The 57,671-nt window shown below is 45.2% G+C and carries 54 protein-coding genes (1 of these 54 running past the window's edge); 29 read left to right on the top strand and 25 right to left on the bottom strand.

Translation table 11 applies throughout. The features are described from left to right. From J3998_RS05735 to J3998_RS05710, 6 genes are all read left to right on the top strand, one after another. Positions 1-596 carry the 3' portion of a TIGR01777 family oxidoreductase gene (locus tag J3998_RS05735; RefSeq protein ID WP_208148522.1) on the top strand. The gene continues 271 nt to the left of window position 1, outside the view, so 596 of the gene's 867 nt are visible here — the last part of the coding sequence; its start codon lies off the left edge, out of view; its stop codon occupies positions 594-596. Positions 597-932: 336 nt separating this feature from the next. Further along, the gene (locus J3998_RS05730) at positions 933-2,282 is read left to right on the top strand and encodes an FAD-dependent oxidoreductase (protein ID WP_208148521.1); all 1,350 of its coding nucleotides are present in this window, start codon (positions 933-935) and stop codon (positions 2,280-2,282) included. A 6-nt stretch (positions 2,283-2,288) separates the two neighbouring features. Then, positions 2,289-3,317, top strand: coding sequence for a CobW family GTP-binding protein (locus tag J3998_RS05725; protein ID WP_208148520.1), 1,029 nt, complete (start codon positions 2,289-2,291; stop codon positions 3,315-3,317). Between the two features lie 135 nt (positions 3,318-3,452). Then, positions 3,453-4,406, top strand: coding sequence for a GTP cyclohydrolase FolE2 (folE2, locus tag J3998_RS05720; protein ID WP_208148519.1), 954 nt, complete (start codon positions 3,453-3,455; stop codon positions 4,404-4,406). Between the two features lie 339 nt (positions 4,407-4,745). Then, positions 4,746-5,432, top strand: coding sequence for a hexitol phosphatase HxpB (hxpB, locus tag J3998_RS05715; RefSeq protein ID WP_208148518.1), 687 nt, complete (start codon positions 4,746-4,748; stop codon positions 5,430-5,432). 54 nt (positions 5,433-5,486) lie between these two features. Then, positions 5,487-6,404, top strand: coding sequence for a hypothetical protein (locus tag J3998_RS05710; protein ID WP_208148517.1), 918 nt, complete (start codon positions 5,487-5,489; stop codon positions 6,402-6,404). 81 nt (positions 6,405-6,485) lie between these two features. Here J3998_RS05710 and J3998_RS05705 read toward each other — a convergent pair whose 3' ends face one another. From J3998_RS05705 to J3998_RS05695, 3 genes are all read right to left on the bottom strand, one after another. Next, positions 6,486-7,232: a DUF4395 domain-containing protein gene (locus J3998_RS05705; RefSeq protein WP_208148516.1), complete on the bottom strand. Its 747-nt coding sequence runs from the start codon at positions 7,230-7,232 to the stop codon at positions 6,486-6,488. 185 nt (positions 7,233-7,417) lie between these two features. Then, entirely contained in the window at positions 7,418-8,461 is a 1,044-nt protein-coding gene (locus tag J3998_RS05700; RefSeq protein ID WP_208148515.1) for an NADP(H)-dependent aldo-keto reductase, read from the bottom strand. Between the two features lie 139 nt (positions 8,462-8,600). Beyond that, positions 8,601-9,704, bottom strand: a complete 1,104-nt coding sequence (locus tag J3998_RS05695) for an AI-2E family transporter (RefSeq protein WP_208148514.1) — start codon at positions 9,702-9,704, stop codon at positions 8,601-8,603. A gap of 219 nt (positions 9,705-9,923) precedes the next feature. Between J3998_RS05695 and ppnN the strand changes: the two genes are divergently transcribed. Together ppnN and J3998_RS05685 are read left to right on the top strand one after the other, a co-directional pair. Then, the gene (gene ppnN, locus J3998_RS05690) at positions 9,924-11,309 is read left to right on the top strand and encodes a nucleotide 5'-monophosphate nucleosidase PpnN (RefSeq protein WP_243750612.1); all 1,386 of its coding nucleotides are present in this window, start codon (positions 9,924-9,926) and stop codon (positions 11,307-11,309) included. Between the two features lie 38 nt (positions 11,310-11,347). Beyond that, positions 11,348-12,562 carry a DEAD/DEAH box helicase gene (locus tag J3998_RS05685; protein WP_208148513.1) on the top strand — a complete coding sequence of 405 codons (1,215 nt, stop codon included), beginning with the start codon at positions 11,348-11,350 and terminating at the stop codon, positions 12,560-12,562. Positions 12,563-12,772: 210 nt separating this feature from the next. Here the strand turns inward: J3998_RS05685 and J3998_RS05680 are convergent, their stop codons facing one another. Continuing rightward, on the bottom strand, positions 12,773-13,741 hold the full coding sequence (locus tag J3998_RS05680; protein ID WP_208148512.1) for a zinc transporter ZntB: 969 nt from the start codon (positions 13,739-13,741) through the stop codon (positions 12,773-12,775). Positions 13,742-13,852: 111 nt separating this feature from the next. Next, the gene (locus tag J3998_RS05675) at positions 13,853-14,368 is read right to left on the bottom strand and encodes a pyridoxamine 5'-phosphate oxidase family protein (protein ID WP_208148511.1); all 516 of its coding nucleotides are present in this window, start codon (positions 14,366-14,368) and stop codon (positions 13,853-13,855) included. A gap of 77 nt (positions 14,369-14,445) precedes the next feature. Between J3998_RS05675 and J3998_RS05670 the strand changes: the two genes are divergently transcribed. From J3998_RS05670 to J3998_RS05605, 14 genes are all read left to right on the top strand, one after another. Continuing rightward, entirely contained in the window at positions 14,446-16,458 is a 2,013-nt protein-coding gene (locus J3998_RS05670) for a TonB-dependent receptor plug domain-containing protein (protein WP_208148510.1), read from the top strand. 35 nt (positions 16,459-16,493) lie between these two features. Further along, positions 16,494-17,621, top strand: a complete 1,128-nt coding sequence (locus J3998_RS05665) for an HmuY family protein (protein WP_208148509.1) — start codon at positions 16,494-16,496, stop codon at positions 17,619-17,621. Beyond that, positions 17,621-18,658, top strand: a complete 1,038-nt coding sequence (locus J3998_RS05660; protein ID WP_208148508.1) for a ChuX/HutX family heme-like substrate-binding protein — start codon at positions 17,621-17,623, stop codon at positions 18,656-18,658. The genes J3998_RS05665 and J3998_RS05660 overlap by 1 nt, the downstream gene beginning before the upstream one ends. A 24-nt stretch (positions 18,659-18,682) precedes the next feature. Continuing rightward, complete coding sequence (locus tag J3998_RS05655; protein ID WP_208148507.1) at positions 18,683-19,600, top strand: heme/hemin ABC transporter substrate-binding protein; 918 nt, start codon at positions 18,683-18,685, stop codon at positions 19,598-19,600. Further along, positions 19,597-20,634: a FecCD family ABC transporter permease gene (locus tag J3998_RS05650; protein WP_243750611.1), complete on the top strand. Its 1,038-nt coding sequence runs from the start codon at positions 19,597-19,599 to the stop codon at positions 20,632-20,634. Before J3998_RS05655 ends, J3998_RS05650 begins: the two co-directional genes overlap by 4 nt. A gap of 1 nt (position 20,635) precedes the next feature. Next, a complete protein-coding gene (locus tag J3998_RS05645; protein ID WP_208148506.1) occupies positions 20,636-21,409 on the top strand; it encodes a heme ABC transporter ATP-binding protein in 774 nt (257 codons plus the stop codon). Positions 21,410-21,716: 307 nt separating this feature from the next. Then, positions 21,717-22,883, top strand: coding sequence for a cytochrome-c peroxidase (locus J3998_RS05640; protein ID WP_208148505.1), 1,167 nt, complete (start codon positions 21,717-21,719; stop codon positions 22,881-22,883). Between the two features lie 24 nt (positions 22,884-22,907). Next, entirely contained in the window at positions 22,908-26,087 is a 3,180-nt protein-coding gene (locus J3998_RS05635; RefSeq protein WP_208148504.1) for a hypothetical protein, read from the top strand. 68 nt (positions 26,088-26,155) lie between these two features. Next, complete coding sequence (locus J3998_RS05630; protein ID WP_208148503.1) at positions 26,156-28,633, top strand: TonB-dependent receptor; 2,478 nt, start codon at positions 26,156-26,158, stop codon at positions 28,631-28,633. Between the two features lie 34 nt (positions 28,634-28,667). Beyond that, on the top strand, positions 28,668-30,068 hold the full coding sequence (locus J3998_RS05625; RefSeq protein ID WP_208148502.1) for a S1C family serine protease: 1,401 nt from the start codon (positions 28,668-28,670) through the stop codon (positions 30,066-30,068). Between the two features lie 369 nt (positions 30,069-30,437). Next, positions 30,438-32,591 (top strand): TonB-dependent receptor plug domain-containing protein, encoded by a 2,154-nt coding sequence (locus J3998_RS05620; protein ID WP_208148501.1) that lies wholly within the window; start codon positions 30,438-30,440, stop codon positions 32,589-32,591. A gap of 17 nt (positions 32,592-32,608) precedes the next feature. Then, positions 32,609-33,061: a Spy/CpxP family protein refolding chaperone gene (locus tag J3998_RS05615; RefSeq protein WP_208148500.1), complete on the top strand. Its 453-nt coding sequence runs from the start codon at positions 32,609-32,611 to the stop codon at positions 33,059-33,061. Positions 33,062-33,153: 92 nt separating this feature from the next. Beyond that, on the top strand, positions 33,154-33,504 hold the full coding sequence (locus J3998_RS05610; RefSeq protein WP_208148499.1) for a toxin-antitoxin system TumE family protein: 351 nt from the start codon (positions 33,154-33,156) through the stop codon (positions 33,502-33,504). Position 33,505: 1 nt separating this feature from the next. Beyond that, the gene (locus tag J3998_RS05605) at positions 33,506-33,889 is read left to right on the top strand and encodes an HVO_A0114 family putative DNA-binding protein (RefSeq protein WP_208148498.1); all 384 of its coding nucleotides are present in this window, start codon (positions 33,506-33,508) and stop codon (positions 33,887-33,889) included. Positions 33,890-33,971: 82 nt separating this feature from the next. On the opposite strand, the gene J3998_RS05600 is transcribed toward J3998_RS05605, so the two are convergent. The 4 genes from J3998_RS05600 to speD form a co-directional block, all read right to left on the bottom strand. After that, on the bottom strand, positions 33,972-34,391 hold the full coding sequence (locus J3998_RS05600; RefSeq protein ID WP_208148497.1) for an OsmC family protein: 420 nt from the start codon (positions 34,389-34,391) through the stop codon (positions 33,972-33,974). 9 nt (positions 34,392-34,400) lie between these two features. Further along, positions 34,401-35,600, bottom strand: a complete 1,200-nt coding sequence (locus tag J3998_RS05595) for a type III PLP-dependent enzyme (protein ID WP_208148496.1) — start codon at positions 35,598-35,600, stop codon at positions 34,401-34,403. Positions 35,601-35,663: 63 nt separating this feature from the next. Beyond that, positions 35,664-36,518 (bottom strand): polyamine aminopropyltransferase, encoded by an 855-nt coding sequence (speE, locus tag J3998_RS05590; RefSeq protein ID WP_208148495.1) that lies wholly within the window; start codon positions 36,516-36,518, stop codon positions 35,664-35,666. Beyond that, entirely contained in the window at positions 36,518-37,015 is a 498-nt protein-coding gene (speD, locus tag J3998_RS05585; RefSeq protein WP_208148494.1) for an adenosylmethionine decarboxylase, read from the bottom strand. The genes speE and speD overlap by 1 nt, the downstream gene beginning before the upstream one ends. Positions 37,016-37,848: 833 nt before the next feature. Between speD and J3998_RS05580 the strand changes: the two genes are divergently transcribed. The 3 genes from J3998_RS05580 (at position 37,849) to J3998_RS05570 (ending at position 40,562) form a co-directional block, all read left to right on the top strand. Then, entirely contained in the window at positions 37,849-38,487 is a 639-nt protein-coding gene (locus J3998_RS05580; RefSeq protein ID WP_208148493.1) for a 2OG-Fe(II) oxygenase, read from the top strand. Between the two features lie 95 nt (positions 38,488-38,582). Continuing rightward, positions 38,583-39,494 carry a 30S ribosomal protein S6--L-glutamate ligase gene (rimK, locus tag J3998_RS05575; protein WP_208148492.1) on the top strand — a complete coding sequence of 304 codons (912 nt, stop codon included), beginning with the start codon at positions 38,583-38,585 and terminating at the stop codon, positions 39,492-39,494. A 3-nt stretch (positions 39,495-39,497) separates the two neighbouring features. Continuing rightward, positions 39,498-40,562, top strand: coding sequence for a succinylglutamate desuccinylase/aspartoacylase family protein (locus J3998_RS05570; protein WP_208148491.1), 1,065 nt, complete (start codon positions 39,498-39,500; stop codon positions 40,560-40,562). Positions 40,563-40,612: 50 nt separating this feature from the next. On the opposite strand, the gene J3998_RS05565 is transcribed toward J3998_RS05570, so the two are convergent. The 9 genes from J3998_RS05565 to rpe all read right to left on the bottom strand — a co-directional run bounded on the left by J3998_RS05565 (position 40,613) and on the right by rpe (position 49,793). Continuing rightward, entirely contained in the window at positions 40,613-41,479 is an 867-nt protein-coding gene (locus tag J3998_RS05565) for an HDOD domain-containing protein (RefSeq protein WP_208148490.1), read from the bottom strand. A gap of 263 nt (positions 41,480-41,742) precedes the next feature. Beyond that, positions 41,743-42,546, bottom strand: a complete 804-nt coding sequence (gene trpC, locus J3998_RS05560; RefSeq protein ID WP_208148489.1) for an indole-3-glycerol phosphate synthase TrpC — start codon at positions 42,544-42,546, stop codon at positions 41,743-41,745. Between the two features lie 169 nt (positions 42,547-42,715). Further along, positions 42,716-43,966 carry a HipA domain-containing protein gene (locus J3998_RS13485; RefSeq protein WP_208148488.1) on the bottom strand — a complete coding sequence of 417 codons (1,251 nt, stop codon included), beginning with the start codon at positions 43,964-43,966 and terminating at the stop codon, positions 42,716-42,718. 140 nt (positions 43,967-44,106) lie between these two features. Then, positions 44,107-44,454 carry a YbaN family protein gene (locus J3998_RS05550; RefSeq protein WP_208148487.1) on the bottom strand — a complete coding sequence of 116 codons (348 nt, stop codon included), beginning with the start codon at positions 44,452-44,454 and terminating at the stop codon, positions 44,107-44,109. 356 nt (positions 44,455-44,810) lie between these two features. Next, the gene (gene trpD, locus J3998_RS05545; protein WP_208148486.1) at positions 44,811-45,830 is read right to left on the bottom strand and encodes an anthranilate phosphoribosyltransferase; all 1,020 of its coding nucleotides are present in this window, start codon (positions 45,828-45,830) and stop codon (positions 44,811-44,813) included. Positions 45,831-46,005: 175 nt separating this feature from the next. Next, positions 46,006-46,593: an anthranilate synthase component II gene (locus J3998_RS05540; protein WP_208148485.1), complete on the bottom strand. Its 588-nt coding sequence runs from the start codon at positions 46,591-46,593 to the stop codon at positions 46,006-46,008. A 24-nt stretch (positions 46,594-46,617) separates the two neighbouring features. Then, positions 46,618-48,108 carry an anthranilate synthase component I gene (gene trpE, locus J3998_RS05535; protein WP_208148484.1) on the bottom strand — a complete coding sequence of 497 codons (1,491 nt, stop codon included), beginning with the start codon at positions 48,106-48,108 and terminating at the stop codon, positions 46,618-46,620. A 177-nt stretch (positions 48,109-48,285) separates the two neighbouring features. After that, positions 48,286-48,966, bottom strand: coding sequence for a phosphoglycolate phosphatase (locus J3998_RS05530; protein ID WP_208148483.1), 681 nt, complete (start codon positions 48,964-48,966; stop codon positions 48,286-48,288). Between the two features lie 119 nt (positions 48,967-49,085). Beyond that, positions 49,086-49,793 carry a ribulose-phosphate 3-epimerase gene (gene rpe / locus J3998_RS05525; RefSeq protein WP_208148482.1) on the bottom strand — a complete coding sequence of 236 codons (708 nt, stop codon included), beginning with the start codon at positions 49,791-49,793 and terminating at the stop codon, positions 49,086-49,088. Between the two features lie 217 nt (positions 49,794-50,010). On the opposite strand from rpe, the gene J3998_RS05520 reads away from it, so the two are divergent. The 3 genes from J3998_RS05520 to bioD all read left to right on the top strand — a co-directional run bounded on the left by J3998_RS05520 (position 50,011) and on the right by bioD (position 52,074). Continuing rightward, complete coding sequence (locus tag J3998_RS05520; RefSeq protein WP_208148481.1) at positions 50,011-50,433, top strand: phosphate-starvation-inducible protein PsiE; 423 nt, start codon at positions 50,011-50,013, stop codon at positions 50,431-50,433. Positions 50,434-50,500: 67 nt separating this feature from the next. Continuing rightward, a complete protein-coding gene (locus J3998_RS05515) occupies positions 50,501-51,391 on the top strand; it encodes a phosphoribosylaminoimidazolesuccinocarboxamide synthase (protein WP_208148480.1) in 891 nt (296 codons plus the stop codon). A 2-nt stretch (positions 51,392-51,393) separates the two neighbouring features. Beyond that, positions 51,394-52,074, top strand: a complete 681-nt coding sequence (gene bioD, locus J3998_RS05510; protein WP_208148479.1) for a dethiobiotin synthase — start codon at positions 51,394-51,396, stop codon at positions 52,072-52,074. Here bioD and J3998_RS05505 read toward each other — a convergent pair. After that, positions 52,071-52,934: a UDP-2,3-diacylglucosamine diphosphatase gene (locus tag J3998_RS05505; RefSeq protein ID WP_208148478.1), complete on the bottom strand. Its 864-nt coding sequence runs from the start codon at positions 52,932-52,934 to the stop codon at positions 52,071-52,073. The genes bioD and J3998_RS05505 overlap by 4 nt on opposite strands. A 168-nt stretch (positions 52,935-53,102) precedes the next feature. Here J3998_RS05505 and J3998_RS05500 point away from each other — a divergent pair, with 168 nt between their 5' ends. Further along, positions 53,103-54,146, top strand: a complete 1,044-nt coding sequence (locus tag J3998_RS05500; RefSeq protein WP_208148477.1) for a glycosyltransferase family 4 protein — start codon at positions 53,103-53,105, stop codon at positions 54,144-54,146. A 293-nt stretch (positions 54,147-54,439) separates the two neighbouring features. Here the strand turns inward: J3998_RS05500 and J3998_RS05495 are convergent, their stop codons facing one another. From J3998_RS05495 to J3998_RS05470, 6 genes are all read right to left on the bottom strand, one after another. Then, positions 54,440-54,661, bottom strand: coding sequence for a hypothetical protein (locus J3998_RS05495; protein WP_208148476.1), 222 nt, complete (start codon positions 54,659-54,661; stop codon positions 54,440-54,442). A 79-nt stretch (positions 54,662-54,740) separates the two neighbouring features. After that, a complete protein-coding gene (locus J3998_RS05490) occupies positions 54,741-55,295 on the bottom strand; it encodes an SgcJ/EcaC family oxidoreductase (RefSeq protein WP_208148475.1) in 555 nt (184 codons plus the stop codon). A gap of 24 nt (positions 55,296-55,319) precedes the next feature. Beyond that, the gene (locus J3998_RS05485; RefSeq protein ID WP_208148474.1) at positions 55,320-56,276 is read right to left on the bottom strand and encodes a LysR family transcriptional regulator; all 957 of its coding nucleotides are present in this window, start codon (positions 56,274-56,276) and stop codon (positions 55,320-55,322) included. Positions 56,277-56,375: 99 nt separating this feature from the next. After that, positions 56,376-57,017 carry a BMC domain-containing protein gene (locus tag J3998_RS05480; RefSeq protein WP_208148473.1) on the bottom strand — a complete coding sequence of 214 codons (642 nt, stop codon included), beginning with the start codon at positions 57,015-57,017 and terminating at the stop codon, positions 56,376-56,378. Between the two features lie 220 nt (positions 57,018-57,237). Continuing rightward, complete coding sequence (locus J3998_RS05475; RefSeq protein WP_208148472.1) at positions 57,238-57,477, bottom strand: hypothetical protein; 240 nt, start codon at positions 57,475-57,477, stop codon at positions 57,238-57,240. Further along, on the bottom strand, positions 57,474-57,671 hold a 198-nt coding region (locus J3998_RS05470; protein WP_208148471.1), incomplete at its 5' end, for a 4a-hydroxytetrahydrobiopterin dehydratase. The genes J3998_RS05475 and J3998_RS05470, both read right to left, overlap by 4 nt.

Raw genomic sequence — 57,671 nt, 5'->3', positions numbered from 1 at the left:
CGCCGCGTATTATCTGCGCCTCGGCTATAGGCTTTTATCCGCAAGCAGATGACTGCTCTCGGCATTACAGCGAAGATCACACTCAAGCCGGCGACGATTTTCTCGCTAAACTCTCTGTTGCTTGGGAAGCCGAAGCTCAAAATCTGGTCGATGATGAAAAGTTGGTCATTACTCGTTTTGGTGTGGTTTTATCAAAACAAGGCGGAGCCTTAGCGAAAATGCTGCCGGCTTTTAAATTCGGTTTAGGCGGTCCGGTAGCCGGTGGTCAGCAATGTTTTAGTTGGATTGATATCGACGATTTATCCCATGCAATGCAGTTTATTATTGAACGCCCAGAACTACGGGGAATTTTTAATCTAAGCGCGCCAAATCCATTGCCGCAGAAACAGTTTGCTAACCTCTTAGGTAAAACCCTAAACCGCCCGACCTTTATGCCTTTACCGCTATGGCAGTTAAAGTTAATGTTTGGAGAAGGCGCGCAGGTATTAACGCATAGTTCCAGTGTTTATCCGCAGAGGTTATTAGAACTTGGATTTGAGTTCCGCTTTGCCGATGCCGAAAGTAGTTTGAGGCACCTGCTTATCGATTTGCAGTAGCTCATGTTGACCATGTTGCACCGTTTGCCAAGATGCATTCGCACAATTTTGTTGCAACGAATTATCGGCCGAGGTATTTAAGACTTCTGGCGATTGTATTGAGTCGGAGCATGCCATAGCAGTCATCGTTCTTCTTAAGACAGTTTGGATATGGGCACATACTAACGGTAATAGATGACACGAGCGTGACAAAACACGCCGCACCGAATGTTTGACCTATTATGCAAATTCCCTTGCAAGAATAAGCAGTTAAGCACTCATTATTAACAATAAATAGGCTATAATTACCGGCTTAGATTTTTACAGAGTTTTTACAAAAGAGTTTCAGATACCAAGATGAAGAATCGGGCTTATGACGTTGTTATCGTAGGTGGCGGGATTTCCGGCTGCGCGTTAACTTATATGCTGTCGCGCTACACCGACGTAAAATCGGTAGCGATGTTAGAAAAGTACGGTAGCCTTGCGCCGCTTAATTCCAGTGCGCGAGCGAATAGTCAGACCCTGCATTGCGGCGATATTGAAACCAACTATACTCTGGAAAAAGCCAAGCTGGTTAAACAGCAAGCCAATATGATTGTGCATTTCGCCGATCAAGCCGATAAAAACGACTTCCTATATAAGTTCCCGAAAATGATTATGGCAGTCGGCGACGAAGAATGTGAACGTTTGGAAAAACGTCATGCGGAATTCGCAGAGGCTTTCCCTTACATGGAACTTTGGGACGCCGACAAAATTGCTGAAGTGGAACCGGCCGTAACCATGAAGGACGGCAAACGCCGCCCAGAAAAAATTATGGCATCTGGCTGTACCGATGAATACTCAGCGGTCAACTACGGCAATATGTCGAAAGCCCTTATTGTCGAAGCACGTAAAAGCAATACCGACATTCATGTCTCACTGAGCACCGAAGTCGAGAAAATCCGCAAGCTTGACGATGGGTATGAAGTGAATACATCGCAAGGCACCTTCTTCGCCAACTTTGTTGTGGTTTCAGCCGGTGCGCACAGCTTGTTACTCGCGAACCAAGTCGGTCACGGTTTGGACATGTCGATTCTGCCGATGGCCGGAAGCTTCTACTATGTGCCGAAAATCCTTAACGGCAAGGTGTATACCATGCAGAACGACAAGCTACCATTTGCCGCACTGCATGGTGATCCGGATTTGGTCGAGCTAAGCAAAACCCGTCTTGGACCAACCGCTCTGGTTCTGCCTAAACTGGAACGCTACACCGGCGGTACTTATATCGATTTCTGGAAATCATTGAAACTAGACCGCAAAGTTATCCGCGTATTCTGGGATTTAATGAAAGACAGCACTATCCGCAACTACATCCTGAGAAATTTCATGTTTGAAGTGCCTTGGTTGCGTAAACGCCTGTTCGCCAAAGACGCCCAGAAAATCATTCCAGATATCAAACCGCAAGATTTGGAATACGCCAAAGAAATTGGCGGTCTGCGTCCACAGGTTATTGATAAAACCAGCATGCAGCTTAAGCTTGGCGAAGCCAGTATTGTTCCTGAAAACGAAAACCTTATTTTCAATATGACACCATCGCCGGGCGCGACCACTTGCTTGGGTAACGCCTACCGTGATGCGAAAATCGTTTGTGAACGTCTAGGTATCAATATTCATCGCGACAAGATTGTCGATGAATTACTAGGCGGCGAAGACGTACCGGAAAAATAATCTGCGATGTCACTGCCGGTCTATCTGATTACAGGATTACTCGGCAGTGGCAAAAGCACCTGCCTGCAACACCTCATTCAACAAAAACCGACCGAGCAAAACTGGGCTCTGTTAATTAATGAATTTGGCGAAATCGATATTGACGGTGCAGCGCTCAGCGCAAGTTATCCTAATCTAATTACCGAAACGGTTAGCGGCGGCTGTATCTGCTGTTCGGCACAATTCAATCTTAGCCAAGCACTTAACCAATTAATCCAAAACCCTGATTTAGACGCACTGTTTATTGAGCCGACCGGCCTCGGTCATCCGGCGAGAATCATCGACACCTTAAAACAGTTTCCACAATTACAATTAGCGAAAACCGTTTGCGTGGTTACCCCGCAACAACTCACAGCCGAACGTTGGCAAAAATCGCAAGTAATGCGCGATTTGATTACGCTTGCCGACTTAGTACTATTAAATAAAACTGACTTAAGCGAGCCACCACAAATCGCTGCCAGCGAACAAATTCTCGATGGGCTTTATCCGCCAAAGTCGGTGCTAAAAACGCAAATGGCGCAGATCGAATTAGCAACGATCACCGCAAAAAAAGAGACGGTTCCGCAGGCAGCCGTTTTTGTTTTGCAGGATGATTCTGGTTTTTCACTAAAACCATCCGGCGCTCATGCCAGCCAATATCAAGACTGGCAGAGCCAATTGCCAAAGGTGATGCGCTCAGCGCTGCAAATTGACCCGCGAAATGACCAAATTCTGGCAATCGGCTGGCAATTCGATAAACAGGTGATGTGCAACCGCACTGTATTAAAAAACTTCTTTCTAGAGTTCTCCCCCTTCCTGCTGCGTGCCAAAGGTTTGCTGCGAACCGGCAATGAGTGGCAATTGCTGAACTTCAGCGATGAGCAATTAGTCTTATCTGATATTGCGTGGCGTCAGGACAACCGCTTAGAATGTCTATTCAAAGAAAACGAAAAAATCGATAAAGACCTTATCAAACTCATGGAAACTCAACTACTTAGCGTTATTAGCCTTCGCTAATAGATGGGAAATAGAGCGCCATTTTTTTAAATTTTTGTTAAAATCGCAGGTCATTTTTTAAACACGAGACGTGTCACCAATTGCTCTTGATTGGCTTTTGCAACTGGAACGTCCAATACAGCCGAAGGAAATTGCATGACTAAGCACATGCCCGATATCGCGTGTCAGCCGCACCAAACACCACAAGGTACTCTTAACTGGGTAGGAATGAGCGGCATTGAACTGCCTGTTTTGGTTCAACAAGGAACAGACGCTAATGACAGCGTTATTATGTCCTCACTAGCCCAAGCATACGTCAATCTAGAAGACCCTTTAAGCAAAGGGATTCATATGTCACGCCTATATCTGACTCTGGATCAGATGTCGACTGAAAAGCCGATTTCGCCAAATCAGATTAAAGCGATTCTAGATAAATTCATCGATTCACACGTTGGCCTAAGCTCGAATGCTTTCGTTGAATTCAAATTCGATTACTACGAACGTCGTTCATCACTAAAAAGTGATAACAGCGGCTGGAAACACTACCCTTGTACGGTGCGTGGTGAAGTCCGTAGCGGCAACTTCGACTGCGAAATCTCAATTGAAGTGCCTTACTCATCAACCTGTCCATGTTCAGCAGCGCTATCTCGTCAATTGATTCAAGAAGCTTTTGAACGTGACTTCGATGGTAAAAACATTAGCTACGACGACGTTATGTCATGGCTTGGAACGCCGGAAGGCATCTGTGCGACTCCGCACAGCCAGCGTTCTTATGCACAAGTGAAAGTGAAGGTTTTGGAAAACGATGCACTGGTTATCTCAAACTTGATAAATGACATCGAACAAGCACTACAAACTCCGGTACAAGCAGCCGTTAAACGTGAAGACGAACAAGAATTCGCACGTCTAAACGCTTCTAACCTGATGTTCTGTGAAGACGCTAGCCGCCGTCTACAAACAGCACTGAGCGCCAATGACCATTACCAGGACTTCTGGGTACGTGTCAACCATCTAGAAAGCCTACATCCGCATGATGCCGTCGCTATCGTTACCAAAGGTGTCGAAGGCGGTTACTCAGACGAACCAAATCTAATGGATCCGATGAAGTAACTTCCGGCCTGCAAAACTCGCCTTAAGAACTCTCTAGGCGAGTTTTCTAAATCTAAAGCGAAGCCGCCATCTGTTTTCACACATGCCTTCGTAATCAATCAGAGCCACGCTTGATACTTCCACCTAGCAGAATCATCTGCTTTTTTCCATCCGTTAACGCATCTCTTTAGTCAGCCTTCTATTTAAGAACCGAATAATCAGGCGTTCTCATTAATATTTCCCAAGCTATCGACAAGACAAATTTTAATAATATAAGAGTGTAAAATAACTGCGGCTAGCCATTAGCGACATGGCAAACAGGCAATTATTAGTGATTTCACTGCCAATAGGAGTTAACGAATGCAAGGCGTAATTTTTGACATGGATGGAACTCTAATTGATTCTGAACCCATGTGGAAAGAAGCTGAAAGACACGTTTTTACCTCGCTAGGCGTGCAAGTTTCGGATGAACTCTGCGCCCAGACAGCCACCATGACGACGCGTCAAGTAACCGAGTTCTGGTACCGTAATTTCCCATGGACAGGGAAAAGCTTGGAACACGTCGAAAATGAAGTCGTTGATCATGTTGCGACATTGATTTTTGAAAACGGTGAACCAATGGAAGGAGTCAATGAAATTCTACAGTTCTTCTATCAGAAGAACTTCAAAATTGGCTTATCAACCAATGCGCCTTATCGTCTAATCCCTATCGTATTAAACAAATTAGGCATCGCCGACTATTTTCATGGCATCTACTCATCAGAACATGAAGAGCATGGTAAACCGCATCCTGCAGTTTACTTATCGACACTAAAAAAACTCAATGTCGCTCCTTCAAAATGCCTAGCATTTGAAGATTCCTTAACCGGTATTGTCTCTGCCAATAACGCCCAACTTAAAACTGTCGCTGTTCCTCCAGCATCCGAGTTTACTGATAAAAAATATGAAATCGCCGATTTAAAGCTTAGACGGTTGTCAGACTTCAGCGAGTCTCATTTAAACCAAATCCAAACCTCGCCCGTAGGGGCTTTGCAAAAAATTTTCTAAACAATGTTTTCCCTTGCTTTATAGTGAATAAGAATCCACGTTTGGAGCAAGCATATGAAAGTCACGTTAGATTTGGATAAGCTACTGCATGAAGGCAAAATTACTGACTCCGAATATGCAAAATTCAGTGAGCTTTCCGCCCAAACACTCGGCAGCTTGGCGTTTAACATTCTCATCGGCTTCGGCGTGATTGCCGTCAGCGGAGCCTCTTTAGCACTGATTCCAACTGCCGCAACCGCAATGGTAATCGGCTCGGTCATCCTATTAGGCGGACTGATTGTTCTCCACAAACACTCCCAACAATGGCTCGTTTTAGCCAATATCTGTACTCTGATCGGTGCCTTAATGGCTGGCTCTGGTGCCATTGCCCACTTCGAAGGTTCTGCGTATGTGATTTTAGCGGTAGCCGCATTTTTTACCCTTGCCAGTTATCTATCCAAAAGTGCCTTGCTTGCGGTACTAGCCGTCTTAACTTTATCCTCAAGCATTGGCGCTCAAACCGGATATTTCCATGCAAGCTATGTGATCGTTATTAAAGAACCCGCAATAACCGTCGTCCTATTTAGTGCGCTGGCGGTTGGCCTCTATCAACTATCCAAAATCCTTAAACCGGATGATGAGCGCATTGCTTTAATCGCTGCGAGAACCAGTGTCTTTATAGCGAATATGGGCTTTTGGGTTGGCTCATTATGGGGGGTACGAAACCTAGAATACAAAGTAGTCATTCCCTCAGAAGCCTTCGCCATTATGTGGGCCTTAGCACTACTGGCAACCGGAATTTGGGCATGGAAACGTAATCGACGCTGGGTCGTGAATACAGTGGCCGTTTTTGGCGGCATTCACTTTTACACCCAGTGGTTTGAATATCTAGATGCCACGCCGGAAACCGTTTTGATTGGCGGCACTCTTGCCCTGCTGTTCGCTTATATTTTGAAGACCATGAACGAAAAACTGAAAAGTAGCGATATGTAGTTTTCCAAAAATAGACGCTTATTAACCAAAAACGCCGCTTAAAAATTTAAACGGCGTTTGCAAAACAGAAACCTGAAACAATTATTTGTTCTTCAGCTCTTGTTCCATTTTCTTACGTTCTTCAATCCAAGCTTTCTGGTCGAAATCCACATTCATACAGTCATAGCAATGCTCTTTGAAAACACCAATTTTCGCCATTATCCAGTGCAATTTACAACCAAGACAAAAACCAAAAATCGCTTCTAACCACATCAAGAAGAAACAGATACCAACTAATAATGGAATAAAGTCCGGCATGTAATTGGTATCCGTTGGCAAAACCGTGCTAGAGAACAAATCATTCACAAATCGAGCAAGCATATCCGGATTAAAGAAAATCAGACACATACTGATTAAGGTTGCGCCGATTAACCATGCAAATTTCTTCGGTTTATGCGGTTCCCACTTCGGACGCGTATTGCGCGTTAGGAACGTAGCAATATGAATGGTCGGCGAAAGATAACAAGTGCGCACAAATAAGCCGGCAATCATTTCGAATAAACCATAAAGCAAAATCAGACTTGGAACGGTGTAATCAAACACAGTACGCGAGGCTTGCACATTGAAAATCGGGCGCCAGTCTTGCGTCATATCAAACGTTTCTTCGACAAAAGTGTTTGGCACCACTGTCCAAGTTGGAGCAAGAACAGTAGTGAACAACACCACGACCATATAAATGGGAATCAACAACATCAAACCGGCACGCATCTGCACCGCATATTTATTGATAAAAACGACATCCTCGGTTTTATCTCGAAACCAAAGGTTTTTAAAATGATATCGCAACATTATGTTCCACCCTTAAACTAGATTGTCATATTGTTATATTTTTCGACACCTAGGATAAGAACTGTAGTCACAATTATCAATCTTTCTAGCACTGAAATTATTTTATGCTTATAAAAAAGTATTATTAAACACTTATTTTCTATAAGAAATAATTTTACTTCCCCTTTGATTTATTTATCTCATTTTTACGGGGACGGGTAAGTATAACGGCGATGAATCGCTTCAATGCCTTGCAAAATTTCATCACCGAGTTGTAGATTGATCGATTCGATATTCTCTTTGAGCTGCAACAGATTAGTCGCGCCAATAATATTCGCCGTCACAAACGGGCGCGAATTGACATACGCCAAAGCCATTTGCGCCGCTGAAAGGCCATGCTCTTTAGCCAAGTCGACATAAGCTTGCGTCGCCGCATCCGCCTGCGGATTGAAATAACGATCAAAACGCGGGAACAAAGTAATGCGCGCATTCTCTGGCATGCCCTGCAAATATTTTCCACTCAAGACCCCAAACGCCAACGGCGAGTAAGCCAACAGACCGACATTTTCCTGATGCGCAATTTCCGCCAAACCAACTTCATAACTTCGGTTCAATAGATTGTATGGATTCTGCACCGAGACAATTTTTTCCAAGCCCATACTTTTAGCGAGATGCAGGAAATTCATTGTTCCCCAAGCCGTCTCGTTAGATAAACCTATCGAGCGAATTTTTCCAGCTTTAACCAGCTCCGAAAGCGCTTCTAAAGTTTCCGCCATCGGCGTTAAATCCTCTTCTTTCCGTAGCGGATAATCAAACCCTAATTGGCCGAAAAAGTTAGTGGAACGCTCCGGCCAATGTAGCTGATACAAATCCAGATAATCGGTTTGCAGACGCTGTAAAGAAGCATTCAACGCCGTTTCTATTGTCGCTTTATTAAAGCGGGTTTTACCATGTCGAATATGCTCGACAAACTCAGCGGGGCCAGCAATTTTTGAAGCCAAGACGACTTTGTCTCGACGCCCGTTTTTGGCAAACCAGTTACCGATAATAGTCTCGGTAGAACCGTAGGTTTCCGCTTTCGGCGGAACCGAGTATAACTCCGCGGTATCCCAAAAATTAACGCCTTGCTCAAGTGCATAATCCATCTGCTCAAAAGCTTGTTGTTGAGTGTTCTGTTCGCCCCAGGTCATCGTGCCCAAACAAATCCGACTGACGTTAATATCAGTGTGACCAAGTGTTGAATACTGCATTTTTATTCCCTTTTAAGCGTTAAAAAATTCTGCTAAGCGTTCCAATCGATATGATAAAAACATGATTAAGAGAAAATGATTAAAGTACGAAGACCGACCCCTCATTGCAAATCAATTGCCTAATGCCCCTTCTATAAATTCAGCTTCTATCTAAGCGATCACGATGCATCTCTTCGTATACATCAAAAATGGTAATCGCCATTGCCGCGATAACCGGCCCGAAGAATAGGCCAATAACCCCAAAGTGAATCAGTCCGGCAAAGGTCGACAACACGGTTATCAAAGTATGATTAGCGACGGCTAACTGCTCTTGCCCGCCACCCATCATTTTGGTCAGACGATTGATTAGCACCGGACGCACAATGTTATCAATCACAAAACCGGTGATGACCACACCCCAGAAAACAATAATCCCGGCACTGATGTATTCCCCTTGAACCAGGGTATAGATCACCAGTGGAATCCATACCAACGCTGCACCAACGATTGGAATAAACGAGGTCACCGCCACTGCCATACCGATGAACATACCCGGCAACCCCAGAATCCAAGCCAGAATGGCGAAACTCAAACCTTGTAACACGGCAATCCCTAGAACACTTAAAGTCAGCACACTCGATAGACTGGAGAAACGGTTCATAATCATGCTGTCAAAACGATTTTCCAGCGGCGAGAGAATTTTGATATGACAAGCAATTGCATGGCCGTCACGATAGAAAAAAAACAGTGCAAACACCGACAAGCCCAAGAAAGTGATAAAAGATGAGGTTGTTCCCAACACACCTTCCAGTAAGAACACCGTGGTCTTTTGCACGAAGCCCAGAATCTTCTGCGAATGCTCGCGAAGCTGTTCCAGCAGCTGCATTTGCGTCGCTTCGCCAATCGGCAGATACGACACCAAAGAGCTATTCAGACGCGCTAAGGATTCAGCATCTTGCTGAGTCACCCAAGCTTGCGCAGAACTATAGACCTGCCCAACTTGTAAACTGATTTCGACCAATAAATAGGTCACCGGAGCAATCACGCCGAGGAAAACCAAAGCGCTCATTACCCCTGAAGCGGTGGTTGCGGAATATTCAAATTTTGCTTGCAGTCTTTGAAAATACGGGTAACTGGCGGTCGCGACAATCATCGCGAAAAACAGCGCCTCTAAAAACGGATTGAACAGCCAAATCAGGCCGACAATCGCCAACAACAATAAGATGATTAAAAAACCTTCTTCATAAGGACTTCTATCAAGCATTTTTTACCTCAAAACTACGCTAAACTATTGCCCTCAAGATTACGCAAAAAGCATAGGGAAGTACATAACCAGTCCTAATTATTTCTGACATAGAAAAATTTAGACACAACAAGGCGCAAGTTCTTATCAGGCCACGACCTTGCTCACTAAAGGTCTCGCAGAAACGGATTATGACTGACTTGTTCTTCCCAATATAAATCCAATATAAAAAAGGTTTGTATGAACACCGATATCGATGAAGTGATTATCCGCCCGCAAGGCTCGCTACAGATTCTGTCTTATCAAGAAGCCAGCCAACTCTGTGACGTCAGTCAATCCGGTTTGAACGAGCTCCTTCGTCAGTGTGCGTTGGCAGTATTGAATACCGGTTCTAATGAAGACAATATGCTCACACTACTGAATAAATATTCAGATTTCGATATCAAAGTCAGCGTAAAAGGTCGTGGCGTGCAGCTGATTATCAAAAATGCCCCACGTCATGCATTTGTCGACAATGAATTGATTATCGGCCTGAAAGAACATCTGTTCGCAGTCATTCGGGATTTGCTATATGCGCGTAATGACGTCTTAGAAAGCGGTCATTTCGACATCACCCGCAGTCACGGCATTACCAATGCAATTTTCCATATTGCTCGTAACGCAGGTCTTGTTAAACCGAATGTTCTGCCAAATATCGTGGTCTGCTGGGGCGGACACTCGATTAGCGAAGATGAGTACCAATACAGCAAACATCTCGGTTATGAACTCGGTTTACGCAATATCGATATCTGTACCGGCTGTGGCCCGGGCGTAATGAAAGCACCGATGAAAGGAGCTTTACTCGGACACGGTAAGCAGCGTTATCAAGAAGGGCGTTATATCGGCATTACCGAACCGGGGATTATCGCTGCGGAAGCACCGAATGCATTTGTTACCGAACTGTGCATTATGCCGGATATCGAAAAACGTCTGGAAGCCTTCGTCCGTCTTGGACATGGCATTGTTATTTTCCCGGGCGGTGCCGGCACGATGGAAGAACTGTTGTATTTGCTCAGTATTCTGCTGCATCCTGAAAACCGTAATATTCCGCTCCCAGTGGTATTAAGCGGTAACGAAGCCAGCCGCGGCTATTTCGACGCCATTATCGACTTCATCAGCGACACGCTTGGGCCGGAAGCCTGCGAACTGTTGGAAGTGATTATCGACCACCCTCGTGATGTTGCTACCAAAATGAAAACCGCCATGGAAACCGTACGCCAAGATCGCAAAGCCTCTAGCGATGCCTACTATTTCAACTGGCGTCTTAAGTTAGAGCTGGATCAACAGCAACCGTTTATTCCAACTCACGAGAGTATGCACAATCTGAACTTGCACAAAAACCAACCGATTCACCATCTAGCGAGTCAATTACGCAAAGCCTTCTCAGGGATCGTTGCCGGTAATGTCAAAGCTGACGGAATCCGAGAGATCGAAAAACACGGTCCATTTAAAATCGTTGGCGATCCGGTGATTATGAAAGCAATGGATAGACTGCTACAGAAATTCGTTGACCAAAAACGCATGAAACTAGATGCCAGCGACTACAACCCTTGCTATACAATAGAGCACCCTGAAGATCACCTATAATAAAAGCACTCGATAACGCTTAACCGGATTGCCGCCAGATGACATTTGATGAATTTGATTTAGACTCGGCCCTTTTTGAAGGGATTGAAAAAATGGGTTACCACAAGCCCACTCCGGTACAACAGGAAGCGATTCCTCTGATGTTGGATCGTGCCGATGTGTTAGTCGGGGCGGCAACCGGAACCGGAAAAACCGCAGCGTTTGTATTACCGGCTCTGCAATACCTTCTAGACGAACCAAAGCCGGCACGCAACCCTCGTGTTTTGATTCTAGCACCGACCCGCGAACTGGCATTTCAAATTCATAAAACCGTTAAACAGCTCGGCACCGCCTGTGATTTTCCAGCCGCGGTCATTACCGGTGGTTTTAACCAAGCCAGACAAGCACAAACCCTAAAAGAGCCGACCGATATTTTGGTCGCGACACCGGGACGTTTGGCGAAGATGATGGAAGAAGATCAGGTCAACCTTTCTTATGTCGAGCTATTGATATTAGATGAAGCCGACCGCATGTTAGACATGGGACAAGGGCCAACAGTGCGCACACTGCTGGAAGCCATTCCGGGCGATTTCCAAGCCGCGCTATTCTCAGCCACCCTTTCTGGTGCCGGTGTACGTAAGTTCGCGGAAGAGATTCTAGACGAGCCGGAAGAGGTACAAATTGATGCGCCGAACCAAAAATCTGAGCAAATCCAACAGGTCTCTTATCTGGCAAATGATAAAGACCATAAACACGCTCTGCTGACCAATATTCTGAATGACGCCAGCTGTAAAAGCGCAATTGTGTTCTGCAATAAAAAAGACCGAGCGATTGCCGTCACTGATTACCTGCAATCGCAAAACGTCAGTGCTCAAGTGCTACACGGTGACTTTATCCAAGCCGTACGCATGGAAAAAATGCATAAATTCAAAAGCGGTAAAATCAAAGTCTTGGTCGCAACCGATGTTGCCGCTCGCGGTTTGGATATGCTCAATATCACCCACGTTATCAACTACGATCTGCCATACCGCGGCGATATCTATATTCACCGTATCGGTCGTACCGGCCGCGCGCAACAAGTCGGCATTGCAATTAACCTAGTTGAACGCCACGATTTGAAAGCGCTCGAACGTATCGAATACCATCTACAACAGCAAATTCCACAATCCAAAATTACCGGTCTGGAACCAAATTTCACCATTAAATCAGCAATCAAAGCGCAGGCCAAGGCCGCGAAAAAGAAACCGAAGAAAAAAGCGAAAAAGAAAAAGTAGTTCGCTTAAAACAGAAGGCCGCGAATTATCGACAATGCTGTCCACTTAAGCAATAAAGATTGCTTCACTGCGTTCGCAATGACAAGTTTTGATCATTGCGATGCCATTCTTTTAGGAGCCGTGACAATCTCCATTTTTAATAAATACATTCCTTAAGTGAACAGCATTGGCGAATTATTGAGGCTTTTTATTACCGGCTTGGCAAAGTAACTAGAACCACTTCTTCCATTTAAAAATCACTAGCTGTATCGCTACCAAAATCACAATCATCCACGCAAAATAGCGGAAAGCATTCGGATTTTCCACGCCGGGCATCCCCCCGATATTGATTCCAAACATCCCTGTTAAAAAACCTAGCGGTAAGAATATTGCGGTGATAATCGACAACATATACATACGATTATTGAGCTGTTCGCCCAAACGGTTCTGCAATTCCTCTTGAGCCACGACTGCCCTCTCACGCAAAGCTTCCAAATCTTCCAACTCTTTAGTAATCCGATCTACAACTTCACGTAGCTCAATACGTTCATGCTGATTCATCCATGCCAACTTTTCCATGGAAAAACGCATCAATGCCTCTTTTTGCGGCGTCATATAACGACGCAAGCTAATTACTTGGCGACGCAATTGACTCAATTCTGAACGCAACTTAGCACTACTATCTTCGATGACCTGTTCTTCAAGACTTGCCATCTGCTCTTCATAGTTATTGACAATTTCACTGATATGTCCGACCAATTTATCCGCCAGTTCAACCATTAACTCGCTCAAATTCAAAGCACCGCGTTTCCGCTCTAACAGAGTGACCAGCTCATTGACCGAAGACAGATCGCGCTTCAACGTTGTAATCAAGCGGTGTTCATCGCGCCATAAACGCAAAGCGACCATATCATCCGGCTCTTCATTTGGGTTCAGGTTGACCCCGCGCCACGCCATTAAGCTACCACTATCTAGCTGACTAAAACGCGGACGAGACTCACTGCTTAATAAAGTTTCCGCAACCGCTAAATCAAGGTCGGCGTCATTAAATAACCACTCCTTAGTCTGGTAGACACTGTAATCCAAATGCAACCACAGCTCTCCCTGCTCCAGCTTCCAAGCATTTACCTGCTGCCAATTAAGCGGCTTAGCGCCCCCCTGTCCATCTAATAACAAGGCAAAAATCAAACCATTATCCATAAGCTACTCGTAAATCCATCAATCTGACCGACATCCCGTATTAAACCACGGTTTTATGGATGATTCTCGCTCTAAAATCATGAGCTTTATTACAATTTCGTTCAATCAAAGTTATTGTTTGCTCCCATGACCTCTATCGTTTTTATGAGTAATTTCAGATAAGTTTGTACCCGTTACCTTATAAGCTTGAGCGAAACCTCTCACATAACTAGCCTCAATGGGCGTTATTTCAAACAGGTGAAAGTCATCCAGAGGTTTAAGCATTTCTATCAAGCCACCATGCTTACCTTGCATAGCATCCAGTATCTTTTCCCATGCTTCTTTACCTCGCTGGATTTCTTTCACATGAGTTTTTATTGTCGCCCTTTGACGAGCAAAAATTTGTTTGCTTTTCATTTCATCTTCAATAAACAGCAAACTCGCTTGTAAGTGATTCAGTAAATTCTCAGTGTGTTTAGACAGCTCGGAAACATAAATATAAAACCGATTATTTAATTTCAACACCGGTGCATAGCTTGCTTCTGGACTTCCATCACCCCCAACCGTACCCAATACCACGCTCTTCTTAGAACCGGTAAACTCATGAAATTCCAATAAAACTTCATCCATAGAAAGATTAGAACCCACTTTTTTCTCCTATTCTTATTGACAATAAAAATCATATATTAATAATAATGAGAACAGTTATCAATACAAATTACATTATGATTAATATAAAAAAGTTAGCGCTAATAGCAGCAATCTCTGCATTGGGATGTGCAAATTCAGCTTCCGCAACAGAGTTACAAACTCAAGAATCGATGAGAGAACAGAGCTCCTCCTTGGAGGACATTATTGTTACTTCAAGCAAAGAACCTAGATACTTAAAGGAAACACCTGTTCGAACAGAAGTCATTACCAGAGAAACCCTAGAACAACAGCACACAACAAATCTAGCGGATGCTTTACGTAATATTCCTGGAGTAATGCTTAAAGAACTGCATGGAAAGGAAGGTATTGGAGTATGGATGCAGGGCTTCGACTCCAATCGAGTTCTGGTATTGATTGATGGAAATCCTCTCCCAGCTTCAACTGGATCAAGCATTGACGTAACTCAAATTATGACCGCGGATATTGAACGCATAGAGATTATTAAAGGCGCTGCTTCCGCATTGTACGGAACATCTGCAATGGGTGGCGTGATCAATGTCATCACTACCGCTCCGAAAGACGGCACCCACCTTTCCGCCGAAGTTCAAGGCGGCACTTGGCAAAATCAAAATCTGGACGCAAATCCATTTGCCCGCCAAATAGCACGCTTTAACGCAGCCGCCAAAAAATCGGCATGGGAACTACAATTCAATGCTCAACTAGATGATTCAAACGGCTGGAAAGTTAATCCTCAAACAGAGGCAAATCAGGGAGAAATCGGCTCTCGAAACACTTTTTCAGGCAACCTAGGTTATCAATTCGACAACGGCATCAAGCTGTCACTTTTACCACGATATTACCAAGAAGACTTATTGAACGTCACCGATAATTTTGTTCCTGGAGTAGGCAATCAGCCTCTTGATAAAGTCGAACTAACCGATTCCTATCAGGTCGGAGCTGTTATACAAAGCGAGCAAAATTGGAAACTGCGACTTAACGCGGAGGAATTCAATAATGAGTCGCGCCAAGATGTACAAATTTCGAATTATATCGACCAAAAGCGTTTAACGGATATTAACCAATATTTAGCTGCCTTTGATTATCAACTTGATCTTAACAATCACCACCTCACCATGGGGGTTGAAGTGAACCAGCAAAGCCTAAATGTTCGTCAATATAAAGAAGCAGATGGCTGGATAACCGAAGTAGACAATCAAAGCGCACAATCGCAGGAATGGTTTATCCAAGATAGCTGGTTTGCAACCGCAAATTTAGAGGTTTTACCAGGGGTGCGTCTACACCATGATGCAGACTTTGGAACACACATTTCTCCAATGGTCAGTGCTTTATGGGCGATCGAACATTCCGAACTGGGGCGTTTCAATATTCGCGCATCCGTTGGCAATGGTTATCGAGTGCCAAACCTTAAAGAACGTTACTACATCTTCGACCACAGTCATCTTGGCTATATGGTACTAGGCAATCCAGACTTGCAACCCGAAAGCTCAATCAGTTATCAGCTAGGAACAGATTGGTATTTTGCGGATCAAGGCTCTTTGCAATTACACCTTTTCTATAACAATGCTCGCGATCTAATTGAAACCGCCTATTCAGCAGCAGACTCAACGACTCAAAATCTTGCAGTCTATCGCTATCAAAACTTTGAAAAAGTCACAACCAGAGGTTTAGAGCTGCAACTGCAACGCCAGCTACGCCCATGGTTGAAGCTGAATGCCAGTTATACATGGCTTAAAGCTATCGATGAAACAACCGGAAATTATCTTGTCAAACGTCCGCAACATGAAGCCAAATTCGGCATCACCGCCGACTTAAGCAAACAGCTAAATATTGCCACTTACTGGCGCTACGAATCTGAACAGTTCATCGACGCAGATAACCAGCAGATTTCACCAGATTACTCAGTTCTTGATGTAAAGCTCAACCATCATCTTAACGATCAATGGTCATGGTATGCGGGCATTAATAACCTAACCGACATCCAGCGCCGCTTCGACGGAACGGACTATCGTCCTGAAGAAGGTCGCTATCTCTATGCCGGACTGAAGTGGCAATACAGTGCCAATTAAACAAGCAACACTCTAACTAAAGGAGCAGTATCATTATGAAAACCTTATTAAAATCGAGTAGCATCTTTTTTTTAGCCTTGGGTCTAGGCGCTTGCGGTGGCGGCGGATCATCAGACAATACGGCCCTCCCTTCAGATAACGCGAGCGGAACACCGGCAGAAACTCGTAGCTTTCAAAGCAGCGTTGATACCCCAGCGCTGAACTACAGCGGCACAACGGTTTATTGGGACTTAGAAACCAATAGCATCGTTGACGAAAGCGCTGACTGGGAATTAAAAATCAGTTCCGACGGATACGGCCACACTATCCAAGTCAATGGCGGAGTCTCCGGTACAGGTTCAGCAGGTATCGGCGCAATCTTGACTGACAGTCCATTCGAGATTACCGACCCGACCGATTTAAGCCAAGTTTATAAATACTTCGAAGACAGTGCTAGCGGAGTACTTTCAACGCCTGGCGGCTACGGGCCTCTTGAGTACAACGTCGCAGGCAGCCATAAAATGTGGCCAAACTTCGCCACCTACGTTTTTGAACAAAACGGAATCTATTACAAAGCCCAAGTCATTAGTAATTACGGCGAAGACGGTACTTCGCCTAGTGCAACGTTAAGGATTCGATATGCCGCTGCCGCGGAAAACGAACCCAGTTCAGTTACCACACTAGATGCAGCAACCGATTCAACACAAGCGGCATACCTTGATTTAGCAAATGGAAACACCGTTAGTTCCGATCAATTATGGCAAATGGCTTATCAAAAATATGTCGGCTTCAAAACCAACGGCGGCATTTCTGGTGAAGGCAATGTAAGCGGCTGTTTAGCGCACAGCTACTCGAATCTTTACGATGAAAACGGGGCGCCAGTTCAAAGCGAGTTTGAATCTAAAACCGCAGAGAACACCTTAACCGAATTCAACTCGGTCAGTTCAGCTTCCTGCACAGAATGGTTAGAAGATACAGCCACCAGCCAGTTTACAGACTGGTATACCTACGACATGAGCACTCACACTATAACGATTCACGACGATGCATCCAACGGCTGGATTTTACGTTCCGCAACCGCAGATACCAATGGAGATTATCAATATGCTCGCATCCGAGTGAAATCTTGGGAAAACGGTACTTTAGTGTTTGAAGTTGAAAATTGGGATGAGGATGCACAGTAATGGAAATTAATACTCTAGCCGAACACAAGCATCAGTTGCAAAATTCCGAATTTCGTCCAAGAGCACGCGAAGCAGCAAAGACACTAGGAATCAGCGAGGCTGAATATGTTGCCTTGTCTTACCCATCTCAAGCTCAACCTTTGGATATTGACCGCTTACAGGACTTATTGATTGCTGTGCAAAATCTTGGCGAAGTCATGGCTTTAACTCGCAATGACAGCATGGTTTTCGAACATCACGGAAGCTATTACAACCCTCGTTTCCGCCACAATCATATGATTTTAGAAAACCCACCCATTGACATCCGATTACGTCTTAATGACGTTTCCTGGGGCTTTTCAGTAAATGAAAATGAACGTCTTAGTTTGCAATTCTTCGATACTGAGGGACGAGCCATTCACAAAATTTACCTGACAGAGAAAAGTGACCATCACGCTTATCATTACTTAATTCAAAAGTATTGCACCAAGTTTGTCATGCCCAGCCCCAAATCTTCCGATCACAAAGGCGAATTAAAAGCGCAGCCTTCAGAACAAGAATGGCTTGAATTCAAAAAACGATGGGAACAAATGACTAATTCACATCAACTTAACCCGCTACTAAAAAGCTACGGCATTAGCCGTCCACAGGCATACCAACAACTCGTCGATGTAGCCACACAGATAAATCCAGATTCCGTTAAATTTACCTTGGAGCAGCTCGCCCTTCTGCAAGTGCCGGTTCTGATTTTTGCGCCAAACGGCGTATGCACACAAATCCATAACGGCACGATTGACAAGCTTATGGAAACTGGGCCGTGGCTGAACGTTTTAGACAAAACTTTTCATATGCATCTGAATTTACCTTCCGTTTCACAAGCTTGGAAAGTTTATAAACCAAGTGACCAGGAAATCATCGAATCGATTGAATGGTTTGATCATGCAAATCAACCCATCGCAATGCTCTACCTACATCCCAAAGCACGAAAGGATCCGACAATGACAGCAAAATGGCAAGGCCTTCTCACCTCGATTTGCAAATTACTCAATAAACATTAGGCACCGTTAAAAGGAGAAAGACTTATGAAACTTTGTATATCTTGCGAGATCAAAAATGCCCGATATTTACTTTCCGGACTGGCTTTTATCGTGCTTATCCTTGGCTTTTCGCATAAAGCGCATGCTGAACGCATCATTACAATTGACGGCTCACTTACTGAAATAGCTTATGCACTGGACAGCAAAGACCTAATTGTTGGCCGTGACGTCACGAGTATCTACCCTGCTGAAGCAGCCAAACTTCCTAATGTTGGCTATATGCGCCAACTCAGTGCCGAAGGGATTCTTTCGCTCAACCCAAGCCTAGTGATTACCACCACCGACGCCAAACCGCAGAAAGTGTTTACTCAATTAAAAGAAGCGGGAGTCAAAGTTGTTCAAATAAAAAACAATTTTACTGTTGGTGGCGTCTATCACAAGATTCGCGAAATGGGCAAAGTGTTAGATAAAGATGTTGAAGCCGAAGCCATGATTAGAAAAATCCAAGTGCAACTTGCCGAAACGCAGAGCAAAATTAAAAGCCTCACCGGTAATAAAGTGAAACACGCTATTTTTACCATGGGAATGCGTAACGGCAATATGATGGTTGCCGGCAAAAACACGCGCGCTGATGAAATGCTACGCCTTGCTGGTGTTCATAATGCACCGGCTGACTTGATTACAGGCTACAAGCCACTAACAGCTGAGTCCGCCATTCTTTACAACCCAAGCTTTCTTATCACCATGCAGCAAGGACTACAATCTTCAGGTGGACGTGAAAGCATGCTTAATTCTACGGCAATCAGCATGACCGAAGCAGGCAAACAAAAAAACTTAATCGTCATGAATAATAGCTTTTTAAACTTTGGTCCGCGTATCGGCGAGGAAATTCTCAAACTCGCAAATCATATTTATGACAGAAATAACCAACTTTCTTTTCGCGATCTACAGGATACACCATGACTAACACTCGTCTGTTCGACCACCCTTATTATGGTCTAGCTGCGATGATTTTTCTGATGCTAATCATCGCAGTCTACTCACTTTCTGTCGGAGCAATCCAAACCGGTTGGAGTCAAGCCAGTGCGGCCTTAATAACCGAAGTTGATCCTATGACTGAAAAAGTAGTAATCGATATTCGCCTGCCGCGTATTCTATTAGCAATCTTAGTCGGTGCAGCGCTCGGTATTGCCGGCGCCGCTCTACAAGGATTATTCCGAAATCCTTTGGCAGACCCTGGCTTAGTAGGAGTCTCAAGCGGGGCAGCTTTAGCAGCAGTCACCGTGATTGTTCTCGGCGGTAGTGCTCTTTCAGACTATGTTGGCTGGGCTGGAGATTTAGCTTTACCGACGGCTGCTTTTTTTGGGGGCTTAGCCGTCACTCTAATCATTTATCAGATTGCTACTCGCAACGGTCGAACTGACGTAAGCCTAATGCTACTTGCCGGCATTGCAATTAATGCGATTGCCGTTGCCCTGACCGGAATACTGACTTATTACGCCACCGACGAAGAGCTACGTAACCTTACCTTCTGGAGCATGGGATCCATTGCCAGTGCATCTAAAGAAGATTTATCCATTGCTGTTTTGCCAATACTATTCGCCCTTATCGCCTTGCCTTACTACGCTAAAAGCTTGAATGCTTTTTTAATGGGGGAATCGGCTTGTCGCCATATGGGGTACAAACTCAAGCAGCTTAAAACCGGCGTCATAATATTTAGCTCACTGTCCGTAGGCGCTGCGGTTGCCGTGAGCGGCATGATCGGTTTTATCGGACTAGCCGCACCTCACCTAGTCAGAATATTACTTGGACCTGATCATCGTTGGCTACTTCCCGGTAGTGCAATCATCGGTGCGATACTGGTTACCTTGTCGGACATGCTTGCTCGAACCTTACTCGCCCCCGCAGAACTTCCCATCGGACTCGTCATAGCTGCTTTTGGCGGCCCTTTTTTTCTGTGGCTACTGCTACAGAGACGTAACAAAATAGGATGGTAAAATGTTAGTTGCTAAAAACCTCTCTTTTGAAACCGCAAATAAACGTATCCTAGAAAACATTTCGGTCAGCATCGCACCGGGGGAAATTTTTACTATTTTAGGGCCAAATGGCGCGGGAAAATCAACGCTACTAAAGTGCTTAAGCGGGGATTTCCAGCACTTCTCGGGCAAAATAGAAATTAACCAACAGTCAATCAATCAGCTAACCGATGAAAAACTTGCTGAACTAAGAGCAGTTATGCCACAGTTCATTCGACTAGACTTCCCTTTTCTAGTACGCGAGGTTGTACAAATGGCGCTTCAACCAATTCCCAAAGCGCAACTATTACCGACAGCAATAAAAGCACTAGAACGCTTTGAAGTTGCCCATTTACAGGCTCGTAACTACTTAACCTTATCAGGAGGCGAACAACAGCGAGTTCAATTGGCAAGAGTCTTCGCACAGCTAGAGCATCAGAGTAGCTCTACACTTTCAGACCGCTACCTACTGCTTGATGAATGTACATCTAATCTGGATCTTGCGCATCAACATCAAGTTTTTCAGGCCGCCAGACAATTTGCAAAAACACACAATGTTGGAGTCATTGCGGTACTACATGACCTAAATCTTGCCGCGCAGTACTCGGATAGAAGCCTAATCCTAAAAGATGGAAAGATTCAAGCTCTTGGCGAAGTCAAGCGAGTATACCAAGCTAACTTACTATCCAACGTGTACGGCTTACCAATCAAAGTTATGCCACACCCTAAAGGCTGGCCTTATATTTTGCCTAGCTAAATGCAAACAGCAAAGAGTTCTACCTTCAAACGAAGAAAAGCAAGATTTAACGAATCTCTTAAAACAACCATTTTTAATAAAATGCATTTTTAACCACAAATTTGTCAAATAGTCTTTAACGACAGGCTTTAGGAGCTCTTCCTGCGTTGTCACTCCATTTAATAAGCGAATAGATTTCACAGCAAAAAAGACATGCACAATATAAATACCAAGGACACTCTCTTTTAATCTAAATGAGAATTAGTACAATTTACATTAACTATTGCAATATAAATACTAATTACGAAAATAGTCTATGTCTGAAAAAATGAACATTTCATTTTGCAAACCAAGCATCCTATCCTTGCTGATATGCAGTTTGGTTGCTGCTAGCTTTAACGCACAAAGCAAATCGGTCAATGCAAAGGAAGAGTTCACCGAAAGCCCTAATGCCCTTACTTCTGCTTACCGTAAGCCATTGGATGCTTGGCCGCCCGCTATTCAAGTAGAGAACCTAAAGATAACTGAACTGGGTTCAATCAACGCCTATATTGCACAAATCAAAGAGTTTAAAGAAAACAATGCAGACAAGGTAAGACTAGGAAAACAGCTGTTTTTTGATCCGCGTCTATCGCGTTCCAACCAAATTGCCTGCGCTTCTTGTCATGATGCTCAGCTGGGTTGGGCGGATGGCAAACGCAAAGCTCTCGGACATAACCGCCAACAAGGTCTGCGCAACAGCATGAGCTTGCTCAATGTCTCGGCTTTTCAACCACTTTTCTGGGACGGGCGGGCGCAGAGCTTACAACATCAAGCTTTAATGCCGATTCAAGACTCGCTAGAGATGCACTCTACGCTACCTGAAGCCTTGAGCAAGCTAAATCAAATCACCGGCTATCGCCAACAGTTCGCGGCAATTTATCAACCGCAACAAGTGAATACTACTATTAGCGCTGAGCAATTAGCCGATGCCCTAGCCAGCTTTCAGAAAACCTTGGTTTCTCGTCCTAGCCGCTTTGACCGTTTTGTCGAAGGCGATTACCAGCAACTGAATGACCGGGAGATAAACGGCTTGCATCTATTTCGCACCAAAGCCCGCTGTATTGTCTGCCATCAAGGTACTTTCCTTACCGACAATAAATTTCATCACACCGGCCTGAGCTACTACGGTCGTAAATTTGAAGATTTAGGCCGCTTCAACAGCACCGCTCAAGAAGAAGATAAAGGTTTGTTTCGCACGCCCGGTTTGCGGGGTATTAAACACACCGGCCCTTATATGCACAACGGTCTGTTCCCATCAATTCGCGGAGTATTGAACATGTACAACGCGGGCATGACCTTTAGAAAAAAACTCAAACCCGGGGAACCCGCATTATCCCCGCTGATTCAACCACTCAATCTAACAAAAAACGAATTGCAGGACTTAGAGCTGTTTCTACTGACTCTTTCATCAGAGAACAGTCGCTATGTCGCCACTCCGACACTTCCCAACTAACGCTAAAACGCTTAAGGACACATTATGAAAACTCAACTGAAACCTCTCCTACAAAGTCTTCTCATTGCCAGCGGCGCTATCGCGCTTAGTGCTTGCGGAGGCGGCGGCAGTTCGACCGGCGCGGATTCGGAATCAAGCGCACCGGATACGAGCACCAGCAGTACCATCAACGGTTTTGTTGTCGATCCGGCAGTAGAAAGTTCGGTAGTGAAGATTTGCCGTATTGATCTGGCAAGCGAATGCCTAGCGGAAAAAACCTTAACCAATGCGCTCGGCGCTTTCAGCTTAACCCTATCCGGGCAAATTGACTTAAGCGAGTACGCTATTTACGCTACCGGCGGTAGCGATTCAGCAACCGGCGAGGATCTAACCGGTGTACAGTTTTCGGTTCCTGCCGGTTTGCAAGATACGGCCAACAATCGCTATTTTGTCACTCCGCTAACGTCTTTAGTCACCCAGCGCATGAACGCCGGCGACAGCTTACAACAGGCGCAAACCGCAATTAGCGCGGAATTAAATATCGATCCGAGCGATCTGACCCAATCAACAGAAAGCAGTGCCGCTTTATTACACAAAGCCATGCTACTGACCTTAATTGCCAAAAATCTGGACAACGGCTTTGCCGACCTAACCTTAAATGAAACCGACGATCAGACCGGAATTAATGCCGTTATCGAAAACAGCGGCCTCAGCAACGAGTTGATCAATCAACTTTTGGCACTGAGTGCCAACCTCGGAAGTGCCAGTAACACGCAAGACACCATTAACCGTTTCATCAGCCAACACACCCTGTTGCAAAGCGACTTATTTGCCGGGCACGATTTTGCCGATGCAACGGTCATCGCCAATGCCGACAAACTGACCGATGCGATCTTGGTCTATTTATCAGGCCAATCGGTTGGTCAAGTCAACCGCACTCAAATCGCGCTGCTGCTTGGCTTGCTGCAAAACGTAGCAACCTTAGATGTGACCGATGCCGAAATGCAAGTCCCCGACATCAGTAGCGAAGTGGCAGAGATTGCATTGAACCAAGTAGAAAACGAAAACCTGCTTAACCATCGTCAAGAGTTGGCGCAAGCTCTGGAAGACAGCAGCGAAGCCAAACGCGAATACTACTATCAATCGACCGCTTCGCATCTGGCGCAATCGGCAGACATCATCAGCGGCGTAACCGATATCGCCACCATGGAGTCGGTATACCTCAATCTGGCTAAAGGCTATTTAAGCAACGACAACCCTGCATTGGCGCTGCAATACGCCAACCGCAATATCTTCACCCCCGAATCGGAATACCAGATTTTGCTGGACATTGCCGAATACTATATCGATAACGACCTGAGCGCGGAAGATGCCGAAGCAATGTTGGACAAGAGCCTCGTGCTGTTCAAAAGTTACCTGCAATCCAAAGGCGCGGCTTCGATTAAATCGGCAGATGTGGTTGATGTGAATCAGATGGTTTATGCCTTCAGCCAACTTGGTCTGAACGATAAGGCACAAGCCCTCACCGCTTATATGCAATCGCTAGTCAGCGAATTCGGCGACAATTCAACGCCATTTGGCGCCTATGCAGGCGGCTTGACCAACGCAGCGATTTTGTATGCACAAGACGGCGATTTGACCACAGCCAGACAGACCTTGGAAGACGCTTACACTATTGCTCAACAAACACCGCCTAATCGGAAAAGCAACTACCCGGATACACCGTCGCGTTGGTATTACCTGATGCGCGTCTTCGCGATGTTCGGTGTTGCCGAAGCCTACTACCAGAATCTCGGTTCCGCAGAAGACAAAGCACGCGCTTTGCAAATTTTTAATGATATTTACGCTTTGCGTGCCGATGACGGTATTGAGGGCAATACAGGCAACAACGATACGACTTATCGCACCGACATCTATCTCTCCAATTTCATGATGCCGATCCTAGCCGACGCCGGAACCTCATTGGAAGAGGTCACAACGGTTATCAATAGCATGGTACGCGATACTTATATCGCCAATGCTTGGGCAAACTACGCCGTTTATAACCCAACGTTAAGCACCGGCGATGCGATTGAATTGATTCAAGAAAACCTTATGCCGGGTACCGCTTCCACCGAATACCGCAATGCCGTTAAATCGCTTACCTATAGCGGCGTAAGTAAATCAACACCGTACTTGGCGCTTAACTTAATCAACAACGGTCAACTGGCCGATGCTAAATTGGCTATCGATACGGCACGAACCCTTTTGGATCAGGCGATTACCGATGCGGTAGAGACCACCGATGCCTTAAAAACCACGAACTATGTGCTCTACGGTTATGCCAAACTGGCCAATCTGTATCACTTTGCTGGCGAAAGCGAATTGTCGGCACAAATGATGCAGCAGGCGATCGACATTATCACCGGCGATGAATCGGCTCCGGCCAATGCCGTGGTTTTCGACCCTTACCAGCAAGCCTACGGTTTGACCTACATTGCCCGCCACTACTTTGAAATGGGCATGAATGAGCAAGCCTTTGAATACGCCGAACAAGCACGTCAATTTGCACTAACCATTACCGATGCCGGCGAACGCCGCTCTCGTTTAGCAACCCTTGCCACCATCATCAACGATAACGGCAGTGTCGCGATGAGCATGATCTCCACCATTCTTGAAGATATTTATGACATTATCGCCGGCAGCGAAATGTTGGATAGCGACTCCGCTCAAGAAGATTATCAAGCTCGGGCAGTGGCGCTGTACGGCACAGCTCCAAGCAACGACTCTACCCTTTATTTCAGCGGCGGCCTGCAAGGTTTCTACTTAGAAAACAATCAGCCGGAAGGTGTTCAAAAGTCTGCCGATTTATTGCTAGAGACCGCTGCGCAAATTGCCGACACCTCGAATCAATTAAAAGCCTATCAGGGTGCGATCTGGGGTTACGCGACCATCAATCAAATCAATTCGGCGCTGCAATTGGCTAATCAATATCTGCCGTTAAAAGCCAACTACCTGCAAAGCCTGCGCCAAATCTCCTACTCACTTTATCAGCACGATGCTTTTGAAAGTTGTGATGTTGCCACGGTGGACAACGATCGTGACGGCCTGCCTGATTTCTATGACCAAGGCGCGACCGCCGAACAGATAGCAGCTTGTGGACTGACACTGGATAGCGACGTAGATAATGACGGCATTCCCGACAGCAGCGACTTAACCCCTTTCTTTAACTCGACAGCAGAATAAAACCGACTCTGTTGTTCAAAAAGACAGGTGTTTCAAAACACCTGTCTTTCTGTTTTCTGGAGCAATCCATGCGCAAAACCAACGCATTTTATTTAACACTTAGTTGCCTGTTATTAATGGTACCTAAATTCGCTTATGCCGAAGCACAGCTATCGACCGTAGTCGTCAATGCCGAACCGGAAGCGGAAATTAAAGCCGACAGCAGCGAAGCAGGAAAGACCACCCTTTCCAAAGAAATCTTACAAACCCTACCGAAAAGCAACGGCGACATGAATGAAGCTTTGATGATTCTGCCCGAGGTCGAAGTCATTGACACAGCTAACACCTCCAACCAAGCGGGTGAACTCAAACCCGGTAAGGTCTCGATTTTAGGCGGGGCTTATTACCAAAACAATTTTATTGTCGATGGCTCGCCGAATAATTCAATTCTTGACCCCGGCTCGACCACCAGCAATGTAGGCCAATTGGAAGGCCATCCGCAGGAGATGTACCTCAATCTCAACTTGATTGAATCGATCAATGTTTACAGCAGCAACGTCTCAGCGCAATTCGGTCAATTTAGTAGCGGTGTAGTCGAGGCCAAAACCAAACGTGCCGAAGGCGAGTTCCGTGCACATTTTGGGGTGCGCTATACTGCCGATAGCCTAACCAAATTTCACGTCGAAGACCAAACCGATTTCGAATTGTCGCGCAGTGCGGCCGACGATCAACCTAAATTCGAAAAGCTCAACTACAATCTATTTGTTAACGTCCCAGTCAATGACAGTAACGCTTTTTACATCAATTACAATCGCGCAACATCGGACATTCCGGTTCTGCATTTAGACCGCACCGAAAACGAGCAGCGCACGCTGGATAATCTGTTGACCAAATGGACGCACTTTTTTAACGACGACCATATTTTGGATATCACTTTCAGTACCGCCCCCTATTCGGAAAACCGTCTGCTACAGAATGTCGAAGACAGTGAATATACGGTCAACGGCGGCGGTAGCAAACTCAATCTTGAACTGGAAAGTCATTTTGCTCTCGGCAGCATGGACAGCAGCTTTTCGATTAACCAAAGCGTCAATAGCCGCGAAGCGCCGCAAAATTATTATTACTGGGCGCACACCGATACCTTTCCCTGGGGTAGAGTCTATGACGGCAATTACTCTCGTCAGGGAGGCTACGGCGATTTGGAAAGCGAACAGAACCGTATGTACTTAAAAAGCGATTTTGCCTTCAAACGCATGCAATCCGGCGAAACTGAACACGCCGTCAAACTCGGTGCAGAATTGAATCGTGTTGCCGCCACGAAAACCCGTACACAAGACGCTAATCGTTATACCGTCAGCCACAGAGACGGCGAAGCTGAAGCCGGTATCGCCAACCTTAATTGCGGCAGCGCAGACGCTTGTGTTGAAGGTGAACAGTATGCCGCTAACAAGACGGTTTATCTCGCTGGCACCCGCGAGGCGGAAATCGTCAACACCGGTTTCTATTTGGAAGATTCCATGCAGTGGCAGCGTTTGATGCTGCGCCTAGGCGCACGTTATGACTATAACGACTTTATGGAAAATCACGATATCGCCTACCGCAGTTTGGGGAAATTCGACCTTTTCGGCAATAAAGATATTTTCTTAACCGCCGGACTGAATCGCTATTACGCCAATACCTTTTTGTCCCACAAATTGCGCCAATCCGGTAAAAACTATCAGGAATACACTCGCGGCCTACTCGGCGGTTATGATGAAAACGGTCAGAAAATCGTGACCCCCGACCAGTGGTCTTTAGGCGATGATTACCACACCGATATTACCGAGTACTCAAAACTAAAAACGCCATACAGCGATGAGCACAGCATTGGATTGGAAGCCAAACTATTGGGCGGAATCTTGTCGATGGAGCAAGTGTTTCGCGATGGTCATGATCAATTTACCAGCGAAACCAGTGCGGTGGCCGATGATGGTCACACCTACACCACGCTAACCAATAACGGCTGGAGTAAACACCAATCGTTCCGGATTAAATGGCAGAAATCTTGGGCCAAACACAGCATTTTGGCCAGTTTCTTTAAAGGCAAGGGGTCAAAAAACTACGTCGAAGGCTATAACGATGAAGCCGACGACATTGACAACTCCGCCATTATTTATCAGGGACAACTCTACTCCATGTCCGATTTCGGCACCATTGAAGATAACTCTCCGGCAACCTTAAAACTGTTTTACGGTTACCAAGCCAGCAAAGGGCTAAATATCGGTCTGTTTGCCACCTATACCGGCAAATACCAAAACTTTGAGTCGAATTCATTTGTATTGGATTCAGTGCAAGATGACGATGACGCCAATGCGGTGCGCAAGATCCAAATTTATCGCTATGTCGATTACGATCCCTTATTTAAGTTGGATTTATCGCTGAGCTATAAATATCGTTGGCTCGGCCAGACGATGACTTTTACCGTAGATGCCAAAAACCTGCTTGATCAAGTCCAGAAGGTCGATGACGGTACCAACAATTACACTTTAGGCCGCCAATTCTGGCTTGGCGCAAGTATTGATTTTTAACCCCATACACTCCTGAAAAATAAGAGTCACTCTGATGAAAAAATTTCTCCTACTACTGCTTTTACCGATACAACTGGCTTGCGCTTCCGCTGAAAACAGCACCGTTAAGGTCTTTGTCAGCAAAAGCTTGCCCGATTATGAGCTGCCTTGGCAAACCAAGAAAATCAGTCGTTCGTCCGGTTCAGGCGTTTTTGTGCAGATAGAGCAGCAAAACTATATTTTGACGTCGGCACATGTCATCGGTCATGCCACCTTTATTGAAGTCCGAAAAAACCACAATATCCGCAAGTTCTCGGCAAAGGTCAAATGGGTCTCGAATGCAACGGATTTAGCATTGCTGGAAATCGATAACCGTGGTTTCTTTGACGACATCGAACCGCTGGAATTAGGCGATTTACCGAAAATGGGTGAGCAGGTTACTGCGCTAGGCTTTCCAATGGGCGGCGACGAGCTTTCAACCACAAAAGGCGTGGTCTCACGTTTGGAACATCGTCACTATAGCTATTCCAAACAACCGTTTCTAACCATTCAAATCGATACCCCAATTAATCCGGGAAACAGCGGCGGGCCAATTATTAATCAACAACAGAAAATCGTCGGTATTGCCATGCAAGGAATTACCAAAGCCAATAACATTAGCTACCTAGTTCCTTCTCGCGTCATTCGGCATTTCTTCAAGGATATTGCCGATGGTGAATACCAAGGTATGCCGCACGAAAACTTCCTCTTTACTCAGATGGAAAACCCAACTTTACAGCGCTATTTCCAACTGCCTGAAACGGCTTCAGGCATACTAATCGAAGAGGTAAATTCAAGTGATTCTCCCTTGCAGGAAAACGATGTATTAATTGAAGTTTCGGGGCAGAAAATCGAAAATGACGGCATGGTGTTTTTACCTGAAGGTAAACTCTCTTTTAAAGAATTACTGCATCAAAAACAGATTGGCGAGAGCATCTCCATCAAAGTACTGCGTCAGGGCCAAATGATGACAATGGACTGGAATTTGGCAGGCGAACAGAACAATTTGCCTAGACTTTTTAGCGATAAACCGCAATTTCACCTATTTGGCGGCCTAATGCTAGTTCCGCTGAGCCAGAATATTCTAGAAGCGCTAATCCAAAGCAATAATCGTAAAAACATTATCACTGCCGCCAATCTGCAAAGTTACGCAAACCAGCACCCTCAGCAGAAAGAGATTGTCGTACTACAGCAGATTTTGCCGAATGCACAAAACGCCGGATACAGAGCGGCTTACAGTGTCATCGAAAGTCTAAACAAGCAAAAGGTTTCATCCTTTGAGCAAATAGTGCAAGCCTTGCAAGCTAGCACCACGCAGCCCATTGTGCTAAAAACGCACGATGATCGCACGATTGTTTTAGATCCTCAGCAAGCCAAAAACGGCGATGCTTTAATTCGTCAGCAATACGGTATATAGAGAAATACAGAACAAGTCCTCGCTCATTGTTTTCAGCATAGCATTTGTACTTGTTCTGCATCTATTGAATCTAACCGTCACCAAATACCTGATCAAACGAATTGCTTAAGTCGAAGGTCAGGTGCGATTAAATCCACCCTTCTCTCCACCACGACATACAGCTTAGCCAATAGCCCAGACCAAATAATTTTTATCTATAAATCAAAAAAACTATAAAAAAATTAGAACATCTATTGATTTACGCAAAAAAATATTAATAATAACCGTTATCATTTACATTTACTTTCACCTGTTTTAAATAATATGACTTCTAACACCACACCTCGTTTTACACGAAAGCTGCTGAGCCTTAGTTTACATAGTGCTTTGATGTGCTCGGCTTTCAGTCAAATTGCGCATGCAGACTACCAACAACTCGACACGGTTGCCGTCACCGCTGCTACCCAGACTGAAAGCAGTCTAGACCAGCTGCCGGTTTCAGTTGAAGTGATTACGGCTGCTCAGATTGAACAGCAGGCTGCCGTTACCTTGCGTGACATTCTGCAATACAGTGGCGTTTTCTTTAATCCATCGGCAGGCAACGTCAGTAGCGATAATGGCCAATTTTCCATTCGTGGCGTCTCTTCCAAGGGTTCACTTTTATTGATGAATGGCCGCCGAATCGGCACTGAATTTACCAAAGCCTATGATGCCAATCGCATTCCGGCTGCCGCAATTGAACGGATTGAAATTATTAAAGGGCCTATGGCGGCGCTGTATGGTTCGGATGCATTAGGCGGGGTGATTAATATTATTACCAAAAAGCCGGTTGATGGTTTTGAGTCAAGTTTAAGCCTTAGCCATGGAGCCAATCAGCATGGCAACGGTGAAAAAACACAATTTGAAACCAGTGTTCGCGGTCAGCAAAAAGCGACCGGTTACAGCGCGTGGTTTAGTGCTCTAAAAACCGGCGATTATAGCGAAACCGAAACGGCGCAAGTTCGAGTGCCAATTGGCAATCAGCAAGGCGTGCAAAGTAAACCGAGCGAATCAAATTTGCGCATCAATCCAAATAATAATATGGCGTGCGGGCAAGGTGATAACTGCGCCGCCGCTTTCAGCCAACCTATTGGCGATTTGATTAATGACAGCTATGCACTGCCGGTCTATTACCGCGATCCGAGCGAAATCATTAATATCGGCGGCGAAATCAACCATCAACTGAATGCCGACTTAGCACTGAATTTTTCGTTGGCTTATATGCATGAGCAGAGAAATACTCAAGGCATTTCTAACGTTTATGCCTCTAACTATATCAGTGGCCAAAACGGTGCGCTAAACTTTGCCAATATTCCCTATGCGCAAGCCTTGACCAATCAGCGCGTGGATTTGGGAATCGGTGCAAAATGGCAAGTCCGAGACGATTTACAACTGCAGTGGCAATCGAGCCTATCGCATTACGATAAGCAAGATCAGATTACCAGCTTACTATGGCAAGAGATGGGCTACGCCTCGCAAGCCGCTTCCGCCAGTTTAAGCGGCGACGGCACAGTACAGGCTGTGCAACACAGTTTAAACGCCACTTGGCAAGCCAATACAGAGCACCGAATCTTGATGGGAGCCGAATACTTTGCTGACCGACGCGACGCGGCCTTTTTTGCCGAAGACGGCAGTATGTCAACCATCGAACAAGATAGCTCCGGCATTTTTGCACAACACGAGTGGCAAATTACCCCGCAAGCAAACTTGATTTACGGGTTACGTTACGACGACACTTCTGCCGCCGGTGAAGCAACCACTGCGCATGTCGGTAGCAGTTATCAATTTATGCCGGCACTGACATTACGCGCCCGCTATGCACAAGGCTTCCGCGCACCGGACAGTCAGGAGAACTTTATCAATCGCTATAATCCGCAAGGCAAACGTTTTGTCGGCGCGCAAGTGGTAGATTCTTCTATCGGCAAACAGGCGTTTGATCTTGAAGCGGAACAGAGCGAAAACATCGAAGTCGGTATCCGCGGTTTCGGCAGTAATTGGCAATATGACCTAGCACTGTTTTATACCGAAATCGAAAACAATATTCTGCGTGAGCAGACCGCCAATTACATCAGCTTCCGTAATGCCAGCAAGGTGACTTTAAAAGGCTTGGATTTCAGCGCAATGCAGCACTTAAATAAGAAGCTAAGCTGGGATTTAGCCTTTAACCTACTTGATTCTTATGACAAAGATAGCCAACGTAAACTCGACTATACGCCGGATATTCAAATCGGTTTGGGTCTCAAATACCAAGTCACGCCGGATTTCAGCACGCAACTACGCGCGCGCTATGTCGGGCAACAAAATTACAGCGAAACCGTACAAGGACAAACTGTGGTTACGCAAGCCGATGCTTATACGCCAGTGGATCTAAAATTCAACTACGCACTGGCTGAAGTTGATCTCTTTGCCGGCATCGACAATCTATTGAAAACCGATATCGACCCAGCGTTGGGTAATGATATCGGCCGTTACTTCTATGCCGGTATTCGCTGGTATATCCATTAATTGATTGAGTACTCACAATGAAAAAACTGACCACCCTATTCATCCTTTGGCTAAGTTTGCACTCGGCTATCGCTCTTGCCGATATGGAGCACAATAAACCGGAAATAAAGACCCTACCCAATTATGCACTCATTCAAGGGCAAAATTTACCGCACCTGATGAAACCGCTGATGCGCTTTAAAGAACAGCTGCAACTCACCAACGAGCAACAGCAAGCGCTGAAAAAATTGCGTCAAGAGATGGCACCGCAAATCCATCAAGGATTACAACAAGCTAAGCAATTAGAACAACAGTTAGCACAAGAGATTCTTCAGGATCAAAAAACCGCTACGGATTTAGAAAAAGGCTTACTGAAATTACAACAGCAGAAATGGAACAATACCCAAAAATTGATTAATGCGCTTGCTCAGATTCGCCAAATCCTCACCCTAGAACAGTATCAGAAGTTGTTACAGCTGAGCGGGCATTAAATCGCTTAAACCAATTTAAAACCGCCTATCACTTTTTATTAAGCGGTTGTTTTACCTGTTTATTGTTATCTTTTGGTGATAACATAGTAAGCATGACAGAATTTGATTCTGGGTTAGAAACCCTTTTAGAACTCGATGGGGAAGTATTCCCAATGGATAACGGCTATTGGACGAAGTTTGATGTTCACAAGGTCAATCCATCTAAGGAGATTCCTCATGGGGTCAAATACTCCCTGACACTTCATAACCGTCAAAATCAGCGTGTCTTAGGATTTGATAACGCACATGGAGTAAAGCTTAAGAAAAGCCGATATGCCGCTAAAAAGATTACTTGGGATCATAAGCATTTGGAAAATATCGTTATGGATTATGAATTTGAGTCGGCGGCACAACTAATGGAAGACTTCTGGTTAGAGGTCGATAAGATTTTAGGAGACAACTAGCATGAAAAAAGTGACTAAAATCGGCATCATGCCCAAGAAAGACTATGTGAAGCGCACAATCGCTATCGCCAAAGGCGAATATAAACCTGAAGAAGACGAACCAAAAATTTGGTTTGAGTCGATGCAGTCAATGGCGCAGATACTCAGCTCTGAAAATCAGCAGTTACTTCGCATTATTGAAGAAAATCATCCAGATTCGCTCTCTGAATTGGAAATATTAAGCAATCGTAAAAAGTCAAACCTCTCAAGAACGCTTAAAATTTTTGAGCGTTATGGCATCGTTAAGCTTGAGCAATCAGAGGGCAGAAAAAAGAAGCCCGTTGTTATGGCAACGGATTTTGAGGTCGCATTTGGGTTGAATACAGGATATCGCGTTCACACTTGAACCGTATCAAATATATTAAAAAGCAAAAAGCCACCCAAGAAATTCTTAGGTGGCTTTTCATTGTTAACTAAATTCGATTCGATCAGGCTTCAATAATCTCGAAGCCGTGTGACATTTCAACCGTTGCTTCTAGCATTTTGGAAACCGAGCAGTATTTCTCGGCAGATAGATCAACAGCGCGTTGCACTTTTTTCTCGTTCAAGTCATTGCCGATGACTTTGAAATGCACGTGAATTTTGGTGAACACTTTAGGAATTTCATCGGCGCGCTCCGATTCGATTTCAATCTGCACGTCTTTGATGTCTTGTCCCATCTTCTGTAGCATCATCACTACGTCGATACCGGTACAACCACCTAACCCCATTAATACCATTTCCATTGGACGCGGTCCGGTGTTTTCTCCACCCACTTCCGGTGCCGCATCCATGCGTACTTGATGTCCGGTGCTGGCTGTAGCATCAAATGCCATGCCCGAACCTTGCCATTTCACAACTGTTGTCATTTTCGCTCCTTAAAGGGATTCGCTCTCTGGGTCAAAGATATCCTCGACCACCACTACTTTAGGCTTAGGATAGTAGTTGAACTCGGTAGCCGATGCAATGGTGTATGCCCCCATTTGCTTACCGATCAAAATATCGCCAACCTGTAGCTCCGGTAGTTCGATGTCTTCAGCGACCACATCAATCGAGTCGCAAGTCGGCCCGGCCAAGACGCTCGGGAAGAATTCACCGGTCGGATCAAACGGCTTCAATGGCGCAATCGGATAAGCTGCATGGTCAAACATCTGACCGCTGAAACCTCCATAAACACCATCGTCCAAGTAGTACCACATACGTGCGCCGCGTTTGGCTTTACCGACCACAGAGACCACTTCAATCATTGCCGGGCCGGAAATAAAACGCCCGGGTTCGGCAAAGACGTCAATCCCTTCCGGCAATTCTGACAATGCTTCGTTAATCGGCACGCAGAAATCGGCAATCGGCGAAACCGATTCTTGGTAAATAATCGGGAAACCGCCGCCAATATCGAGGAATTTCCAGTCGACATGGCTCATCACTTTCATTGCAGCGACACTGGAACGCACGGCGTTAACATGCGTCATCGGCGACATGGATTGCGAACCGACATGGAACGATAAACCCACCACGCTAATACCGTGCTCGGTAGCATCATTTACCAGTAACGGTAACTCTTCCAAAGTACAACCGAATTTACGCGACAGATCGACTACCGCTTGCGGGCTGCGGAAACTAACGCGAATAATCAGTTCAACTTGACCGGCGTACGGATAAAACTTCTGCATTTCCGAAAAGTTATCGACCACAAAACGGCTACAGCCGAATTCCAAAGCGCGTTTAATCTCTTTGTCTTTTTTAATCGGGTGCGTGTGAATACAACGCTCGCCGGAAATCCCTAAAGACTCGACCAATTCCACTTCGCCAATGGTCGCCAAATCAAAATAAGAACCTAGGCTTTTTAGGCGTTTGATTAATTCAGGATGCGATAAAGATTTCAGTGCATAAAACAATTTCGCCGTCGGCAAAGCCGCTTGTAGCGATTTGTATTGATAGTCAACCTCTTCTAAGTCGAGCACCATAAACGGTGTTTCGTGCTTGGCAACCAGCTCTTGCAAGCTGGCACGGTCGAACTGCTGTAATTCATCTGGGTGAGTCTGTTCAGCAAAGTGCTGAATAATGTCTTGAGTGTCCATTTTTAAACCTCAAACAAGGCTTTCATTGGAGCCATTCCTGTATTTTCGGCTCCACGCAACTGCCTATGCGATTGCATCTAACACATATTGCGGTAACGCAAATGCGCCCTTGTGCACTTCTGGAGTATAGAAGCGCGTTTTGATTCCAGACTGGCTAAAACGCTGTTGCAAGGTTTCCAAAGACACTTCTTTTAACTGAAGATTATCGGTCGCCCAAGCAAAGGTCATAATGCCGCCAACATAGGTCGGCACAGCACCGGAATAAAAACTCGCTTGCGTAAACAAAGGCGAAAGTCTTTTATAGGTTGTCGTTACTTCATCGGTCTGCATGAAGCTAACACCGTTTTGCGCCACAAACACACCGTCGTCGTTCAGGCAGTTTTTAATACCTTGGTAAAAACGTGACGTAAACAGCACTTCACCCGGCCCCATCGGGTCGGTTGAATCGGAAATAATCACGTCGAATTTTTCCGTGCATTCGTTAACAAAATCCACACCGTCGGCAATCACAATATTCGCTTTTGGATTATCGTAAGCACCGGCTGAATGGTTCGGCAGATACTGAACACACATATCGATAACTTGCTGGTCAATCTCGACTTGCGTCACAGACTCAACATTTTGATGTTTTAAAACTTCACGCAAAATACCGCCGTCGCCGCCGCCGATGATTAGCACTTTCTTGGCATTACCGTGCGCCAACATCGGCACGTGCGTCATCATTTCGTGATAAACGAACTCATCCTTTTCAGTGGTCTGGATAACGCCGTCCAACGCCATCACAGTTCCCCACTGTGCATTATTAAAAATGACCAGATGCTGATGCCCGGTATTCACTTCAAACAGCACTTCGTCCATCACAAAGTTCTGTCCCCAAGTCGGATAAAGCGTCTCCAAATAATTTGGTTTGTCAGACATTACTGCTCCCCTTCAACTTTTCCACGCAGAATGGTATCCACCTTAACATCACTCGGTGTAAAAGCTGCCTGCAGTACTTCAATCGCTTTTTCAGGCTCAGAGTCGCCACACATAAACACGTCAAACGCCGCATAGTTGCGCTCAGGCCAAGAATGCACGGAAATATGCGATTCAGCCAATACCGCTACGCCAGAAATTCCGCCGTTCGGAGTAAAGTGATGCAAATGGATATGCAGTAGCGTCGCTTTGGCTTTTTCGACCGCTTCGCGTAACGCCGTTTCCATAACCTGTAAATTATCCAGATTGCTTGCACCCCATAGATCGATAATCAGATGTGTGCCGGCAAAAACCTGCCCGTCGCGACAAATAAAGTGATCTAGAGTTTGATCTTCAACCGCTTGGTCATGGGTTGGCCAAGTATCATCAATGACGGTGGTTTTTTCGATGACTTCAAAGTGATCATTACTGGTGACCAGTACGTTTTCAGCATGTGACATATTAGGATTACCTTTATTAACGGAAGTGCAGATTAAGCCCTAATCCGTTTCAGCGAGTCTTTCAATGCGGAATTTCAAGGCCTGATTCCCAATTCATAGCCATAGCTATGGATGGGAAACGTAACACAGAAATTACCATTGAAAACCTCGCCCAAAGGGGCTTTGAAAAAACCGTTCTATCAGCGTTGCAAGTTGTCATCAGGTCTAGACATGATTTCCAACTTGCGCCTTGCTATAACTAGTTTTTTCTGTGCCTGAAACAATTAGAGCTTAATTTGCACTTCCAAAACACCCATTTCCCTGCGAAATTGTCCCTGCTAGCTTTGTTGACCGCACTCGCTCACACCAATCACATAGTCTTTCTATGCTCATGGGATTCTCTCGCTTGTCGCCATGCTACAGACCCAATTACTTGGGGAAAAGTAATTTAGATATGGATGAATGATTAATTATTAGTTCATGCAACAAAGGCTAGTTGCACAAACCCCAGCCATACTTTTCGCTTCTTAATTAAAGCCACAGCGGTATTAGCTGTGCTCTTCAATGACTTTGCGAAAATACGAAAAGCATGAGGTGTTAACCATTTTTCTTTCTGTTGCCTTTCGCAATTTAAAGCGAAATTCGAAAGGTTTCTGTGTGAAAAAGGAAGCAAGTATTATTAGCTTTTTTTTGCAAAACGCAAGAAAAATTTAACGCCCCCTATCCCTTTGATATTACTGGCAAAATTATTATTTCAAAATGGCATTTTTTTATTGCCAAAAGCACGATTCGGTAGGATAATCCGCGAACTTTTTTCGCCTTGCAAAAATCCCCCCTATTTTGAGATTACCCAAATGAGCTTAGACCCTATCGCTATTGAACATCTATTGGATAATTTAGTTGAGAAAGGTTGGTATGAATGGCCGGAAGCAATCTCTGCGAGTCTATGTCTTGCTCTGCTCAACGAAGTTATTAACGCCGATGAAAAAGGTCAGTTGAAGAAAGCCGGTATCGGTCGTGGCGATGAGCAACAACTCAATACCGAGGTACGTCGCGATCAAATCCGTTGGTTAACAGGTGAGACCGAAGCACAAGCGCAATTCCTTGCCACCATGGCGCTTTTGCAACAAGAAATCAACCGTGCTCTGTTTATGGGACTTTTCGAGTACGAAGCCCACTACGCACTCTATCAAGAAGGCGATTTCTATAAACAACATCTGGACAGTTTTAAAGGACAAGCCAACCGCATGGTTAGCACTGTCCTGTATTTAAACCCGGATTGGCAAAAAGAGAACGGCGGCGAGTTGGTCATTTATGCTAAAGACGGCACAAGCGTGGAAGCAACCATTATTCCGTCTATCGGAAAATTGGCGGTTTTTCTCAGCGAAGAAATACCGCATGAAGTCTTACCAACCAAATTAGCGCGCGCCAGTATTGCCGGTTGGTTCCGTTGCAATAGTTCAACTGCGCAAATTGTTAATCCTGCGCATTAACAAACAGTGATTCATTTCCGCCGATGCGGAATTTCTGATACTTTATTGAATACTTAAAAATTTTGCACGCCATCGATTTTTACGGAGAAACTACTATGAGAATCGCTATCCTCTCGCGAGGCCCAGAACTTTACTCAACTCAACGCCTTGTTGAAGCCGCCGAAACCCGCGGTCATGAAGTTCTCGTTATCGATGCGCTACGATGTTATATGAATATCAATTCAGTCAATCCGGAAATCCACTACAAAGGTAAAATCCTTAAAGACATTGATGCCGTGATTCCGCGTATCGGCGCTTCAGTAACCTTTTACGGCACCGCAGTTTTACGCCAATTTGAGATGATGAATGTCTTCCCTCTGAACGAATCGGTCGCGATTAGCCGTTCGCGTGACAAATTGCGCAGCATGCAATTGCTATCCCGCAAAGGCATCGGCCTGCCGGTAACCGGCTTTGCGCACTCGCCGGACGATATCGAAGACTTATTAAAAACCGTTGGCGGCGCTCCGGTAGTCATTAAATTGCTGGAAGGTACCCAAGGCGTTGGCGTCGTATTGGCTGAAACAAAATCCGCGGCTACTTCGGTTATCCAAGCCTTTAACGGTTTGAAAGCCGACATTCTGGTGCAAGAGTTTATCGAAGAAGCCAAAGGCGCCGACATCCGCTGTTTTGTAATCGGCGGTAAAGTGATCGCAGCGATTAAGCGCCAAGGTCAAGAAGGCGAATTCCGTTCAAACTTACATCAAGGCGGTTCTGCTTCTTTGGTGAAAATTTCGGCAGCCGAACGCGCCACGGCAGTCAATGCAGCCAAAGCAATGGGCCTAAATGTATGCGGCGTGGATTTGTTGCGTTCGAATCACGGCCCAGTGGTAATGGAAGTTAACTCTTCACCGGGCTTGGAGGGAATTGAAGGCGCTACCGCGAAGGACATCGCCGGTATGATTATCGAATTTATCGAAAAAAATATTGGAAAAAAACAAAATCAATCGCGCACTCGCGGCAAAGGCTAAAGCATGGCTAGGGTCATTAAAAACCAGCCAATTACTATCGCCGGAGAAACCGTTCATCCCGGCGAGCAAAAAACCATTAATGTGCAAATCGGCAAACTGTATACACATAGTGCTTTAACCATGCCAGTGCAGGTATGGTGCGGCCGCCAAGCCGGGCCGATACTTTTTATCAGCGCCGCAATTCATGGGGATGAACTAAACGGTGTAGAAATTATCCGCCGCCTCTTGAAAGTAAAGTCGCTAAAACGCTTGAAAGGCACCTTGATTACCGTGCCGATTGTTAACCTGCACGGTTTTATTAACCATAGCCGCTACTTGCCTGATCGCCGCGATTTAAACCGTAGTTTCCCTGGCTCCAAATCCGGTTCAATTGCCGGACGTTTGGCACACACTTTCCTTAATGAGATTGTTAAAAAATCGACTCATGGAATCGACTTACATACCGGCGCCATCAACCGCACCAACCTTCCACAAATCCGTGCCGACCTAGACTCTGTTGACGTCAAAGCAATGGCCGAGTCATTCGGCGCACCGGTAATGCTAAATTCCAATCTTCGTGACGGTTCGCTGCGGGCGGCAGCAGTAAAACGCGGCATTCCAATCTTGCTTTATGAAGCGGGGGAAGCTTTGCGTTTTGACGAAGTTTCGATTCGTGCCGGTGTCAACGGTATTATTAATGTCATGCGCCACCTGAAGATGCTACCGGCCTCTCGCCGGAAAAATCCGCGTAAACCGGTTATTGCCCGTGGCAGTTTCTGGATTCGAGCCCCGCATAGCGGTATCTTCCGCTCGTTAACCGAAGATGGAATGCGAGTGGAGGCGAAGAAGACCCTGATAGGAGTGATTTCCGATCCCTTTGGCGAAAGCGAGGTAGAAGTCTACTCACCAAATAGCGGTATCATTATCGGGCAAATGCGCATGCCGCTAGTGAACGAAGGGGAAGCCTTATTTCATATAGCGCGCTTTGCGCGTAGCGATGTGGTCGAAGAAAAAGTAGATGAATTCCAAGAAGAAATTATGGACGAATCGAAACTGCTTTATCCGGTGGAAGATATTCCATCGCTTTGAATAACCAACGATTATTCCCGTAAAATCAGAAACCTTAAACCCCAACGCTATCAGTGACTGCCGGTCATCAAAGTGCCGGACTTACCCCACTTTTGCAGAGCCGCGCGACCGGCCTTCATCGCTTCATCCGGCAGTTTAAGGTGGCGACTGCCTAATTTTCCGTAATCTTTCAGCTCTTGAGTCAAGTAGCGCTCATCACTACTGTATACGATATAAGATGAAACCATAACCAAAGCGACCAAATTAGCAATCGTCGGATGGTTATGCAACTTGCAATGAAACTCCGCATCGTGATGAAACAAAACCGCCTTGACAACCTTTTCCGGAATCCCCCATTTCTTGCCCAATATAGAACTCAACACTGCATGATCAGTCTGATAACGCGCTTCCTCAGCCTCAAACTGGCGCAATGGGCTAACCTTTAGTCTGTTTATCTGCGTCTCATAGTCAGCAAATTTTTCGAGCATAAACAGATAACCGATATTTTGTAATAAACCAAGCATAAAAGCCTCAGAACGAGAAACATCGTAAACCCAATAAGAAAGCTCGGCAGCGACAATACCGACCTGCATTCCCTCGTTCATAACCTCCGCTTCGGCCGGATTAGCAATCAAAGTTCGGCTCAAGACGGAAGAAACATATAAATTGAACAAGTCGCCCAGACCGATCAGATTAACCGCAGCCTTGACATCGTTAATCGGTTCATCCTGTTTAACCACATTGGTATTGGCAATCTTCAAAAATAGACTGAGATTTTCCGGATTTTTCGCAATTAAGTTAGCGATATTAACGCTATTGGGATATTTCTTAGTCAGCTCTTCTCTAAGCAATAAAACCTCTTCCGGTATGGCCGGAAGCTTTTTATCCTGCAAGAGGTGATGGGCATTTTGAATTTTCTGTTGTATCGTCAAACTCATAACTAATCTCGAAATATCCGCCGGTCGTCCTTGGCTAAAAAACGCAAAACTGAATCCAACAAGTTCAAACACTCAGGACTTATTCTGCGCTTACATAGATAGAAGATAAATATAGCACTAACAGCAGCTAGGCTAGTTGTCATTAGACAAAAAACTATCAGAATTATTTGAGAATAACGCGATTAGACGCTTGGGTTGATACAAGCAAAGAAGTGTAGCCTGCGCCGAAATCAGATCGTCTTCGGCACAGCCTATCGAGTAAATTAGCGGAATAGTTCCGCTAACTTTTCACCGGGATTATCGGCTCGCATAAAGGCTTCGCCAACCAAGAAAGTGTTGACATGATGTTCACGCATTAACGCGACATCTTCCGGTGAATGGATGCCTGATTCCGTGACCACGATACGGTCATCAGGAATCTTATCCAACATCTTCAACGTGGTTTCCAGCGACAAATCAAAAGTATGCAAATCTCGGTTATTGATACCGATTAGCGGTAATGGTAAACGTAAGGCACGATCCAATTCTTCTTCATTGTGCACTTCAACCAGCACATCCATGCCCAGTTGCATGGCCGTTTGCGTTAGCTCATACATCTGCGCATCGCCAATCGCCGCGGCAATCAACAAAATACAGTCGGCACCAATCACGCGCGCTTCATACACTTGGTAATCATCAACAATAAAGTCTTTACGAATAATCGGCAGATCCACCGCTGCACGCACCGCGGTTAGATACTCATTTGAACCTTGGAAGAAATCTTTATCGGTCAACACTGACAAACACGCCGCACCATGTTCTTGGTAACTTTTGGCTATTTCGACGGGATCAAAATTTTCGCGCAATACACCTTTAGATGGCGATGCTTTTTTGATTTCCGCAATCACACCAGACTGACCCGCATCCAACTTAGCCTGCAACGCATCGGCAAAGCCTTTGGTTGGCGTGGTGCTCATCATCAGCGCTTTTTGCTTCATCTCACGCAGTGGAATCTTATCGCAACCTTCTTGGATTTCCTCCAGCTTGCGCAAAATAATTTTCTTCAAAATCGTCGGTGTATTAACCATCTGCAAAACCTTTTCTTAAATTTGCGCGTAGTTTAGCATTTTTTTGCTTTATACCACAGGCAGGTGGAATAGCAGAAAACAGTTGATAGCAAAAGAGAATAAACTAAAGCGGCTAGGGTCTGCTGAAAATTCAAGAGCATCTCTCGTATTAACTTGCCTAAATCTGAAATTAACAAACCAGTTCTTTAAATTCATCAGAAATGTCAGATTGTTTACCAACACTTTCCCAAAACCGCTCTGCAATTTCCTGTGCAATATTTCTGGCATTTTCAGATACAGGAATAAATCGCGGAGTTTGCCATTCGGGATTCATTAGCTCGCCTTGTCTTGGCATATAGGCCATTGGCAACATGTCGTAAATTGGCGTTGCTTCACCGATATTGATTCCATCCATATAGAAAGAAAAATTGCCGAGGTGCATATCGGTATTGGCGATCAATTGCCCAAAAGCATAAGCGATTTCGACCTGTTCAAAACTCTGCTGGCTAATTATTTTTTGGCTTAACAGCGATTGCGCTATTTCCACCCAATTACTGTTTTTACCGACGTACTCAGCATCTAAAGCCCGCAGTGAAACCATGCCTTTACGACCGAACTCGCCGATACGGTCAAAGCGTGCAATTTCCAAATACACTCGGTCATCCATAAACAGACTCGATTTCGCTGCTGGAATTCCAGCTTCGCGCAAGCTCTCTAACGCCAAATGCTCGCAAATCAATAGATCACGGTGGCGTTGCGCGACAGGATTTTTCTCACTTAATAATGGCGAGTATTTCACAATCAGATGATGGGCGTCGTTATAGACGGTAAATTTCGGTTGCTCGCCCGCGATGGAAGAACCAAACACCTGAGGTGATGCTTTGATTTGCGCAGTTATCTGCGAGTAATCGATTCGACTTATTTGGGCAAAGTTCAGCTCAGAGACCCGCTCCGCCATTTGATTACCCAGAACCAAGTTGCCTGTCAGGTCTGCACCGTAATGCGTTAAATAATGGACAACCTGTGCATGACTCCAGCTATCACTGCGAGTATTTAACGATGAGTCTATCTGGATAATTTTCTTAAGCGTAATCGCCCCCAGAAAGCCAGCAGGAAGCACATCGTAGAGGTAGAAAGGCAGACTGTCATAAGCCTGATAACCATCGGCATAAACGAGCACGCTCGCACCATCAAGTCGCCGATAAAGGCTGCCGAGCAAAAGTAGCTTGCCGCCTTCGTCAACTTGATAGAGAGGCAGAGCCTCAGGTTGGGTCAGCAGGGCAAAAACGGTTGAGCGCCCGCCTCCCAATTTCAATACCGGTAAGGTTTTGAGAACTCGACTAACCGTTGGTTGGCTAATGCCGGTTCGCTTAGCGATATCGCGCGAGCTCAGCATTTCATAACGCAACGCATCAAGTATTAACTGTTTATTATCTGCCACTTATCACTGCCGAATCAAAAAATGAATCATTTAGTGAATAGTTTAATGAATCATAAAATTAAGTCAATTAAATTATAAAAAACAACAAGTTGCATATAAAAATATGCGCTTATTTAAATCAATTAACCGACAATATTGAATCATTTATTATTAAAATTTTTCTCAGGCACGCGCCATAAAAAGAACAGCAGAATGGCCGCTATCAGAATTAGCATCAATTGCAGCAAATATCGATCATAAAGAATTGCGATAGAGATTGAGAAAGTTACAACAATTACCCAAGTCGCACGGATTTTAGTGACACGTAGCATGGTGCGCTCAGATTCCCAGCGCTTTAGATCATCGCCGATAAAACGATTATTCAAGAGTGCTTTATGAAAGCGAGGTGAGCTTTTGGCAAAACAGCCCGCCGCGAGAATCATAAACGGTGTAGTAGGCAGTAGTGGCAGGAAGATGCCGATAAAACCTAGGGTCTGCTGCAAATTCATAATTAGGCTCTGCCACTGCCATTTTTGCGTCCAACAAGGCGGAAATCGTGAGAAATAGTCATTCTATTTGATCGAATTTTCAACACAGTTGGCGCGAAAATGGCAATGGCCCCTTGGGTTGTGCTTAAAAATCCGACACGCTGCGTTGCTCATCCCTTATTTGGAATAACCAAACTGCGCTCAGAGCGCCTTGATTATCGAATTTTTGAGCGACAACAGAGTCCATTATGAATTTGCAACAGACCCTAAGGTAAAAGCAATGGAACCCGCAGTAAAACAGAGTGGCTTGATCATAGGTCTTTACAGAAAGCATTCCCGCGCAGCAGCGCAGGAACAAGGTTTAATGACAACAATCTTTAAAATGACTGCGTCTTTTCAATAAAGGCGTTCATTTTATGGGTCGCAGAACCATCGGCAATGACTTTACGCGCCAGCTCAACGCCTGCTGCATAGCTCTCGGTAATACCTGCAACATAAATCGACGCACCGGCGTTCAAACAGATAATATCGCGCGCCGCACCATCGGTATTAGCGAAAGCCGCACGAATAATATTTAAGCTCTCTTGTGCTGAATCAACTGACAAGTCCGACAGGTCAGCATGATCCATATCGTATTCACTCGGGTCGATTTCCCATTCGGAGATTACACCGTCTTTTAGCTCGGCAACAAAGGTCTTACTAGCAACGGAAATTTCATCTAAACCATCATCGGCTGCGACAATCATCACGTGTTTAGAACCAAGGTTTTTTAATACCTTAGCAAATACCGGAGCCAAATCTTTATTGAAAACCCCAATAACCTGTGCCGGCGCACCGGCTGGATTGGTTAAGGGCCCAAGCATATTAAAGATGGTACGCACGCCCATCTCCTTACGCGCAGCAATCACGTGTTTCATAGCGCTGTGATGCGCGGGCGCAAACATAAAACCGATATTCATATCATTGACACAGTCGGCAACATGGGCAACTTCTAACGCTAAATTAACACCCGCCGCTTCCAAAACATCCGCACTACCGGATTTGCTGGAAATAGAACGGTTGCCGTGTTTAGCTACCGTCGCACCCGCCGCAGACACCACAAACGCTGAAGCGGTTGAGATATTAAAGGTATTGGCGCCATCACCACCAGTGCCACACGTATCGACCAAATGCGTTTTATCTTGCACATCCACTGCCGAAGCCAAACTACGCATCACTTCTACCGCTGCAGTAATCTCATCAATGGTTTCGCCCTTAGCGCGTAACGCCGCTAAAATCGCACCGATTTGCGCATCGGTTGCCGCACCGGTCATTAACTGCTGCATCACCCATTTCATCTCTTCATGCGAAAGGTCTTGGCCGTTTAACAGTTTTTCTAATGCGATTTTTAGTTCCATATTGACTTGGCTCCGTTATGAAGAATAAGTATTTAAAGACAAAGCAGGCAAACGTAATGAGAGGAGCAAAGTCGCGGCAAAAATTTTCTATGATGTGCAGTTTACATTCGAGTAAATGAGCAATCAGAGAAAATTTTTAACAATGAATTTGCTTCTCGGAATCGTTTTCCAGTCCCTATTGGGCATTCTGCTCCAAGAAATTACGGAGCATTTGATGCCCTTGCTCGGTCAGGATAGACTCCGGATGGAACTGCACACCTTCAATGGGATATTCTTTATGGCGTACGCCCATAATCTCATCCAAATTACCGTCTTCATCTTGTGTCCAAGAAGTCACTTCCAAGCAATCCGGCATGGTTGCTTGCTCGATAACCAATGAGTGGTAGCGCGTTACTTCCACCGGATTTGGTAGGCCAGCAAACATGCTGACATCTTGATGATAGACCGGCGAGGTTTTGCCATGCATGACTTGTTTGGCACGAATAATATTACCGCCAAAGGCCTGACCAATCGACTGATGTCCAAGACACACACCCATAATCGGAATCTTGCCGGCAAAGTGTTTAATCGCTTCCACCGACACACCCGCTTCAGTTGGGGTACACGGCCCCGGTGAAATCACCAAATATTCTGGGTTTAGGGTTTTGATGGTTTCCAAATCAATTTGGTCGTTACGGTAAACTTCGACCTCTTGCCCCAACTCGCCGAAATACTGCACCAAGTTGTAGGTGAAAGAGTCGTAATTATCAATCATTAATAACATAGTTTTAATCTCTCTTGCTGGGGCTTATTCTGCGTTGACTTGAAGACCTTGCGTCACGAACTGCGCAGCACGGAAAATCGCGCGACCTTTGTTCATCGTTTCGTCCCATTCCAGTTGCGGCACAGAATCAGCCACCACGCCAGCACCGGCTTGCACAAATAATTTATTGTCTTGAATAACGGCGGTACGGATAGCAATTGCCGTGTCCATATTACCGTTCCAGCCTAGATAACCCACTGCGCCGCCATAGATACCACGTTTTACCGGTTCTAGTTCATCGATAATTTCCATAGCGCGGATTTTTGGCGCACCAGACAAAGTTCCCGCAGGGAAAGTCGCACGGAGCACATCCATTGCAGTCATACCGTCTTTGATTTTGCCATTGACGTTAGACACGATATGCATAACGTGCGAATAACGCTCCACGGCCATTTTCTCGGTCAACTCAACCTTACCGACTTGTGCGATACGACCGACATCGTTACGTCCGAGATCGATAAGCATTAAATGCTCCGCCAACTCTTTCGGATCATTCAGCAGGTCTTGTTCCAACGCCAAATCTTGCTCTTCGGTTTCGCCACGACGACGGGTGCCTGCAATCGGGCGGACAGTCACAGTTTCGTCTTCCAAACGCACCAAAATCTCTGGCGAAGAACCAACGATATGGGTATCCGCCAAATCCAGATAAAACATATATGGCGATGGGTTCAAGTGGCGCAGTGCACGGTATAAATCCATTGGACTTTCTCTAAACTCAACCGACATCTGCTGTGAAATCACCACCTGCATGGCATCACCGGCCAAAACATATTCCTGTATTTTCTCGACCGCAGCTTTAAACGCCTCTTCACCAAAACTAGAGATAAAATCGGCCTCATCAATCTGCTGATGACTGGCGCAGTCGTTCGGCATAGAAATGGGCTGATTTAGTTTATCAACCAGCTCATTCAGACGTTTCTGTGCGACTTGCAAACCGTTTGTATCGGTCAAATCCGCATGTACGATAACGTGCACTTGGCCACTCAAGTTATCGAACACCACCAACTCTTCAGAAACTAATAGCTGAATATCCGGCGCACCAATATCATCACGTTCCGGTACAGTTAGCGCCAAACGCGGTTCAATGTAACGCACCGTGTCATAACCGAAGTAGCCGACTAAACCACCACTAAATGCGGGCATACCAGGCTTATCCAACACCTTGAACTGTTTTTGATAAGCCTCGATCCATGCTAGTGGATCCTTAGCGGTTTGCTGTTGCAGCAGTTCATCATTCATATACTCGAGAACTTGCTGTCCATGAACTTCGATGCGGCGCGAACATGGCAAGCCAATAATTGAATAACGGCCCCACTTTTCGCCGCCTTGCACCGATTCGAAGAGGTAAGAATAAGAACCTTGCGCCAACTTATGGTAAACGCTTAAGGGAGTGTCGTAATCAACCAAGACGGTACGCATAATCGGTACACGGTTAAAACCTTGTTGCTGATATTCGCTAAATTGTGTTTCTGTCATAACTCTATAACCTTTGAAAACTGTTTTACATGCGGGTATTTGCTATCGTTGGCGCCATTGCCAAAGCTGGAATTGCCACCATCGCCAGATGCCTTGTATCGAGCACCAAAACGGTTTGGTTAGCTGTTGCAAAAGTCGCCACAAAAAAAGCAGTCCATTCGGCATAATTTGAGTCCTTTATTTTGCCTCTAGGTAATTAGGCAGTTCAGCGAAAGAATCCATCACAACATCTGGGTTGTAATCGCGAATATCTTCGCCATGGTTGTAACCGTATGTCATACAGAAAATATTGAAACCAGCCGCGCGCGCCGCTTTCACATCCGATTGCGAGTCACCCAACATCAGCGCGTTTTCTGCTGATTCACCCAATAAATCTGCTGCGTGTAGCAACGGCATTGGATCTGGTTTTTTCTTCGCACAAGTATCACCGCTGACAATCACTTCAAAGTAATCATGCAAGCCTTTTGCTTTAAGTAGCGGGAGAGTAAATGCTTCGGCTTTATTCGTTACACACGCTAGGCGATAACCCTGCGCTTGCATCCATTTTAGGCCGTCTTCAACACCCTCATAAACAACACTGCGTTGTGAGTTGTTATCTTTGTACAGCTCTAGAAAAATCGGATAGGCTTTATCCATCAATTCTTGTTCCGGCATGCCATCTACTGAATTAATTAGCGCACGTTCGGTTAGGCGCTGTACGCCGTTACCGACCCAATCACGCACCGCATCTTGGCCGCGAACCGGCATATCCAGTTGTTTCATCATTTCATCAACGCAGTACGCTAAATCCGGTACTGAATCGATAAGAGTACCGTCTAAATCAATCAGTACAAAGCTCGGTTTTAATTTTGCAGTCATGCTTTATTCTCTGGTTTGGAGCAGCGTGAAAACCGCTGTCCTTAAAATACTAAAACGCCGATGCGGCAAATAGCGCATCAGCGTTTCACATCACAAAACAAATTGCGTTTTGGCCTTGCTTAAGAAACCTTAGCTAGCTCATCGCGCATTTGTTTGATGATCGTGTCGTAACGGTTCGCGTCGTTTGCATTCGCGTTACCGAAAATACCGGACCCCGAAACAAAAGTATCACAACCTGCCGCGGCAACTTCAGCGATATTTTCAACTTTTACACCACCGTCGATTTCTAGACGAATATCACGACCAGAAGCATCGATTAATTGACGAGCTGCTTTCAGCTTTTCTAGCGCTTGAGGAATGAAAGACTGACCACCAAAACCAGGGTTAACAGACATAATCAAAATCATATCGATTTTGTCCATAACGTGCTCTAGGTAATGCAGAGGAGTATGCGGGTTAAATACTAGACCGGCTTTCGCGCCCATGTCTTTGATCATCGCTAGTGAACGGTCGATGTGCTCAGAAGCTTCCGGATGGAAAGTCACATAATCCGCACCCGCATTAATGAAATCAGGAATGATACGATCTACAGGCTTAACCATTAGATGAACATCAATTGGCGCTTTAACATCTTCTTTAACCATGAAATTTTTCAGCGACTCACAAACTAGAGGCCCGATAGTTAGGTTAGGAACATAGTGGTTATCCATTACGTCAAAGTGAACCACGTCAGCGCCCGCAGCGATAACGTCTTTAACGTCGTTACCTAGCGTTGCGAAATCTGCTGAAAGAATCGAAGGAGCAATCCAATTTTCTTTTTTAGCCATGAGGTAAAACCCTTTAAAAAATTCAAGAAAAAAATAATGCGTGCATTTTAACAGCATCCTTATAAAATGGGCAAAAAAATGGGCGATTACCAAGCAAGTACCAGCGCATAACAAAGCCTTTGCGCTTTGCAAGACTGCAACATCACTGTCACTTTTCGCCTGTAGAATTAAGCGCAAACGATGACTAAATGACTTGGGCTACAAGGAATAACCGGCCATGGAAGAAAAGCAAGTTAATTCATATACCCAGCGAACCTTAAATCGCCCGGAGCGTTTATTGAAACGCGTCATTCGCGGCGTGGTGTTTATCGGCTTAGTGATTATCGCTCTGGCAACGGTTGTCGCCGGTATTGAAGAAGTCGCTAAGATGCTGGTGGCACAAACAGTCACGCTCGGCGACTTGCTACTGCTTTTCCTTTATTTGGAAGTATTGGCAATGGTGGCGATTTACCTCGACTCTGGTAAACTGCCGATCCGCATGCCTTTGTACATCGCAATCGTCGCATTGGCACGATACCTAATCTTGGATATGAAAAGTCTCAGCGAATGGGAAATGATTGCCATAGCCGGAACGATCACGTTAATTACACTATCAATATTGATACTGCGCTACACGAGCGCCAATTTTTCCAAGAATTAACAACGACTCGGGACATAACTCGAACCGAATCGTACCGAATTTAGAATCAACTCATCAGGAAGCCAGTATGCAGCCTCTTCATGAATCAAACCTGACCAGCCTGCCATTATTAACTAAAGGCAAGGTTCGCGACATTTATGATATCGACGATAAACATATGTTAATTGTCACCACCGACCGAATTTCAGCATTCGATGTCATCTTACCGACGCCGATTCCGGGCAAAGGGCGCATCTTGACGGAAACCGCCCAGTTTTGGATGAAAAAGACCGCTTCTATCGTCCCAAACCAACTTGCTGACGACATGGCATTAGCAGATTACCTAACAGCCGAAGAACTGATTCAGCTAGATGGTCGCGGAATGATTGTTAAAAAACTGAAACCGTTACCGGTTGAAGCGATTGTTCGTGGCTACTTAGTAGGCTCTGGCTGGAAAGAATATCAGCAATCACAAAGCGTGTGCGGTATTAAACTGCCTGCCGATTTAGCGCAAGCACAACAGCTTCCTGAACCGCTATTTACGCCGTCAACCAAAGCCGAAGTCGGTGACCATGACGAAAACATCAGCTTTGAACGCTTGGTGGAAATCATGGGTGAAGAGAAATCAAACAAGGTTCGCGACATCGCACTTGAACTGTATAAGTTCGCAGCGGATTTCGCTAAAGAACGCGGCATTATCATTGCCGATACTAAGTTTGAATTTGGTGAAGACGAAAACGGCGTCATCCATCTAATCGATGAAGCACTCACTCCTGACAGCTCTCGCTTCTGGCCGGCATCAAGCTATGCAGAAGGCTCCAACCCGCCAAGCTTCGACAAGCAGTATATTCGCGATTATTTGGAAAGTTTGGATTGGGCAAAAGAGCAAGCAACCGCCCCGGAACTACCGGATGACGTAGTTAAACGCACTTTGGAAAAATACCAAGAAGCGCAAGCGCGCCTAACGGAAAATCCATAATAATGGCTGTTTCCGAAAATCAAAAAGCCGGTGTAACAGCCGGCTTTTTTGTAACCGGCACCGACACCGACGTCGGCAAAACCTTTATTAGCGCCAAAATCTGCCAAAGCCTAATCGCGCAAGGTTATTCGGTTCGAGTACGCAAACCGATTGCCTCCGGCTGTATCCACCAAGCAGACGGCACTTTACTGAGTGAAGATGCCTTGCAATTACAACAGGGCGCGCAAACTTCGGAAAGCCTAGCCGAAATCTGTCCTTACCAATTCGAGCCACCGGTCTCGCCGCACTTAGCATTACAACAGGCAAATTTGCATGTCAGTATTCAACAATTAGCTGAACACTGCCAAATTTCGCAACAGGACAATGAAATGCTGATTGTCGAAGGAGCCGGTGGCTGGTTATCACCTTTAGCATCGGACGGCTTTAATCAAGATTTAGCAGTCATATTACAGCTACCGGTTATTTTGGTGATTGCCAACCGTCTTGGCTGTTTAAACTCAGCACTCTTAAGCGCACAAGCCATTCGTCAGGCCGGATTAAGATTGCACTCTGTGGTGATTAATAACGTCGGCAACGGCCAAGACTATAGCCAAGGGATGCAACAATGGATAGGCTGCCCGCTATACTACCAAAACTATTGCCGGCAACCTGAATTGAGTCCATTAGAGCACTTTAAGATTTAAGCCGTTTGCGCACTTAATTCTGAATCCAATTCGGTTTCGTGATCGATTTCTACCCAGCGAAGCAGCTTCATTTCGCCATCCATGGTCTCGACAATCGCAGTGCAAGATTCAACCCAGTCGCCGCAATTGTAGTAATCAATACCATCAATTTCACGAATTTCAGGGTGATGAATATGTCCGCAAATCACCCCGCTAAAACCTTCTTTGCGACAGTCTTTTGCTACCGCATCTTCATAGGCGGAAATAAAAGACACCGCGCCTTTGACTTTCTGTTTTAAGAACGAGGACAGCGACCAATACTCTTTACCTAGCTTTTTACGCACCCAGTTGTAATAACGATTCAGCACCACTAAGGTTTCGTAACTCCAATCGCCCAAGTACGCCAGCCATTTTTGCGTCTGGATAACACTATCGTACTTATCGCCGTGTATCACCAAAAGCCTCTGTCCATCCTTAGTTTCAAACGTCGTTTGATCACACAAAGTGATATTACCGAAGTCCAAACCGGAATAGCGGCGCAGAAAGTCATCGTGATTACCGGTGACATAAACCACTTCCGTGCCACGTTTAGATTTGGTCAAAATACGACGAATCACATTGGTATGCGCTTGTGGCCAGAACATGCGTTTCTTTAAACGCCAGCCATCGATAATATCGCCAACCAGATAGAGCTTCTCACAATGATTATGCTTTAAAAAGTGCGCTAAATAATCAGCTTTGGCACCTCTAGAGCCGAGGTGGATATCGGATAAGAAAATCGCCCGATACTGGCCTATATCGCCGTCATTATCGGCAATAATCACATCGTCTTGCGCAATTGCTTGCATCCAATTTGGTATATCAGTCAGCGGTAAATTCATAGCTTCTGCCCGTTTTTAATTTTGGCAGTTTAGGTTCAACGCGTGATTGGTGGATGAAGGTTAGATGACAGATGCTTGATAGGATGCGCAAAGGAGTCATCTGTTTTTAAAATAAACGTCATCTTTGCACTATAGGATTAGTGTTTAAACGACAGAAAAAAGAAACGAATGACGCAGACAGAAACAAGCAATCAAACTCGCAAGCTAACATTAATCACCGATGCTTGGCAGCCGCAAGTCAATGGAGTGGTAACTACCCTCAACAACCTAGTCAGACAAGCTCGGTTACAGGGCATTGAAGTTGATGTTATTCATCCGCATGATTTCGCCACTTTTGCTATGCCCTTCTACCCGGAAATTCGTATTGCTTGGTACACCAAAAACCTTGAGCAACGCATCATTGAATTTCGACCGGATGCCGTGCACATTGCAACTGAAGGACCTTTAGGCTGGCGCGCACGCAGAATCGCGCAAAAGTACAACTGTCCTTTTACCACCAGTTATCACACTAAGTTTCCGGAATACATTCATCAACGCCTGCCATGGCTACCGGAGAGCTGGCTCTATAAAATCATGCGCCATTTTCACCGTCCTGCAGTCCGAACCTTAGTGCCGACGGCATCGGTACAAGAAGACTTATTAGCGCGCGGCTTTACCGATATTAAGCTCATGTCTCGCGGCGTTGACACCGACATATTTAATCCAAGCCGTGCCAAGGCTATGAAATTTACACAGCCTATGCATTTGTATGTCGGACGCGTTGCAATAGAAAAGAATCTCGAAGCCTTTTTGGATTTAGACTTACCCGGTAGCAAGATTGTAGTTGGATCCGGACCAAGCCTAGAACAATTAAAGCAACAGTATCCCGATGTGAACTTTGTTGGCAGTAAATTTGATGAAGAGCTGGCGAGCTATTATGCGAGTGCAGCAGTTCTGGTTTTTCCATCCAAAACCGATACCTTTGGCGTAGTTAATATCGAAGCCATTGCTTGCGGCACACCGGTTGCGGCATATCCGGTTACCGGCCCTAAAGATATTATCACTCAGGGTGTGAATGGTGTATTAAACAACAATCTAGCAATTGCTATCGAACAAGCCAAACAACTAGAACGAACACAAATTGCCGACTCGATTCCTCAATATACTTGGCAAGGCGCGGCTAAACAATTTATTGAAAATCTCGCTTTCATTAAATTTGAAGGTAATCACTAAGTCTTCTTAAACGAGGCACTATTTTTATCCTATTAATTCATCCATAAGAAAAGTGGATAACTTGCCCCAAATTCTAGCAAAACTATGTTATTAAGAAGCACTCTTCAATCACCAAGCTTCTAAAACCCACTATTGACAAGGCTTTCAGCTTTTGCACCAAAAAATATGAACCGTAATAAAGACTGGATAAAACTGTGCATAACTTTGTTGATTAATGCGTAAAAAGGTTAAAACAGCTGATAAGTCAGCGGGTTAGTAAAACCTGCTTTTATCCACAAATAAGTGGTTCCACTTTATTCTTCTTTTGCCGGAACCAGCTTCATCATAAGTAGCACAAATAGAATGCCTCCTAGAAAAGCAAATAGCCACAGTGGCCAAAGTTCGTACACAATTTGCCACTGCTCGGCGACAACAACCTGCTGACTATCAAAACGTTCAGATAAAACCCAGAAATCCATTTTGCCAAGCAAAGCATAAAAGACAACTGCCATTAATAATGCAATCAATACACACATACTGTTTCTCCATTTTTGCCCTACTATAAAACCAAAAAACCCGCCGAAGCGGGTTTCTTTCTCTGCATCTAATGCCGAATTATTTCTCAGGCATCATTGATGAGTGGTGGTGGCTGATTTTCCATTCGTTATTACGGAATTCATACACGAAGGTATAACGTGCCGGAACCACTTGCGACTTGCCGTCTTTAACGACTTTGAATTCATACACACCAGCATCGGTCAGCTTGTTACAACCTTGCTTAAGATTACGCGACTTGATGGTGCCATATGGCTTAGATTCTAGGAAATGGTGGAAGTAGTCTTCAATCTCAGTGTGATTAACACGTGGTACATTTGAAACCGTTGGCAATAAAATCGCATCTTCCCAATACAGCTGTGCAACCGCTTTCGCATCACCAGTCTGTAACGCAGCATTCCAACGATCGAACAATTCTTGCGCAACACGCTCAGAAGACGGCGCACAAACACAGGATTCGTTTGCGGTCGGGGTATCAATCGGGCTATATAAGTCACGAGTGGTTACTGGAGAGTCTTGTAAACCACGGTTACCTTGAACGCTACCGACGCTGACACGAGGATTGATGTCCCATTCGATACCAACCGTACCGCTGATTGCATGACGAGTGCTCATAAAATAATCTCTTTACACAATTTGTTAATTAATTGACTGTACATAGTCCTTGCGATTCTCTTGCAAGAACTCTAAAAATTCGTGTGCTAACACTGAAAGTTCTTTACCTTTCGGATAGACAATATTCCACTGTTTCTGTAACGGAAACCCTTCGACATCCAATACCGCCACCGAGCCGTTAAGGTGTTCGTTCGGCGATAAAGCGTGCATAGAAACACATGCGACACCTAAATCAGCCATAACGCAGTGCTTAATTGACTCATAGGTTTCCATGGTCAAACGTTCATTGATTTTCAGCCCTTGCGCCGAAAATAACGATTCCAACGCAGAACGAATACCGGAACCTTCTTCGCGCATAATAAACGGCTCGTTGGCTAAACGTTTAAGCGTGACTTTCTGCCCAACCAATTCATGTTCCGGGTGAGCAATAATCACCAATGGATTGGGAATATAAGGCACGACTTCCAACTCAGAACTGTTCTTCGGAACCTGGCCGATAATATATAAATCGTCCAAATTCTGCTCAATGCGCTTGAACAGGTTCTCTCGGTTGGTAACCTTTAAACTCAACTCAATGTCAGTGTGTTTTTTACAAAACTCACCCAATGCTTTCGGAGTGAAGTATTTTGCGGTGGTCACTATCGCTACCCGTAAACGACCACGCTTCAAACCTTTGTAGTCGTCGAGCATAATTTCTAAGTTGGATAAGCGGTCGATAATATCACGACAGCTATTGGCAACTTTTTCGCCCACTTCCGTCAGATAGATATTACGCCCGACCTGTTCGTAAAGCGGCATATCTATCGCTTCGGCAAAACTCTTAACCTGCGCGGATACCGTAGGCTGAGTTAAAAATAATTCCTGAGCGGCGCGGGTAAAACTTAAATGGCGTGAAACCGCATCGAAAATTTGTATCTGGCGCAATGAAGCGTGACGCAGTAAAAAATGGCTGTTGGTACTGGCATTCGGCAGTCGACTCATAGTCGCTCCTTAATCGGTGATATCCTAGCGTTGACGTATAGATTGTAGTAAATATCCCGACTAATGCAAATAGACCTTAATCTTTTTGCATTTGCAATTCTACATAATGTCAGTACAGCCCGGTCCGTTCGGCCCACTTAAACGAGTCAGCGCCGCAGAAGCAGCACGTGCTGCTTCTTCTATATCTGCTTCCTTACCAGACATGATCAAACGCCCGTAAGCTCCCACAGCACGCGCTTCAATCAACTTAATATTGGCTGCTTTTTCCGCCTCATTCGTCGCATAGATAATGTAACCGGCTGGATCGGTTTCCATAATCAACATACTCTCGCCCGGCAGAATCATTGAACCTTTACGGTTGTCACGGTTAATCAAAGTAGCGTGGTCCGGCGTAATTGCACGAATAATCTCATGCCACATCAAACGACAAGGATGACGCGTACTGTGCTCCGTGTTCATATAACGCAGCATGTGATCACCAGATTCCAATACATCAGATTGCACGCGGTGATGGACGAAGATCGAACCGTAAGAACGTTCAACAATCTGCTGACCAAGGTGAACATTAGAAGCCTTAAGTGCAATATCCGACAGGCGGTGCACGGCCATACCCGGTGCAACCTCAACCCAGAGACAGCTATCACCCGGAACCGGCAAGAACCCCATCGATGCGGTACCCATATAGGCCGCAAGCTGTGGTTGTAGCGAGTCGATAAAAACCCAAGTACGTAATTCAATCATGCCGGAACGGTTTCCAATAAAAAGGGTTACAAGGTAGCTAATCTTAAAGGTTTAACTACCGTAAGAGAAATTGATATTTCACGCTAGATATATAGATGATTATAAATAGGTAATCAATACAGTATTTATTTAAAGACTGCAACAATCTGCAAATAAATAACTGACTAAGAAAGAAAAAGGATGCCCGAGGCATCCTTTCGTTTTACTTAAAAAGTAAAACCTAGTCTGGCCAGACTCGACGTCTTGGTAACGCCTTAATCTTGTCCGCAATGTGCGTCTCTTTTACTGCCGCTGCCTTCGCCGCAGGTTTTGCTGCTGGCTTTTTCACCGGGGCTTTCTTCGCTACAGGTTTCTTAGCCGCTGCTTTCGCTGGGGCTTTAGGCGCTGTAGTGCTCGACGCGGCTGGTTTTGCATCAGCCATTACATTTACTGGAATTTCACCGCTAGTCTGTTCACTCATTCTGCTGTCTCCTGAGTCTTACTAAAAGCGTCATCAATGCCTTGTGCCAAGTTGAAGTCGGTATCAGATAAACCACTCTCTTGGTTTTGGGCATAGATAATCACCGAGACATGTTCGCGACCGAAGCTTAGGTTTGGGTGATGACCAACGTTGTCTGCAACGTCAGCGACCTCATCCAAAAAGTCACGCAAAAT

Source organism: Thiomicrorhabdus marina, assembly GCF_017571465.1.
Lineage (GTDB): Bacteria > Pseudomonadota > Gammaproteobacteria > Thiomicrospirales > Thiomicrospiraceae > Thiomicrorhabdus > Thiomicrorhabdus marina.
The sequence above is the reverse complement of the archived record's forward strand: the minus strand, read 5'-3'. Positions and strand labels throughout refer to the sequence as shown.

Coding starts and splice junctions, on each gene's coding strand:
- J3998_RS05730 (WP_208148521.1), top strand. CDS start 933: ATGAAGAATCGGGCTTATGACGTTGTTATCGTAGGTGGCGGGATTTCC.
- J3998_RS05725 (WP_208148520.1), top strand. CDS start 2,289: ATGTCACTGCCGGTCTATCTGATTACAGGATTACTCGGCAGTGGCAAA.
- folE2 (WP_208148519.1), top strand. CDS start 3,453: ATGACTAAGCACATGCCCGATATCGCGTGTCAGCCGCACCAAACACCA.
- hxpB (WP_208148518.1), top strand. CDS start 4,746: ATGCAAGGCGTAATTTTTGACATGGATGGAACTCTAATTGATTCTGAA.
- J3998_RS05710 (WP_208148517.1), top strand. CDS start 5,487: ATGAAAGTCACGTTAGATTTGGATAAGCTACTGCATGAAGGCAAAATT.
- J3998_RS05705 (WP_208148516.1), bottom strand. CDS start 7,232: ATGTTGCGATATCATTTTAAAAACCTTTGGTTTCGAGATAAAACCGAG.
- J3998_RS05700 (WP_208148515.1), bottom strand. CDS start 8,461: ATGCAGTATTCAACACTTGGTCACACTGATATTAACGTCAGTCGGATT.
- J3998_RS05695 (WP_208148514.1), bottom strand. CDS start 9,704: ATGCTTGATAGAAGTCCTTATGAAGAAGGTTTTTTAATCATCTTATTG.
- ppnN (WP_243750612.1), top strand. CDS start 9,924: ATGAACACCGATATCGATGAAGTGATTATCCGCCCGCAAGGCTCGCTA.
- J3998_RS05685 (WP_208148513.1), top strand. CDS start 11,348: ATGACATTTGATGAATTTGATTTAGACTCGGCCCTTTTTGAAGGGATT.
- J3998_RS05680 (WP_208148512.1), bottom strand. CDS start 13,741: ATGGATAATGGTTTGATTTTTGCCTTGTTATTAGATGGACAGGGGGGC.
- J3998_RS05670 (WP_208148510.1), top strand. CDS start 14,446: ATGATTAATATAAAAAAGTTAGCGCTAATAGCAGCAATCTCTGCATTG.
- J3998_RS05665 (WP_208148509.1), top strand. CDS start 16,494: ATGAAAACCTTATTAAAATCGAGTAGCATCTTTTTTTTAGCCTTGGGT.
- J3998_RS05660 (WP_208148508.1), top strand. CDS start 17,621: ATGGAAATTAATACTCTAGCCGAACACAAGCATCAGTTGCAAAATTCC.
- J3998_RS05655 (WP_208148507.1), top strand. CDS start 18,683: ATGAAACTTTGTATATCTTGCGAGATCAAAAATGCCCGATATTTACTT.
- J3998_RS05650 (WP_243750611.1), top strand. CDS start 19,597: ATGACTAACACTCGTCTGTTCGACCACCCTTATTATGGTCTAGCTGCG.
- J3998_RS05645 (WP_208148506.1), top strand. CDS start 20,636: ATGTTAGTTGCTAAAAACCTCTCTTTTGAAACCGCAAATAAACGTATC.
- J3998_RS05640 (WP_208148505.1), top strand. CDS start 21,717: ATGAACATTTCATTTTGCAAACCAAGCATCCTATCCTTGCTGATATGC.
- J3998_RS05635 (WP_208148504.1), top strand. CDS start 22,908: ATGAAAACTCAACTGAAACCTCTCCTACAAAGTCTTCTCATTGCCAGC.
- J3998_RS05630 (WP_208148503.1), top strand. CDS start 26,156: ATGCGCAAAACCAACGCATTTTATTTAACACTTAGTTGCCTGTTATTA.
- J3998_RS05625 (WP_208148502.1), top strand. CDS start 28,668: ATGAAAAAATTTCTCCTACTACTGCTTTTACCGATACAACTGGCTTGC.
- J3998_RS05620 (WP_208148501.1), top strand. CDS start 30,438: ATGTGCTCGGCTTTCAGTCAAATTGCGCATGCAGACTACCAACAACTC.
- J3998_RS05615 (WP_208148500.1), top strand. CDS start 32,609: ATGAAAAAACTGACCACCCTATTCATCCTTTGGCTAAGTTTGCACTCG.
- J3998_RS05610 (WP_208148499.1), top strand. CDS start 33,154: ATGACAGAATTTGATTCTGGGTTAGAAACCCTTTTAGAACTCGATGGG.
- J3998_RS05605 (WP_208148498.1), top strand. CDS start 33,506: ATGAAAAAAGTGACTAAAATCGGCATCATGCCCAAGAAAGACTATGTG.
- J3998_RS05600 (WP_208148497.1), bottom strand. CDS start 34,391: ATGACAACAGTTGTGAAATGGCAAGGTTCGGGCATGGCATTTGATGCT.
- J3998_RS05595 (WP_208148496.1), bottom strand. CDS start 35,600: ATGGACACTCAAGACATTATTCAGCACTTTGCTGAACAGACTCACCCA.
- speE (WP_208148495.1), bottom strand. CDS start 36,518: ATGTCTGACAAACCAAATTATTTGGAGACGCTTTATCCGACTTGGGGA.
- speD (WP_208148494.1), bottom strand. CDS start 37,015: ATGTCACATGCTGAAAACGTACTGGTCACCAGTAATGATCACTTTGAA.
- J3998_RS05580 (WP_208148493.1), top strand. CDS start 37,849: ATGAGCTTAGACCCTATCGCTATTGAACATCTATTGGATAATTTAGTT.
- rimK (WP_208148492.1), top strand. CDS start 38,583: ATGAGAATCGCTATCCTCTCGCGAGGCCCAGAACTTTACTCAACTCAA.
- J3998_RS05570 (WP_208148491.1), top strand. CDS start 39,498: ATGGCTAGGGTCATTAAAAACCAGCCAATTACTATCGCCGGAGAAACC.
- J3998_RS05565 (WP_208148490.1), bottom strand. CDS start 41,479: ATGAGTTTGACGATACAACAGAAAATTCAAAATGCCCATCACCTCTTG.
- trpC (WP_208148489.1), bottom strand. CDS start 42,546: ATGGTTAATACACCGACGATTTTGAAGAAAATTATTTTGCGCAAGCTG.
- J3998_RS05550 (WP_208148487.1), bottom strand. CDS start 44,454: ATGAATTTGCAGCAGACCCTAGGTTTTATCGGCATCTTCCTGCCACTA.
- trpD (WP_208148486.1), bottom strand. CDS start 45,830: ATGGAACTAAAAATCGCATTAGAAAAACTGTTAAACGGCCAAGACCTT.
- J3998_RS05540 (WP_208148485.1), bottom strand. CDS start 46,593: ATGTTATTAATGATTGATAATTACGACTCTTTCACCTACAACTTGGTG.
- trpE (WP_208148484.1), bottom strand. CDS start 48,108: ATGACAGAAACACAATTTAGCGAATATCAGCAACAAGGTTTTAACCGT.
- J3998_RS05530 (WP_208148483.1), bottom strand. CDS start 48,966: ATGACTGCAAAATTAAAACCGAGCTTTGTACTGATTGATTTAGACGGT.
- rpe (WP_208148482.1), bottom strand. CDS start 49,793: ATGGCTAAAAAAGAAAATTGGATTGCTCCTTCGATTCTTTCAGCAGAT.
- J3998_RS05520 (WP_208148481.1), top strand. CDS start 50,011: ATGGAAGAAAAGCAAGTTAATTCATATACCCAGCGAACCTTAAATCGC.
- J3998_RS05515 (WP_208148480.1), top strand. CDS start 50,501: ATGCAGCCTCTTCATGAATCAAACCTGACCAGCCTGCCATTATTAACT.
- bioD (WP_208148479.1), top strand. CDS start 51,394: ATGGCTGTTTCCGAAAATCAAAAAGCCGGTGTAACAGCCGGCTTTTTT.
- J3998_RS05505 (WP_208148478.1), bottom strand. CDS start 52,934: ATGAATTTACCGCTGACTGATATACCAAATTGGATGCAAGCAATTGCG.
- J3998_RS05500 (WP_208148477.1), top strand. CDS start 53,103: ATGACGCAGACAGAAACAAGCAATCAAACTCGCAAGCTAACATTAATC.
- J3998_RS05495 (WP_208148476.1), bottom strand. CDS start 54,661: ATGTGTGTATTGATTGCATTATTAATGGCAGTTGTCTTTTATGCTTTG.
- J3998_RS05490 (WP_208148475.1), bottom strand. CDS start 55,295: ATGAGCACTCGTCATGCAATCAGCGGTACGGTTGGTATCGAATGGGAC.
- J3998_RS05485 (WP_208148474.1), bottom strand. CDS start 56,276: ATGAGTCGACTGCCGAATGCCAGTACCAACAGCCATTTTTTACTGCGT.
- J3998_RS05480 (WP_208148473.1), bottom strand. CDS start 57,017: ATGATTGAATTACGTACTTGGGTTTTTATCGACTCGCTACAACCACAG.
- J3998_RS05475 (WP_208148472.1), bottom strand. CDS start 57,477: ATGAGTGAACAGACTAGCGGTGAAATTCCAGTAAATGTAATGGCTGAT.